The organism is Desulfofundulus thermocisternus DSM 10259 (genome assembly GCF_000686645.1).
Classification (GTDB): Bacteria; Bacillota; Desulfotomaculia; order Desulfotomaculales; family Desulfovirgulaceae; genus Desulfofundulus; species Desulfofundulus australicus.
In genome coordinates this window covers 114,310-162,119 of sequence record NZ_JMLG01000004.1, presented here as the reverse complement: position 1 = coordinate 162,119, position 47,810 = coordinate 114,310, and the positions used below count along the sequence as shown (strand labels likewise).

Here is a 47,810-nt window from a genome sequence, read left to right as displayed (position 1 = left end):
TTACCGGTTTAAAATGAGAATTTCCTTTGTTCCACCAGTTGGTTGCTCCAATTTAATTTGAAGATTTTTCCCGAATCAATTTGAAAATCTACACTTAATGTATTATGCTTTGGCAGGTCCGGAAATATAATTGGAGCGGGGCCTGTTCCGTTTATAAAAAATACCCTTCTAGGAAGGGCAGAGGGCTCATAACCATAGGTTATGGGAGGTGATCCCCTTTGAACAGGCTGCTTGCTTTCTGGCAGTTAATTTTAAAGGGACTGTTAAGATGGCTGGGCTCCTTTTACAAACGCCGGACGCCCACCCTGGTGGACATTATTGACCAGGCACGCCGTGAGTGGCAGGAAGCTTTAAAGGAATTTCACCTGGTGGATAACGAAATGGTTGATTATGCAATTTTTAAAATTAACACCGCAGAGCGGAGATTTATGGCGCTTTTAAACCAGGCCCGGCGCAGTGGCGTCACCGCCTGGCCCCCGGACCTGCCGGGACCCGTCAGAAGTACGGGTTAAACACCACCGGCGGAGCCCGGCGGGATTCCGCGATATTTCAACAGTGGGGGGAGTAGTGGTTGGGATCGATGAGTTCCCGGTACTTGGCCACCACCTGCTTGAAATCCTCCCACGTGTCCCTCTTCAATTTGGGATTGCGCAGCAGGGCCGCCGGGTGGTAGGTGGGCATGATCCAGACCCCGTTCTTTTCCACCCAGCGCCCCCGGTCCCGGGTGATGCGCCCCCGGGGGTCCAGGACGGCCTGGAGGGCGGTGGCCCCCAGCAAAACCATTATCCGGGGTTTTATAATACGCAGCTGGGCCTCCAGGTTGGGACGGCAGGCTGCCCGCTCCTCTTCGGTGGGTATCCGGTTACCCGGGGGACGGCATTTGACGGTATTTAATATGTACACGTGTTCAAATCGCCCGAATCCACAGGCTTCTAAAATTTTATCCAGCAGCTGGCCTGCTTTTCCCACAAAAGGCCGCCCCAGGCGATCTTCGTCGGCACCCGGGCCTTCACCGCAGAGCACAACCCTGGCCCGGGGATTACCTTCCCCAAAAACCACTCCCTGGCAGCCGGCCCGCAGGCCGCAGCGGTTGCATGTTTTGACCTTTTGCTCCAGGGTTTCCAAATCGTTTATCCCCGTAAGATCCCATCCGGAGTCGCTGAACAGGCTTTCCTGCAACCAGAACACTGTTTCACCTCGCCATTACAAACTGCCGGCAGAAATACCCGGAACGGCGGCCATCCTCCGGTAATTTATCGCGCTGCTGCCCCGCCCCCTTTGCGCCCAAGGAAAAGGGGCAGGTTTTAACTGCCCCTTTGCTAAAAGTCCTTACATTTGTCTATTCTTCTTTCTCTAAAATAATGCGGTGATCCACCAGGGCCAGCTCCACAATCCTGGCCTTGATCATTTTACGCCGCCCAAAAATATCCTCCAGCAAAAGACCATCCTCATGGGGGATCACCCGGTCCACGTTCTCAAAAAACAGTTCTTCCCTGCCTTCTTTGCGCAGGTAAGCATTTGCTTCACACATAATTCACGCACCACCTTTTTTCATAAACGATTATAGACCCCCCTGCTACAGGTGTCAACGGCAAATTATGCCCTTTTAAAACGCCGCCAGAAATCCTGCCACCATCGCCCCAGGGGACCGGCTGTGGAAAGGTCCATCACAGCTTCCTCACCACCATCGGGCACGGGTACGATACCCAGAGGATGGTCCGGAACCCGGAAGACAACCTCCCGGCGGCAGGATTGTTCCGACCCGTGGAGAAACTGCACCTCCACCCGGCTCCCGGCGCCGGCCAGGACCATTTCCAGCTCGGAACGGGAATTTACCTGGTACTGGTTCAGGGCCAGCAATACATCTCCCGAGCGGATTCCCGCCCGCCAGGCCGGGCTCTCCGGCAGCACATCCAGTACCCGGACCCCCCGGGAAGGGGAAACAAATAGAGGGGGACGCAAAAATTCCAGCTTCTTTCCGATATATATAACCATTTCATGTCCCAGGGGAGAGAAGAGGGCAGCCAGGAAGGCCAGAACGCGGAAATGCTGGGACATTAACGCCAGGAGCAGGAGGCAGAGGCTGTAGGCACCCAGGAAAAGAGCCGAAAGGCGGCTTTTCTCACCGGGGCTGCGGGAAACGGCCAGATCACCATAACCCAGGCCGGCCACCACCGGAATGAGGGTGTACACCAGATCCCTGGCCTCACCGTTGACTTCCGGCTTAATCAGGGGCCACCATTCGGGCATGGCCACCCCGTGCTGTACTGCTACCGGACCAACGGCAGCCAGGGCTACGATGGGAATGGGCCAGAAGCGCTGCAGGGTATACCCGCCAACCACCCGGCCGGAGGGTGACTTAAAATAAACCGGAACGGCACCCAGGTGACCGCTGGCCAGGATCAGGGCGCTCTCCACCAGGTGCAAAACGGCCACCAGAGCCAGAACCTGGGCAATATGTATTTCAGGAAAACCAAAAAGCAGGTTGCTGAGCGACAGCACCCCCCCGGCATAGGCAAAGCAGAGAAACCGGGCGTTGATCAGCATCAATAAAATAGCTACCGGCCAGAGATAGACCAGGCCGGAACCGGTGAGGGAAAGCCCAATCAGCACCATAATGAAACTACCAAGGAAACCGCCCAGCAGCCCGTATCCCGTGGCCGCCAGGGTATCGCGCCATACCCCGCCGTCAGCCGGCAGGCCGAAAAACTCATTCCTGGCAACGGCCATGCGCCGGTACTGCAGGGCCACCAAAAGTATTACCACCCAGAACAGGGGATCAAAGAAAACGGAAGCCAGGGTGGTTACTATGAGCGGCAGCAGCTGGCTGAAAGGAAACACTTACACCACCCTCCCCGTCAGGCAGCCCTGGCCATCCTGCTCTCCAGGATCTGGATGGCCCTTTCCAGCTGCAGGTCCACCTGTGCCTGGGGCTCCTGTTCCACCACCACATCCGGAACAATACCCTTTTTATTGATATCGTGACGCGCCGGGGTCAGGTAACGGGCCGTGGTCAGCTTCAAGGCGGCACCGTTATCCAGTTCATATACCGTTTGCACAATACCCTTGCCGAAAGTCTTTTCTCCCACCAGGATACCCGATCCGGTATCCTTCACCGCCCCGGCCAGAATTTCAGCCGCACTGGCACTGGCCCGGTTGATAAGCACTACCAGCGGGAGGTTGAGGTTTTTGCCTTCCGAGGAATATGTTTCCTCTCTTCCGGAACGATACTGGATATAAACCACGGGTCCCCGGGGTATAAAATAACCGGCCACCTTTACCGCCGAGCGCAGCTCACCACCCGGATTATTGCGCAGGTCAAGGAGAACGGCCCGCATTCCTTCTTTTTTCAGACGGGTAATGGTGGACTCCAGTTCATCCGGAGTTTTTTCGGTAAACTGGGTCAGGGAAATATAGCCAATTCCTTTGCCCGGTATCATTCTGCCCTCGACAGTGGGTACGCTAATCTCCTCCCGGACCAGATTTACATCCCAGGGTTGGGGCGCTCCTTTGCGCGTGATGGTCAGCTTGACCTCCGTGCCCACAGGCCCGCGCATCAGGCTTACAGCCGTATCCAGATCCATTCCCCGGGCATCCCGGCCGTCAATGCGGACGATAACATCCCCCTGCCTGATCCCCTTCCGGTAGGCCGGCGTCCCCTCATAGGCCCGCATAACCGTCAGCTGATCTTCTTTAATGCCCACCAGGATGCCCAGCCCGCCAAAGCTACCCCGGATTTGCTCCTGCAGGCGGGCGTACTCCCCCGGGTCCAGGTAAACCGAGTAGGGGTCGTTGAGGGACTTGACCAGCCCGCGGATAGCCCCGTCAACAAGAGTGGTAGCATTCACCGGCTCCAGGTATCTGGTGCGAACCAGGTGGATAACTTCTAGCAGGGTCCCCAGATGCTTGTAGTTGCTGGCCAGCATGCCGCCAAAGACCACAATAACAAGAAAAACCACCAGACCCAGCACTGCCAGCCAGCGGCCCCACCTGCCCGGCCGGTAATAATAATACATGCCCACCTTAACATCCACCTGCCTTATCTTTCCTGTACACACGTATTATACTACAATAAGGCCGGAGTAATTACAACATTATAAAATTAACGGCTTCCGGAAATAGGATATACGGAGAAAAATAAGCCGCGCTCCCGGACTGGTGTTCCGGAAACGCGGCGGTTAAGCACGTTACAGGTAACCCAGGGGGTTCACCGGTGAGCCGTTGACCATGACGGTAAAATGCAGGTGCGGGCCGGTGGACAGCCCTGTACTGCCCACCCGGGCGATAACCTGCCCCCTGCTTACTTCCTGGCCGGTTGAAACCAGCTGGGCCGAAAGATGGGCGTAAATGGTGGTTACGCCCCCGCCATGATCGAGCATAACCACATTGCCGTAACCGCTCATGGTACCCACGTATATAACCGTTCCATCCTGGGCGGCCACCACCGGCGTACCTGTGGGAGCCGGGATATCAATGCCGTTATGCAGGCGCACATAACCCAGTATCGGATGCGTGCGGGAACCAAAACCCGAAGAAATGGATGAGTAACCGGGTACCGGCCAGCTCATGGCCCCGCTGCCCCGGGGCGCCGAAGGGTGGCTGCGGGCCCTTTCCAGGGCGATCTGCCGCAGGATTTCCTGTTCCTGCGCCTTTAATCTTTCCGCTTCTTCCAGGTGGCGGCTCAATTCCTGCTGCGCCTGGGCCAGGAGCAGTTTCTGCTGCCTCTGCCGCTCCACCAGTTCCTGACGGGCAGCCTGCTGCTCCCGCATGAGCGCCATAATGCGGTCCCGCCGCTCCTCCAGCCGGGCCTTCTTTGCGGCCACCTCTTCGCGCCGGGCCGTAAAATCAGCGACAATGGCCGCATCCCGGGCCGCCACCCGTTTCAAGAATTCATAACGGGTGACAAAGTCATTGAAGTCCCGGGCAGCCAGCAGAACTTCCAGGTAATCGACTTCTCCCCACTGGTAAATGCTCCTCAGGCGCTGCTTCATCACCTGGCGGCTCTCTTCCAGCTTCTCCTCAGCCACGGCCAGCTCCTGCCGGGCCCGGTCGACCTCCTGCAGGGCCGCCTGCAGCTCCCGGTCCAGCTGGCGGATGCGCTGTTCCACAGCCATAATGGCCCGCTCCGAATCGGCCACCTGTTCAGCGTAACCGCGCACTTCCTGCCTGGAATCCTGCACCTTCTCCTGTTCCTGATAAAGTTTCTTCCTGGTCTCCTGCAGTTTATCCTGCAGGCTGGCCCCCTGGGCCAGGCCTGCGAGGGTACCGGACAGGGCCAGAACCACCACCAGGGATATGATCTTGCCGGTAAAACCGTTCAAGCCATTTCCCCCCATTAACTAGACATTCAAAAAACGATGGATGGATATGGTACTGCCCAGGGCCCCTATACACAGCCCCAACCCCACCAGACCTGCAAGCAACCTGAAGATCACCTGCCCGTCAGAAACCAGGGGGATAAAGGGCATCGCCCGGGCCATATGCTCCACCAGCGACAGGTAGCCGGTATACACCAGGGCTGCCGCCAGCAGAGAACCCAGCAGTCCCAGCACCATCCCTTCAATTAAAAAGGGAAAGCGCACAAACCAGTTGGTTGCTCCCAGATACTTCATAATCCCTATTTCCCGGCGCCGGGCAAACACCGAAAGGCGGATGGTGGTGGAAATTAAAAATATGGCCGCGGCACCCACCAGGATCATGGCCCCCACTCCCACCACACGTATCCAGCGCGTCACCACTACCAGCCTTTCCACCAGGCCCTGGCCGTAGCGCACATCTTCCACCCCGTCCAGGGAGGAAATTTTCCGGGCCACTTCCACCACCTGATCGGCCCGCCGGGTTTTAACCCGGAAGGTATCCGGCAGGGGATTATCATCCTCCAGGCCGTCCAGAATATCCTGACGCGAACCGAAGCTCCGGCGCATTTCCTGTAAAGCCTCTTCTTTAGGGACAAACTGCACTTCAACCACGCCGGGAAGGAAGCGGATCTTATCGTTTAACTCCCTGATTTCCTCCTGTTCGAGGCCGTCCTTTAAAAAGGCGCTGATCTCCACACTGGATTCCAGCTGGTCCGCAAGGCGGTCCGTATTCACCACCACCAGCAGGGAACAGCCCAGTATAACCAGGGATATGGCCACCGTAGCCGCCGCAGCCAGGGACAGCCAGCCGTTGCGGAAGATGGATAAAAACGCCTCCCGGAAGTAGTAGGCGATGGTTCTAATCCCCACGGCTGTAACCCCCGCCTTCCTCGTCCCGGACAATCCGTCCCGACTCCAGGGCCACCACCCGCTTTTTCATGGCGTCCACAATCTCCCGGGCATGGGTGATCATGATGATGGTGGTTCCTGCTTTATTGATCTGCTGAAACAACTCCATCAGTCCCCAGGAAGTTTCCGGGTCCAGGTTGCCGGTAGGCTCGTCAGCAATGAGAAGAACGGGGTTGTTCACAATAGCCCGGGCAATACCCACCCGCTGCTGCTCCCCTCCGGAAAGGTGGGCGGGCAGCATACCGGCCTTATCCTCCAGGCCAACCAGTTTAAGCACCTCCGGAACGCGCCTTTTGATATCCCGAGAAGAAGCCCCGGTCACCTCCAGGGCAAAGGCCACGTTTTCAAAAACCGTCTTCTGGGGCAGGAGCCGGAAGTCCTGAAAGACCATGCCTATCCTGCGGCGCAGGTAAGGTACTTCCCGGGAGCGCATGCGGGCCACATTCCTGCCGTTAAACAGGACCTGCCCCCGGGTGGGAAGCTCTTCCCGGAAAATGAGCTTGGTCAGGGTGGACTTGCCCGCCCCGCTGGGGCCAACCAGAAAAAGAAACTCTCCCTTTTTAATGTGCAGGTTTATATTATCCAGGGCCTTCACCCCGTTGGGGTAAACCTTGGTCACGCCGTAAAAACGGATCATTAATGCCACCTCAGCTGCGTCGAAAACCAGATTTCCCCCATAATAACGCCCGGCTCAAGACAGGTGCTGCCGGACCAAACAGGGACCACAAAAATTGGGGATACTTCAGCTTTTTTGTATACACTTCGACAACCTCTCCAGAAGTCCTCCTGAAAAACCAGAAAAAAACAGGCAACCCCTCCCCGTAAAAGAGGGGTTGCCCGGGAACAGGTGTGAATGTGGCCGGTACCCGCCGAAGACCGGAGACGAGGCCTTTTGGCCCGGACAGCGAAACGACCTGGAGAGCAACGAATAAAACCAGGGCACACAGACTGGGGTAACCCCTCCCCGCAAGAGAGGGGTTGCCCGGGAATGTGATATTTACCTGCCCTTTCTCTTCACGGCCTCCCGCACCCTGGCCGTCAGGTGTGCGGCGGTCAGTCCATACTTTTCCAGCAGCTCTTCCGGTCGGCCCGACTCGCCGAAAACATCGGGTATACCCAGCCGGTAGACAGGCACGGGATGGTGGGTACAGACGGTTTCCGCAACTGCCCCGCCCAGGCCGCCGATGATGGAATGCTCCTCGGCGGTAACAATGACACCCGTCTCGCGGGCGGCCGCAATCACCGTCTCCTCATCCAGCGGCTTGATGGTATGCATATTGATCACCCGCACCCCGATGCCCTCCTGCTCCAGCAGGCCGGCAGCCTCCAGGGCGGTGGCCACCATAATGCCGGTAGCAATGATGGTGGCGTCATTGCCCTCCCGCATGATCACCGCCCGGCCGGGCTCAAAATGAAAATCGTCCCCGTGCAGTACGGGTACCCCCGGCCGCCCCAGGCGGATGTAAACCGGTCCCCGGATCTGCGCCGCCGCCCGCACCGCCGCCCGGGTTTCCACCGCGTCGGCGGGAACAAACACGGTCATATTGGGCAGGGAGCGCATCAGGGCTATGTCCTCCACCGACTGGTGGGAACCGCCGTCCTCCCCGACGGTGATGCCGGCGTGGCTGGCGGCAATCTTCACGTTGAGCCGCGAGTAGGCCACGCTGTTACGGATTATCTCAAAGGCCCGGCCGGTGGCAAAGATGGCAAAGGTGCTGCAGAAGGGAATTTTCCCGGCTGCAGCCAGGCCGGCGGCCGTTCCCACCAAGTTCTGTTCGGCTATACCCATGTCGAAGAAGCGTTCCGGGAAGTGCCTGGCAAACTCAATAGTTTTGGTGGATTTGGCCAGGTCCGCATCCAGCACCACCACGTCTGGATTTTCCCGCCCCAGCTCCACCAGGGCCTTGCCATAGGCATCCCGGGTGGCAATCTTTGTCATGAAGATTCAAGCCCCCTTTTTTAAGCCAGCTCGGCCAGGGCCCTCTCCACCTCTTCGGGCTTCGGGGCCACGCCGTGCCATTCCACCATGTTTTCCATAAAAGATATTCCCTTGCCCTTCACCGTTCTGGCCACGATCATCTGGGGTTGGCCCCGCACGGCCCGGGCCCTTTCCACCGCCCGGAGAATTTCCTCCATGTTATGCCCGTCAATCACCTGCACATCCCAGCCAAAGGCACGCCATTTTTCCGCCACCGGCTCCACCGACATGACTTTGGAAACGGGCCCGTCGATTTGCAGGCCGTTGAAGTCCAGAAAGGCGGTCACGTTATCCAGCCGGTAGTGGGCCGCCGCCATGGCCGCCTCCCAGACCATGCCCTCCTGAATCTCCCCATCGCCTAACAGGACGTAAACCCGGTAGTCACGGCCATCCAGCCTGGCTGCCAGGGCCATCCCGTTGGCGGCGGACAGCCCCTGGCCCAGGGAACCTGTGGAAAATTCCACTCCCGGCAACTTTTTCATATCCGGGTGCCCCTGCAGGGGGCTGCCGAGGCGGCGCAATGTAAGGAGTTCCTCCACAGGGAAGAACCCCCTTTCCGCCAGGGCTGCATAAAGCAGGGGTGCGGCATGCCCCTTGGAAAGGACAAAGCGGTCCCTGTCCGGCCAGCGGGGATTCTGCGGGTCAAGGCGCATCACCGCAAAATACAGGGCGGTTACAATGTCGGCGCCGGATAAAGAGCCGCCTGGGTGCCCCGAACCGGCAGCGCCGGTCATACGGATGATGTGCCGGCGTATTTCCCGGGCCCTCTCTTCCAGCCTCTTGATTTTTTCCCCTTCCATTTCAAACACTCCCTGACAATGAAGAATTTATTGGAAATCACGATTCCTGCCACTGTTTGAATCCTTCTCCCAGCACCTCGTGCACATCGGCCAGGATGACAAAGGCCTTGCGGTCCACCTGGTAGATCAGATCCTTCAGCCGGGTCACCTCGGAGCGGTTGACCACCACCAGCAGGACGTCCCGCTCCCTGCCGGTGTACATACCCCGCCCCTTTAAAGCCGTAGCCCCGCGGTTGAGTTCCCGCAGAACCACGCCGGCAATTTCATCCGCCCTCTGGGAGATAATGAAGAAGGCCTTGGTATAACTGATCCCCTCCTGCACCAGGTCGATAAGCCAGGCGGTGACAAAAATGGTAATCAGGGCGTACATGGCCAGCTCCCAGGATTTAAAGGTAAACCCCGCAAAAAGAACCACCAGCCCATCGACCAGGAAAAGGAGCTGGCCCACGTTGGCACCGGTATAGGTACGCAGGATGGCGGCAGCCAGGTCCGTACCCCCGGTGGTGCCCCGGTAGCGAAAAACCAGACCCAGCCCCAGGCCGGTGAGCACCCCGCCAAAGATGCTGGCCAGCAGGGGGTCATGGGTGGGCACGGGAAGATAGGGAGCCAGGGCGTCCACCACCAGGGAAAGGCTGATGGTACCGTAAAGGGAGCGGAAGCCAAACTTCAGGCCCAGCCGGTAAATGCCCATGGCGAAAAGGGGGACGTTTAACGCCAGCATGGTCATTCCCACGGGAGCCCCGAGCAGGTGATGGATGACTGTGGCCAGGCCGCTTACCCCCCCGGCGGCAATTTTATTGGGTACCAGAAAGAGATCCAGGCCGAGGGCGGTCAGGACCACCCCCAGCGTCACTCCCAAAAATTCGCTAAGAATGGCCATGGAAAAACATCCATCTCCATTAAAAATGAAATAGGGCCGGTTAACGACAAAGCAGGCCAGGATTATGTTAACCAGAATCAGGCGGCCCTATCATAAACACAGGATATAATTATTCTCAACCCGGAAACGGAATCCTGCATGGCTCAACAAAAAGTTCAGGATTTTGCGGGATCTTTTTTCTTCCCCGTGATCGTGCCGCTGTTCTTTTCGGGAAAATTCCGGGTCGTGAGGCCGGACACTTTAAAAGGGGGAGGAAAGTACAGGCTGAGGATACCGCGAACTTTTCCCCTGTGGTAAAGATTGCGCGTTTTAATCATAAAAAACACCTCCCGACAGTAGGGTGGCCTGCCGGGGAGGTTATTATTTGAGGTAAACGGAAGAACATTATTTTGTGAAACTTTCGCCTTTCCCCCTGCAGCATTAAGTATATAGAAATGACGATTTAACGCCGGTTTGTTGAAATGCTGCCGGACCGGGTATACGATGTTTATTAACAATCAAAGTAAACACCGGGGGGAGGTCTGGCCAATGCTCCAGCGGACGGCTAAAGATATTATGGTTCCCATTTCCAATTATGCCACTGTCAATGCCGACGATAGTTTAATACAGGCCCTGGAAATATTTGAGAATGCCGTATCCAGAGGTTACCGCACCCTGCTAGTTTTAAACGGGCAGGGCAATATTACAGGCTTTTTAACCACCAGAACAATCCTTAAAGCCCTGGCCGCCTACGGCGTAGAAGAAGATATCTGGACTACAGATAGCTGGGGCACCTTCTTTTTACGCATCGAAAGGGAGCGGCTCAAAAACACGAAAGTAAAAAAAATCATGCGGCCTGTCGTCCAGGTTTACGTCGACGAAAATACCCCTGTTCAAGAGGTGGCACGGGTCATTCTGGCCAATCAGGTAAACCATATCCCCGTCCTTGACAGGGAGCGCAGGGTCACCGGTATAGTCCGCACCATAGATATACTAGATGTTCTGGCCAAATTTCTAAGGAATTAAAACAGCAGCCAGGGGATCAACCTTCTGGGGCGCATTGAACCGGGGCGGCCCGCCTTCCTGGTGGCCGTGGAAGGTAACCCCTGGGAGGATATCAACGCCCCTACAGGCAAAATATGTATTCCGGTCCGTTGATTTCCCCGGAAAAAGAGGATATACTTTCCATAAAGATATGACGAACACTGTACCGGTTATGGAGGAAGACACGCAATGAAACTATCTATAAATAAAAATAAACTGCGACAAAAGGCGGCGGACATCCGTCAGGCCTTGAGCAGGCTTACGCCGGTGACGAAGCTCACCATGGAGGAGTTTTTAGCTGACGAGCAAAGGGTGGCCGCAAGCAAGTATTACCTGATTGTGGCCACCGAAGCGGCCATTGATATCTGTAACCATCTGGTTGCCCGGCTCACCGGCAGGGCTCCCAACTCCTATGCCGATTGTTTCAACATTTTATCCGGGGAGCATTTTTTAAGTCCTCCGCTGGCCGAACGCTTGATCCAGATGGCAAAGTTCCGCAACCTGTTAATCCACCGTTACGGCGACATTGATGATAGCAAGGTCTACCATATCATTTGCAACAACCTGGATGATCTGGAACTATACCTGGCTGAAATTGCAGCCATGGTAAAATGCGAGCTCTGACCATCCCGAAAGGAATGGTTTTATGTACAGGCGACTTTCCCTGCCGGAAAAGGAACGCCCATCGATTTGCCGGCTGGCCGCCCGCCTGCTGGCCAAAAGAAAGGAAATTATCTTTGCCTACGCCTTCGGTTCTTTTGTGGAAGAAGCCACCTTCCGGGATATTGACATTGGAGTGTATTTGCAAAAGGAAACCATCCCAAGGGAAAGGGTTCTCGAATACGAACTTTCCCTGGGTGCGGAACTGGAGCGGGAAATACATTACCCGGTAGATATAAAGGTGTTAAATTATGCTCCCGTAACCCTGTGCCATTCGGTTACCGGCGGGAAGGTGCTTTTCAGCCGTAACGACGAGGTGCGGTTTGAATGGGTGGAAAAGACCTGGGATGTGTACCTCGACATGCAATATTTTTTACGCAATTCCCTGCGGGATTTGTTGCTGTCACCGGGACAGCCGGACCGGAAAAGGAAGTGAACAGCCCGGCTGTTCCAGACCGGGCTGTTGTTACGCTAACTAAAAAAAGAAGGATGTGCTTGATTATGGGTTTGGGAACTCTTTTTCTTCTTGGTTCAATAATAACGGCTTCTTATGGGATTATTAAAAAATCCCTGCCATGGTATATACTGAGCTGTGTTATATACTACCCCTGGATATATTATTTGGGGAATTTACCTGCATTTTATTATATACCATTTTTTGAATTTGTATTAGTAGTTTTGTACTTACTCCCTCTTATAGCAATTAAACTAAACAAAGGGGCACTTGCCTGGATAATTTGGGGTCTCGTGTTACCAATGCCGATATGGGCTTTGATTTATATCAACGTAAACAGAAGTTAATAAAGCTCGTAACGGGGAGGCCAGTCCCTCTTTTTCTTTAATCAGCCGGTAACATCTGTTCCTTATCTTCCTCTTCCAGCACAGCTCCGATTTCGCGGATAAAATCTTCAAAATCACCAAGTTCGTTTCGTGCCATTTCATACACTTTTTCGGCGGAAACTTCCTGATAGCCATGGACGACACGGTTGCGAAAACCAATCATCGCTGAATAGATCGGCAATCTATCCCTGGTAATCAACCCGCCCTCATAGAGTATGCGCATGGCATCCCTGGCATCTCCCGGGGCATGACCGAATTTTTTGGCTGCAATATGGTAGGCCAGATCGATCATTGCTTCCACCGCTGTTTGCAGGGAATATTTCAAACCTTTGACCAGCCAGGGATCCATTAATATGTCTTTTTTATTTTTGCTATTCAACAGCTCATTGATGCTGGCCACCTGTTCCCGTATATAGCTGATTTTGGCCATTATCCGTTCACGATCCAGACCCACCGGCCATCACCCCGGCAAAAATTTCCTCCAATGCCGCCCGGTACCGCGGGTACAAATCGGCATACCTTCTACTGACGTATTCCATTACATCGGTAATGCGCTCCATATTCCTGGCATAGATTAATTTCCCTTCTTTAATCACCCGAAAAGCAAAAAGCGGCTTCTCCGGGTTCACCAGAACAATATCATAGGGATGCCCTTCATAAGGCGGAAGCAAAAGGGATATGGCTGCTTCCAGCCGATCCGATTCGACACTGTCCAGTACTATCCCCGGCTCCAGTATCAGGCCCAGGTCAATATCACTATCCGGCCGGCATGACCCCAGGATAGATCCAAACAGGTAAGCGCCGGCCACCTGGGGAAAATTTTGCAGTGCTGCCTTAACCTGCTCAACCACCGGATCGAGATTGACCCGCATCAGTTCGTTCACTCTAACACCACCTCTACAGCGCCGGGACTATTGTGTTATGATAGATGCAACCGGAAATATTTTATCACAAATATGGAAATGACGCATGTTTTTCCAGCTTTATCCGCCGAAACTTTACGCCATACCCTGCGGGATTTGTTGCTGTCACCGGGCAGCCAGACCGGAAAAGGAAGTAAACAGCCCGGCTGATCCAGGCCAGCCGGGCTGTTGTTACGTCAAGGCAATTGACCTTCACTTTTCTCCAGTTGTTCCACCCCCTGCCGGTCAACGCCGGCCAGCAGCTCCCTCACCCCGCCCCGGCCCGGGATGACCAGATCCGGCGCCAGGTCGGCCAGGGGCACCAGGACAAAGGCGCGCTCGTGCATGAGCGGGTGGGGAACCACGAGATCGGGTTCATCAATGACCTGCCCGTTGTAAAGGAGCAGGTCCAGGTCAATCACCCGGGGGCCCCAGCGCACACCCCGCACTCTCCCCAGGCGGTTCTCCACTTCCAGGCAGGCGGCCAGCAATTCCCGGGGGGAGAGGGTGGTTTCCACTTCCGCTACGGTATTGACAAACCAGTCCTGATCCGTATAGCCCACCGGTTCGGTGCGGTAAAAGGGGGCCACCCGCAAAATTTTAACCCCCGGCACCCGGCCCAGCAGTTCCAGGGCCGCCTTTAAATTGGCTTTTTTTCCCCCCATGTTCGATCCCAGGCCGATATAGGCTACAACTTCCATCTTAAGCCCTCCATATGGAACATGCCAATCTCGTAAGTTTATTTACCTTTTCCTGTTCACTGGAGAATCGTCATACGATAAAAACCAACTCAGTTAGTCAAGGGAACAGCGGCACCGGCCGCCGGACGGATAGGAATGACCAGGCAGCGCTATTTCCAGTCATGAGGTTGTAAGGGTGGATGCTCCAAAAAATAACCCCGCAGCCGCGGCCGGCGGGTGAGTGACCGGAAAAACTAAACATGTGGATATTTCCCCTCAGCGCCGGCGGTGGATCTCCACGCCCATGTATGCAAAATGACCGGGTACCGGGGCGCCGGGTTTCTTTACCCGGACCAGCACCTCGCTTACCGGAAATTGTTCCAGGATGGCACCGGCCACCTTCTCCGCCACCGCCTCAATCAAACGGCAGGGGGCCCCGGTAACCACTTCCTCCACCAGCCGGAAAACCCGGGCATAATTCACCGTCTGTTCCGGATCGTCGGTCCTGCCGGCGGGAGCCAGGTCCAGGGACAATTCCACATCGATAATAAACCGCTGGCCCAGGTGCTGTTCCTGGGGTAAAACACCGTGAAAGGCGTAAAACTCCATGCCCTTTAAAATCAACCGATCCACTGGTTCTGCACCCCAAATCCGTATAATCCATGTCTTAAAAAGAATTAAAGGCGGCAATTACAAGCAGCCGCCAGCTTTATTCTTCCCCGCAGGCACAGCGCGCGGGCTTCCGGCGCACCATGGCGTCGGTCATACGGGCCACCCGCACCATTTCCTTTACATCGTGCACCCGCACGATGTCCACCCCGGCGGCAATGCCAATGGCCACCGTGGCCGCCGTACCCTCCATCCGCTGGTCCGCGGGCAGGTTCAAAGTTTTACCGATCATCGACTTCCGGGAAGTCCCCAGCAGCACCGGCAGCCCCAGGCAGGCCAGTTCGGAAAGCCGGCTCATAACCTCCAGGTTCTGCTCCACGGTTTTGCCGAAGCCAATTCCGGGGTCGATAATGATTTTTTCGAGATTAATCCCCGCCTCCAGGGCCAGGACGATGCTCTCCCGGAAGAAGCGGATGATGTCCCCCATCAAATCCCTGTACTCCGTACCTTCCTGGTTGTGCATGAAGATGACAGGGGCATCATAGCGGGCCACCACCGCCGCCATCTCCGGGTCAGCCCGCAGTGACCACTGGTCGTTGATGATGTGGGCGCCAATTTCCAGGGCCTCCCGGGCCACTGCAGCCTTGGTGGTATCAACGGATATGGGTACGGGAATCTCCTGCACCAGCCTTTCCAGAACCGGTATCACCCGGCGCATTTCTTCTTCCACCGTTACCGGCGTGTACCCCGGCCGGGTGGATTCCCCGCCCAGGTCGATAATATCGGCCCCATCTTCCACCATGCGGTGGGCATGCTCCAGCGCCCGCCCCGGGTCATAGAACCTGCCGCCATCGGAAAAGGAATCGGGAGTTACGTTGAGGATGCCCATAACCAGGGTCCTTTCCCCCAGCACCAGTTCCCTTCCCCGGCAGTCCAGCCGCCTTACAGGACGGCCCTCCAGGTTCTGCAGGACGCGGCGTATTTCTTCCGCCAGGGCGGGAAGTCCGAAGGGCTGCATCTTGAGCTTGGCCAGCAGGGCATCAAACTGCTTCAGGGTGCCCATAAGCAGCACATCGGTTTTCTCCACCGCATGTTCCACCACCCCCCGGGCCACGGCCACCTCCCCGCCCCTGGCCAGCATCTCCTGCTTGAGTACATTGGCCTGGACGGGGGTCAGGCCGCTGATCTTCAAAACCCGGTGAACCGCCTTGGGGGCCATCAGCCGGCAACCAATCCTGTCCGCCCCCACCGCAGCTATTTCCTGCAGGGCCTGGGCGCGGTTCTTTACCTCGATATTCCATACCTGCACAGGCACACTAAATCACTCCTGGATACGCTCTTACCTGTTTTAGTCAATAAATCAGTGTTTCCCGCAGGGTCTCCATCCGATCAGCCTTATAACACTTCTCGCGGGCAGCGCAAAGGGCACAGGGGCGGGCCAGGTCATCGGCCCGGCATAAAATGCGCCCCAGCATCCCTCCCCAGGGCTCCCCCCGCCGGTGGGCGGCGATGGCCCGGGTAATCACTTCTATTTCACGGGGCAAAAACCCCGCCCGTTCCAGAATTGGCCCGGCCAGGCGGGCACCCGCCGCGGCATGGTCTTCCCCGGTGTCGTACTGCTGCCAGCGGGCGATATCGTGCAACAGCCCGGCAGCATAAACCACCTCTTTGGCCGCCTGGTGGCTGTCCAGACGATTTTGGCAAATAAATTCAGGAAGCAGGTTGCCTTCCACCACTAAAATATAGCTGATCCGGGCCACATCCAGCATATGCTGAAAATCATGCCGGCAAAAGGGCCTGTCCTTTTCCCGGGCCGCATTCTGCTCCAGGTAGTACCGGTAATAGCTGTCCCTGATAATCCGTCCCACCCGCTGCAAAGGACCCACCCCGTTTATTTACGAGACAAGCTACTCATTTTCGGCCATTTTATCCAGCTTCCTGCACTTTTCCCAGCGCTGGCAGCGGAACGGTGTTCCATCCTGGTTGATACGGTAAAATTCGGTACTTCCGCAATTGGGACAGGTCATCTCCAAACCCCGGGGACCCTGACCGCACGGCAGCTCCCACTGGTGGCCGCACTTTTCACAGAGAAAACGACGCATCACCAGCTGGAAGTTACCACCTTCCACCCGGATGGCCTTGCCGTTGACCAGCGCCTCGGCCACCTTGGCCCGGGCAGCGCTTAAAATGCGGTGATAGGTGGGGCGGGAAACTCCCATCCTCTCGGCGCAGGCCTCCTGCTCCAATCCCAGCAAATCCTTCAAACGTATGGCTTCCAGTTCTTCCACGGTGAGGCCCACTTCTTCCAGGTCCCGGAGAGGTACCCCCGCCGGCTTGAAGAAAGTCAGGCGGGGAATAAATTCTACCCTGCGACATTTCGGTGGTCTGGACATTGGCAACACTCCTAACTGCTGCTATTTTTCTTGCAATTACCAGTTGCTTTTGGAATTTATTTGGAGATTTTCCAGGCCCCCGCATGACAGCTAAAAAACGGCCATTGACATAATTATAGCGGCAACCTGAACAAGTGTCAATTTAATAACCAGATAATTCGCATTTTCCCGCCCCTGTTTTGAACAAAAAAGCACCCCGGGTAAACCGGAGTGCCCCTACGGGAGTTTCTTCCCTTAGAAGAGACCGATAACTTTGCCTGTATTTACATCCACGTCTATCCGCCGGAAAGCAGGGTCGGAGCTGGTACCGGGCATCAGGCTGATGGTACCGGTCATCGGGCAGAGGAACTTGGCTCCGGCAAAGATTAACACGTCGCGCACCGGCAGAACCCAGCCCCTGGGCACACCCTTGAGGTTCGGGTCGTGGCTCAAGCTCAGGTGTGTCTTGACCATCATGGTGGCAAAGTCGCGGTAGGCGGGATTTTCTTCGATCATTCTGGCCTTGGCTTCCGCTTCCGGCGTCCAGACTACACCGTCGGCTCCGTAGACTTCCCTGGCGATAATCTCCACCCTCTGCCGCAGCGGCATTTCCAGCGGGTAGAGGAACTTGAAGTCCACGGGGTCATTGCAGGCATCGATGACCGCATCGGCCAGCTCCAGAGCACCTTCGCCGCCCTTGAGCCAGTGCTCGGATACCGCGCAGCGGGCGCCGGCTTCTTCCACCAGGCGGCGGACCAGCTTGATCTCGTCGGGGGTATCGGTGTAGAAGGAGTTGATACAGACCACAGGATTGATGCCGGCCTTCTTGACAATGCCGATGTGGTGGATCAGGTTCTCGATGCCTTTCTCCAGCAGGGCCAGGTTTTCCCTGGTGTACTCGTCGGGAAGCGGCCGGCCGGGCACAACCTTCGGTCCACCGCCGTGCATCTTCAGGGCACGGATGGTGGCCACAATCACGGAAACGTTGGGTACCAGGCCGCTCATGCGGCACTTGACGTTCCAGAATTTTTCAAAGCCGATGTCGGCACCAAAGCCGCTCTCGGTGATGTGATAGTCAAACATCTTCAGACCGATCCGGTCGGCAATGATGGAAGACTGGCCTATGGCGATATTGGCAAACGGACCGGCATGGACCAGCACGGGCTGGTATTCCACCGTGGAAATCAGCGTGGGGTTAATGGTGTTGCGCATGAAGGCGGTCATGGCACCGGCCACTTCCAGGTCACTGGTGGTAACCGGGTTGCCCTTCATATCGAAGGCCACGATGATCTTGCCAATGCGTTCCCGCAGATCCTTCAGGTCGTTGGCCACCGCCAGGATAGCCATAAGCTCGGAACTGACGGCAATCTGGAACTTGGACTGCATCATGTAGCCGTCCATCCGGCCGCCGATGCCGATGATGATGTTGCGCAGCGCCTGGGCGCAGAAGTCGATGGTCCAGCCCATTTCCACCCGGGTGGGGTCGATATTCAGCCGGCGGAGGTTCCGCTTGGCCAGCTCGGCGTCATCGTAGTTGCGCTCGTGCTGCATGCGGGAGGTCAGGGCTACCATGGCCAGGTTGTGGGCGTTCATGATGTCGTTGAGGTCCCCCGTCAGACCCAGGGAAAACTCGGTCATGGGGATGGCCAGGGCATTACCGCCACCGGCTGCCGTACCCTTAATATTGAAGGTGGGGCCGCCCGACGGCTGGCGGATGGCACAGCCCACGTTTTTGCCCCTCTTGCCCAGGCCTTCAACCAGGCCGATGGTGGTGGTAGTCTTACCTTCTCCCAGCGGGGTGGGAGTAATAGCCGTAACGTTGATGTACTTGCCGTTCGGCCTGTCCTTTAAGCGCTCAATGATCTTCATGAAGTCAAGCTTGCAGATCCTGCCGTAGGGAATGACCTCATCCTTCTCCAGGCCGAGTCTTTCGCGCCACTCTTCAGGAGTGGGCATATTCTTTTCCGCTTCTTCGGCAATCTGCCAGTCAGCCATCTTGGTGGCATCGTAAGGCATAAATTTTCTCTCCTTTCCGCTTGGTTGAAAATAATTAATTTAAATTTTATTTATAACCCTCTAACGCTACCGCTGCCCCGAAATACTCTCCTTCCCCCCCTCTTCCTTATCTTAAAGTAAGCTACATAAAACGACATCCCGGCAGAAACCGGAATATCTGTTGCTGAACTTAGGAGGTAGATTTCAACTTCGCTGCAGCCCGGGAAAGGAAACGCTCCCCGTCAACAATAAAGCGCTCATGGGTACCGCGGCCGATCAACTCCTGCTCATCGCGGGCTTCCACCTTAAACACAAGGCGCCTGCCGTCAATTTCCACCAGTTCTGAGGTGGCAACAACTTCCATTCCCACAGGAGTGGCGGCCAGGTGCTCCACATCCACCCGGATACCAACAGTGACCTGCCCCGGTTCCAGAAGCGGGTCCACCGAAGAAAGGGCCGCTTTTTCCATCAGGCCGATCATCGCGGGAGTGGCAAAAACCCTTGCTCCCCCACTGCCGTAAGCCAGGGCAGTATTATCTTCCGTGACCCGCGTAGAGGCTTCACCCCGCAGGCCAATTTTAAGTTCTCCCGCCAATCCATCTCACCCCTTGCTATTCTTTACAAGTTCGTCATTTTATCAGAGAATTCCTTCTTCAAATAATTTTTTTATTATGTTCATTAAAAATTCAGGTTTAAAAAAGAGTGGCCTGCTACGCCACTCTCCTATTCATAAATCCAGCGGTCCACGTCTCTCTGGTAATCCACCAGTTCTTCCGGTGCAAAAAACAGGCCGATCTCCCGGGCAGCACTGGCCGGCGAATCGGAACCGTGAACCACGTTGCGGCCGATATCCATCCCGTAAGTGGCACGGATAGTTCCCGGAGCAGCCTTCAAGGGGTTGGTGGCCCCCATCATTTCCCGGACCGTCGTCACCGCATCCTTTCCCTCCAGAACCATGGCTACCACCGGTCCCGACGTTATGTAATCCACCAGTGAGCCGAAAAATGGCTTGTCCCTGTGTTCTCCATAATGCTTTTCAGCCAGCTCCCGCGGGATGCGCATCATTTTCAAGCCGACTATTTTCAACCCCTTCTTCTCAAAACAGGCAATAATGTTCCCCACCAGGTTTCGCTGAACCCCGTCGGGTTTAATCATCACAAAGGTCCGTTCCATACCACGACTCCTCCTGTATATAATTACCGGAGCACTGAAACGCAAATATTCAACGTAAATATTCAATGAAACCCGGTTGGATGCAGCGCTGTCCTCGCTTACCCCAATGCTTCGCGCCGACAGCGCCGCATCCCTGTCATGACGGCTTCCCTGAATATTTACGTGAAACAGACCCCGGCATCTAATTTTTGGCGCTGTGCTCTTCTTCCCCGGCCTGTTTCATCAGGGCGGCAAATTCCTCCGCTTCCAGGGTTTCCTTTTCAAAAAGTGTCTTGGCCACCAGGTGCAGCGTATCTATATGCTTTTCCAGAAGCTCTTTGGCCCGGTTGTAACAGCTCTCAATCATGCGCCGCACTTCCTTATCAATGGCCGCGGCCACCTCTTCGCCATAGTTCCGGTCCCGGGCCAGATCCCGCCCTAAAAAGATCGTTTCCTGCTTGCGCCCCAGGGTCATGGGGCCGATCTCTTCGCTCATCCCGTACTCCATGACCATGCGCCGTACTATCTCGGTGGCCCGCTCCAGGTCGTTCTGCGCACCCGTGCTGACTTCCTTCAGAACCAGGGCCTCAGCCACCCGGCCGGCCAGCAGCATGGTCACCTGGTCCAGGAGCATGGAGCGGGTCATGTAATAGCGATCTTCCTTGGGCAGGAGCAGGGTGTAGCCGCCGGCCCTGCCCCGGGGAATAATGGAGACCTTGTGCACCGGATCGGTATTGGGAAGGAGATACCCCACCACGGCATGGCCGGCTTCGTGGTAGGAGACCAGTTTCTTTTCCTGCTCGCTGATAACTTTGGATTTTTTCTCCGGGCCGGCAATAACCCTTTCAATGGAATCCTCCAGCTCCTGCATGGAGATCTGGGTTTTATTGTTGCGGGCGGCCAGGAGAGCGGCTTCATTTACCAGGTTGGCCAGATCGGCACCGGTAAAGCCCGGTGTGCGCCGGGCCAGCACATCCAGGTCCACATCGGGAGCCAGGGGCTTGCCCCGCACATGCACCTTGAGAATTTCCTTGCGTCCCACCACATCGGGGATATCCACCACCACCTGCCGGTCAAACCGGCCGGGCCTCAACAGGGCGGGGTCCAGGATATCCGGGCGGTTGGTGGCGGCAATGATAATGATCCCCTCGTTGGGGCTGAAGCCATCCATTTCAACCAGCAGCTGGTTCAGGGTTTGCTCCCGCTCGTCATGACCGCCACCCAGGCCCGCACCCCGCTGCCGGCCCACGGCATCAATCTCGTCAATGAAGACAATGCAGGGAGCATTTTTCTTGGCCTGGTCGAAAAGGTCCCGCACCCGGGAGGCGCCGACGCCCACAAACATTTCCACAAAATCAGAGCCGCTAATGCTAAAAAAGGGTACCCCCGCTTCTCCGGCCACTGCCCGGGCCAGAAGGGTCTTACCGGTCCCGGGGGGGCCGTAGAGAAGCACCCCTTTGGGAATGCGGGCTCCCAGTTCGGCAAACTTTTTCGGGTTTTTCAGGAACTCCACTATTTCCTGCAATTCTTCCTTAACTTCATCGGCACCCGCCACATCGGCAAAGGTAACCCGCTTCTTATCATCGGTATGCAGGCGGGCCCGGCTCTTACCAAAGGACATCACCCGGTTGCCCCCACCCTGGGTTTGCTGCATCATGAAGAAGAACAGCAGGACGAAAATCAGGATGGGCAAAAGGCTGCTCAGAATGTTGGCCCACCAGCCCGGGGAAGGAGGCTCCTGAATTTTTACTTCCACGCCCTTTTCGAGCAAAATGGTAGCTATCTGAGCATCATTTTTTAACCCCGTAACCTGGAACCTGGTACCGTTTTTTGTTGTTCCGGTAATCAGGTTTGTATGCTCCCTGGACTGGATGGTTACTTCTTGAACCTGGCCCTGATTTACTGCCTGGATGAACCTGTTATAGTTCCACTCTTCCACTCCCGTAGTGGGCGGCTGGGTATATTTAATCAGGACTATAATAACCAGCACAATTAAAATATATATGCTTAAATTTTTCAGGACCTTGTTCAACAAATCCACTCCTCTCAGCAAAACCGCTCCATTTAACCATAAGCTTAATTTAACATATTTTCGACCCTGTTTCAATTTATCAGCCTTGCATATCCCCCTCCCGAATCCGCAGGTAAAGACATCTTCTGGTCTTCCCGGTAACCTTCCATGGTTCGCCAGGACGTACTCCCCCCACCCAGACAATTTCCCCTCCCGCCTCCACCAGGGGCAGGCGGTCCCGCTCTTCCCGGGGAATTCCCTGTTCAATGAGAAACTTTTTTAACTTCATCCGGGCAGGCATACCCAGAGGCTGAAAACGATCTCCTTCCCGGCGCCTGCGGACAACCAGCATGGCAGGTAAGGTATCATAATCCAGCAGGGCCTCCCGGGGGGAAAGAAGCCCGGGATCCGGAGCTTCTTCGAGGGTAACGAGCCTGGCTTCAATGGAGGTATTGATCTCCGGAATATAGGTTATGCCCGGAACTTCCAGGGGATAACTGTAATCGGGCACAGTAGAGATAACACCCCCTATCCACAGGCGCAAGAACCGGTCAAAACGGGACGCCTTAACCCCCCGGGGAAGTTCCACTATTTTACCCCCGGCGGGTTTATACAACAGGTCCAGCAAAGATTCCACCTGCAGATAGGTTAGATCCGTCCCTGTGCCGGTGAGCTGTCGCCAGGCCCGGCGCAAAACCCGGCGTACCAGGGCCGGAGGAGAAGACAACAAACCCTCTACCTCTAAAAGCAGATAGTTCTCCCTTCCCGCTTCAGATACCTGCTCATACAGAAGGGCGGCCTGGTCCTCCAGATAACCATCTTCTTCCCGGCAGATATGCCCCAGGTGCATAAGAGCCTCGACCAGCCGTGGGTTATATTCCGCCTCCAATTGGGGAATCAGTTGCAACCTGATCCGGTTACGGGTATATATGGTTTTTTTATTGGAAGCATCCTCCCGCACAGGCAGGGAATGTTCCCGGCAATATTTCTCAATTTCGTGACGGCGAACATCCAGCAGGGGGCGAATGTACTTTCCCCTGACAGGAGGAATGCCCTTTAAGCCGGCCAGACCAGTACCGCGTAAAAAATTAAAGAGAATGGTTTCCGCCTGATCATCGGCGTGATGGCCCAGGGCCACCCGGGAGGCACCGGTACGTCCCGCCACCTCCTCGAAAAAACGGTAACGCACCTGACGGGCCGCCTCTTGAGCTGAAAGGCCGGTGCGTTCCCGGTAAGCGGGCACATCAAATTCTTCCACATATGCCGGTAACCCCAGGCTTTCTGCCAGTTCTTCAACCAGCCGGGCATCGGCCCGGGCCTCTTCGCCACGAAACATGTGGTTTAGATGGGCTACGGCCAGGGAGATTTGCAGTTCGTCTTTCATTCTCCAGAGAAGGTGCAAAAGAGCCACCGAATCGGGGCCACCGGAAACCCCGACCAGTACCCTGTCTCCGGGGGAAATCATACCGAATTTATTAATGAACAAGCGAACAACCTGTTCCAGAGCCATCCCCGGCACTCCCATTTGTGCATCCGAAATACTACAATTCCACAAATAATATTTTTTTCCTTCCCGGTGGTAAAAAATGTACCGCGGTAGAAGCAAATTAAAAAAGGCCCTCTTCAAGAGAGCACAGCTTGTAGACAAAATATTTCTGGGATGTGCCCTGGTTTTAGTCGTCGCTCCCGGTCGTATCGCTGGCCGGGCCTTTAGGCCCCGGCTCCGGTCTTCGGCGGGTACCGGCCACATTCACACATCCTGTGTTCAGGTGGCCTCCGCGGACATCCTGTCCGCGGCCCCGCCTCATCCCGTCGCCGTGGCCTGGCCCGGCGGCGCTCACTCCAGGTCGCTCCTCCTTTAAAACCAGGGCACATAAGGAGTTTATCAACAGCCTGAGCCCTCTTCAGGAGGGCACTGCCTTTGCTACCCGGGCCACCAGCACGGTCATGTCGTCGTCGTTTTGCTTTTCGCCGCCCGCCCCGGTCTGGGCCAGTTTAAGCAGCAGCTCCGCCAGCTCCTGGGGACGGAAGTCGCTTATTTCCTGGAGCACGCCAAGGATCCAGTCTTCCCTGTCTCCCGAACCGCGGTAGGAATCGATAATACCATCGCTGACCATAACCAGCACATCTCCCTCCAGAAGGGTCCTGGCCACGGAAGCCACATCAATATCCCTGATAATGCCCACCGGCAGGGAGCTGGCCCGGATCATGCTCACCCGTTTGTTTCTAATCAGAAAAGTAGGGGGGGCACCAATTTTAACAAATTCGGCCTGTCCCTCAAAAAGATCGAGCATGGCCATATCCAGGGTGGCAAAAGTTTCCCCGGGAGAACGGAGAATCATTATGGAATTAACGGTTTTTATGGCCAGATTGCGGTCCAGCCCCACTTCCAGGAGCCTGCTCAAAAGAGATACGGCTGTACTGCTTTCCAGCGCTGCTTCCGCACCACTGCCCATGCCGTCGCTTAAAACCAGGGCGAACTTCCCCTCCCTTAAGGGAAGGAAAGCATAACTATCCCCCGACACAGAGCTTCCGTTTTTACCAACCCCGGCCACTCCCAGCTCCAGGGCAAACTTCAGCCCGCTGTACAGGCGAAAAGTACACCATTGTTCGGGCTTAAAAACAGGACACCGGGTAAAGGGTAAAGCCAGGGACTTTCCCGTCAACCGGGACAGCAGCTCCACCATTTCCCTGCATTCGTTCTGCCGGTCGCAGGTGCTCCGGGTAACCATGACCTCAACCTGATCCTCATCCTGCCGGTGAACCCTTACTTCGGTCACCGGGAACCCCGCCTGCTTGAGCTTTTGTTTCAGAAGATGTTCATTACCGGTCAGGGCCTGGACCTCAAATTCCAGCTCCGAGGAAAGGTTCTCTATAATCTGGGCCACGCCTTTCAACTGTTCGGAAACGATCTCCCTGCTTTCAGCCATCCTCTTCAACCAGTAACGGTTTAACTTATAGGTTTCATACAGGCAGGTAACGGTAATGGCCAGCTCCTTTGGCCGGGAACACCGGCGGCGGAGCTTTTCCGGCAGATCAGACCCGCTGACCTGGCCGTACATCTCCACCAGGGTGAACAGATCCAGCAGGCTCTGGTAGGTATGAAAAAATTCCCATTCCCAGCAGGTACGGTACAGGCCGCACCCCTGGCACACTTTATTAGCAATCTGATTAAACAGGGATTGCAGGGAAGGTTCCTCTTTTTCCCGGGGTGAAGGCGCAGGGTTCTGGTCAAAACTGCGAGAAAGTTCATCAAAGACCAGAGACCAGTTCCGCATGCGACCGGCAACCACGGCCTGCACCCGGTCCACAGCGGGTGCCGCGCCCTGTACTTTCATTACCAGGGGGAACAGTGATTTGCTCAAAGAACCGATGTACCGTCCCGGAATAAACAGGAACAGCAATACGGCCAGGGCAGCTTCCCCCATAACCGCCGTCAGATCTCCAAAATCTGTTACATAAACGGATAAAATAATATTGCTCAACAGAAAACCCAGAGCAACCCCGGGCTTGCCCAGGCCCCGGCACAGCCCGGCCAGCAAACCCGCAAAGGAATAACCGCCAATCATGGTGGGAACGGCAGTATAAACCAGCCCCGGTATAATGCCCACCACCGCGCCCACGGCAGCGCCCAGCCCCACCCCGCCCAGCAGAGCGGCCAGCAGGATGATCAGCTTGCTCAGCAGCCCTTTCAGGGTAAACATGGCCACCTGCAGGTCACCGGTGCCGGCCACCACGGCCACCAGCAGTACCATCAGGGAAAATAATTCCTCCCCCGTCAGGGAAGACAGGCCGGTAAGCTTGTCCAGGGAAGGGAGGCCGGCAAGAAAGACCAGGGTTAAAAGGGCGGCAAACCCGCCTTCAAAAAAGATGCTGATATACTGGTAGGGGGAGGGCCCGGTAAAGGCCAGCAGCCCTCCTTTTACAACCACGGTCAGGGAAAAAACGGCAGCCGCCACCACCAGCTGCGGTCTTTTAATGCTTCCGGGCACAGCCCGCACCAGCACCAGTGCCAGGATCACCGTGACCAGCGAACCGGCCAGGGCCAGACCGGAATTAACAGTGATCAGGCCCGCCCCGGCCCCCAGAAGGGCGGCCCAGCCGGCTTGAGGAAAGGTCCGGGCTGCTGCGGCCACGAAAGCAGCAGCACAGGGAACAATTTCCCCCAGGAAGACGGCCCGTGCCAGAAAAAAGCCGGCCACAAGTAAAATTAATGCTTCCCGGGTCAGGAACGCCACCGGTGCCGGCCTGAATTTAATTTTCCAGCGTTTTCTCTTTTCCACAACGCGTTTTTTCTTTTTTTCCTGGCCCGCCCGCTGGTAGGGATAGACGTTAATTTCTTCCGACACAAGTGCCACCCCTTACCTTTCCTTAACTGAAAATTATAGTACAGGGGGTGGGCATTTTTTGTCATCATTGGTAAATTACAACATTTTTTCTTTCGACACCAGTTGCGGCCTTAATGGCCAGACCGTGCATTATGTCCGTTTCGCTCACCTGCAGGCAGGAAATGTTTAATTCCCGCATTACCAGGCGAACAATGCGCAGACCCGCAGTAATAATATCAGCCCTTTCCGGCTGCAGGCCGGGCAGGCGGCGTCTTTCTTCCAGGGTACAGCGGGAGAGAACGTCCAGCAAATCTTCCACATCCTTGAAGGAAATCACGAAACCGTGTACCCTGTCCGGATCATAAACGGCCAGTTTCTGCACCATAGCTGCACAGGTGGTAACCGTTCCCCCCACCCCTACCAGGTGGCGGGGAGAATTTAGCCGGACCTGCTCCAGTACGGGGGAAAGCAGGCGGCAGATAGCGGCATCGTCATGCCCCCCTTCTGTCATACGCACCGCTCCCACGTTAACGCTGCGGCAGTAAAGCAGATCCCCCTGCGGCCAGATAAATTCGGTACTTCCACCGCCAACATCCATGACCACCAGGCCGCTTCTTTCCACGGCAAGACCGGCCACAACCCCCAGGTAACTGAGGTAGGCTTCCTCCTCCCCGGAAAGGACCGCTACCTCCAGGCCGGCCCGGCGGGCCTCCTCCAGGAACTCCTCACGGTTGCGGGCATCCCGCACGGCACTGGTAGCTGCCGCTATCACCCGTTCCACCCGCAGGGAATGGATGCGTTCCAGAAAATGCTTCAAAGTCCCGCATGTTCTCCTGATGGCCTCTTTTTTTAAATACCCGGATCCAATTCCCTCTCCCAGCCTGGTGGTTACCAGATCGAAATGAACCACCCGTTCCACTTTTTCCCTTTGCACATCGGCAACCAGCAAGCGGGTTGAATTGGTACCGATATCAATTACCGCTATACGCACTTACCCCCAACACCTTCCCCGGATAAACTAAAAAAGCATTCCTTTTTCTGGAATGCCATTAACATACCGCACTGCTCCTGAATATATCCCGCTCACTAGAAAAAACGCCGGCCCGAGCCCCGGCCCCCCCGCTTGGCGTCAAGACTCCTGCGCAGGGACTGCTGCAACTCCTCGCTTTCTTTAAGGAAACGGCTCAATTTTTCCTCAAAGGAGGGCTCAAACCGCCTGCGCCGGAATGGCCTCTCCCCCGGATCCCTGGCCTGTCTGATGGACAGTCCTATTTTTCCCCGGGCATCCACGGAAATAACCTTCACCGTTATCCGGTCGTTAACTTTTAAAAATTGGTTGATATCCTTCACATATTCATCGGCCACTTCAGAAATGTGAACCAGACCCGTTTCACCACCGGGAAGCTGAACAAAGGCTCCGAAATTAGCAATCCCGGTTACCACACCTTCCAAAACATTACCCACTTCTACCGGCATGTTCCCGCGGCTTGGCCTCCCTCTGTTTAAACCCTGGTTAATTATATGCCCGGAAGACAAAATGTGTCAAGAAAGATTTAATTTTTCAATCCGGGCCGGTGCCCCTGGAGGTGGTGCAGGTTTATTCCTCCGGTTTTACCGGCACAATACGCGCCTCACCCGGCTTAACCAGGCCCAGCCGTTCCCTGGCCACCTGTTCGATGTACTCGTCTGACTGGACCATCTTCAGCTGCTGTTTTAGCTCCGCGTTTTTCCTCTGCAAATCAGCCAGCTGATCCTGAAGCTGTTTCACATCCCGCTGCATGGCATCCAGACGGTGAAACTGGGAAAAAAATGAAAGCACGAGATAACAGAGCAAAACCGCTATCAGCAGGACGGGCAGACGTTTTTTATTAAAACGCAGGCGCCGCCGCCCGGTGGCCGGATGCGAACCCGTCGCCAGGGACTCACCTTTCTGAAAGTACAGCACCATTTTCCGGTACATCCCCTCCACCGAAATCGGCCGGTTGTGACCCGGATTAAATGGTAAATATAAACGTCGAGTTTGAACAGTTTATTTCTATATAAAAGTCAAAAATCCTTTCGGCCGGATAAAGTAATTACTTTGTAAATAAACCTGTTTTTAACCGGTCTGGTGAAGCCCGATGATCGCAACGCATCATAATCTGGCGGTAACGGCTGGGGGGCATCCCCATGGAGCGGCTGAAAACACGACTGAAATAGTTGGGATCGGGATAACCCACCTGCCGGCCGATTTCACCCACAGGCAAATCCGTTTCGGCCAGTAACTTTTTGGCCTTCTCAATGCGCAGGCGCAGCAGATATTCCGAAAAAGTACACCCCATCTGTTCTTTAAATGCCCTGCTGAAATAATCGGGGCTAAGGTAAATTATCCGGGAAATATCGGCAAGAGACACTTCCCTTTGATAATTTTCGTGAATATATTCCAGGGCTTTTTTAACTGCACTGTGCACCATGGCACCGGTCCGACCGGCAGAGGGATCGTTACCCGACAGCACCAGTTCTGCCACCCATTCTTCCAGTTCTTCTATTGAGAGACAGAGGGAAAGCTGGCGGGCAAATTTGTTATAGAAATGCATAGCTTCCTGTCCCCCGTAACTGCCCATACTGCGCGAGAATCCCACCAGTATGGCCATCAGGCGGGCTTTAATCAGGTGAAGGTCGGTATCCCGGCTGCCGAATACGGAAACCAGAAACTGCCGGAATGTCTTCCTGGCTTTTTCCACATCGCCGCTGTGCAGTACTTCCACCAATTCCCTTTCTCCAGCTGCGCAAACGACCTCATCCCTGCCACTTTTATGTTCCAGCTCGTCCACATGAACTACCCGCTCGGGCCCAAGGTAAAACATGCCAAGATGGGCCGCGGTTTGAGCCTCCCAGGCCGCACGGGACAACTGGCTTATATCCTCATAAAAACGGGAGAGGCCAACAGTTACCCCCAGGGAAAGCTTTTCAGCAGCAGCTTCAATAATTTCCCCCACAAGCTGGCGAAGGCGCTTTTCCTGTTCCGGCCCCCGATTACCCCACAGGCCTATCAGCATACGTTCACTTACCGGGAGACATAACCCCCAGGGATGCCGGCTCAAAGTTTCTTCCACCAGATGTTGCAGTTGATAGCGCAGCAATTCAAATCTGGCCAGGGAAGAACTATTGCCCTCCAGCCGCCTTTCCATGCAGACACCAAAAGCAACCCGGGGCAATGTCTCCAACCGTACCAGCCGGGCCTGTTGTTCCACGGCAGCCCGTTCTTCCCACAAGCCCCAGATAAGGCCCAAACCAAGGTTGAGCCGCAGCCAGGGGAGAGCCTCCGCCAGTTGTTCCTGCAACTTTTTGTGTTCACTCTGCTCTTCGCGCTCCCGCAGAAGCTGGACCCGCGTATTTTTCAACACGTCGACCAGTTCCTGGGAGCGAATGGGTTTGAGCAGGAAATCCACCACACCGATGCGCAGGGCCTCCTGGACATAATCAAACTCGTTATAAGCAGTAAGGAAAATAATGGCACTCGCAGGTATAATTTTTCTTATTTCCCTTGCAGCGGTCAACCCGTCCATACCGGGCATCTTAATGTCCAGCAAGATGATGTCCGGCCGCAGCTCCTCAGCCAGCTGCACGGCCTGGCGGCCGTTCCGCGCTTCACCCACCACTTTGATTGGTTCTTCCGCCCTTTCAAGAATCAGGCGGATGGCCTGCCTTTCCAGATGCTCATCGTCTACAACCAGAAGTCTCATTTCATTCACATTGTTCATGAGAATCCCCTTCCGGAACCATTAACTCTTTTGACTCTTTAATGGGATCCAAACTTTCACTGTCGTTCCTTCTCCCGGCGAACTGAAGATTTCCAGGCCGTATTTCTCGCCGAAGCAGTGCCGCAACCTCTGGTGCACGTTGGTCAAACCGAGGCCGGTGGTATGTCCTCGCCCGGACCGGTTACCTTCCAGGACCTGGCTTGCGACCCCCGGTTCCATCCCCAGCCCCGTATCGCGAACTTCTATGCATACCCTTTCTCCAAAACACCGGGCGTCAATATAAATGGTCCCCCCGTCCTCTTTGAGCTCCAGACCGTGCACGATGGCGTTCTCGACCAGCGGCTGCAGCGTCATCAGGGGAATCATGGCGTTCAACGCTTCGGGTTCGGCGTGAATTTCAACTTTAATATGATTCCCGTACCTTGTTTTCTGGATGAACAAATAGTTAGTAATATGTTCCAGCTCCTCACGGAGGGAAACCATCTGGTCTATCTTGCGCAGGGTGTAGCGGAGCAGCCCGGACAGCGCATGGATCAATTCTTCGGTCTGGGAGGCCCCTTCAATCATGGCCAGGCGGCAGGCAGCATTCAACGTGTTAAAGAGGAAATGCGGGTTGACCTGTGATTGCAGGGCACGCAGTTCCAGCTGGTGCATCACCCGTTCCATATCGGCCTTTTCTTTAAGCTGCCGGGTGAGACGCTGGCTGGTAATGCGTGATACGCTCATCTCGACGATATAATTGGCCACGATCTGCAATAGTTCTCCGGCAGCCCGGATTTTTTCCTCCGTAACCACCTCTATTTTGTACAGCGCGGCACACATTTTTTCTTCATCCAGCCCGTACTGGCGGGCCACCTGCCGGACCTGCTTAATCTGCTCCTCCTGGGGCCTCTCCAGCAATACCTGCCCGCAAAGGACCGCTCCCCAGTAAACGCCGTCCACTATTAGCGGCGCCGCCATATCGATCAAAGTACAGTGGCACTGGTGCAGGCTGAGGCTTTTCCACTTGGCCGCCGCCTCGCCGACGCGCCGGTCCGATTCATAACACCCTTTCTCACCAACCGGCGAGGAACGCACCAGCCGGCAGAACTCGGTGAAATTACTGGGCCTGGTGATGGGTGTCCCATCCACGTCCACCACGATGGCCGCCACACCCGTGGCCCTGGCAAATTTATCCACAACCTCCTGCAGCAGAGGCACTGCGACCAATTCCCTCAGGTAACCGTGCACCGGCAGGCCATAAACGTATTCAGCCATCCGGAATCCCTTCTTTTTATTGCGATTTAGAATGTTTACTTAATAATGTTTACTTATATTGATAACAATTAAATTATTAAACATTGTTACGTCATAGTCAACGGAAAGACTGTCAGTAAAATATGTAAAAAGCCTTCAGCGGATCATTTCCAGCTGAAGGCAAAGATTTTTTGAGGTCACAAAAATTTGATAATTAAAATTATCCTAATAAGCTGCGGAATCCTTTTTACCCTGTTTAGTAAATAAATGCTTTTCTTTTAGTGATTTTACAGGTTAATTATCGTTTTGCGAGATAAGCTTTTCCAATGGCATCTGCACCATAGATTGCGTTGTAGACCATTTGTGGTGTTACAGGGAAAGGCATGTTATGCACCATCATACCAGGTTCACATACCTTTTCAGCCACGCGCATAATCTTTTCAGGGGTAGGATCTGTAACCCCTATCTGCGCCAGAGTTACAGGAAGCCCGACCCTCGTGCAAAAATCCAGGACCTCATTAATTTCTGCCCATGGACGGTCTTCCAGGACCAGGTGGGCCAGGGTACCGAAGGCAACTTTTTCCCCATGATAGCTATGGTGGGTTTCTTCCAGCACTGTTAATCCATCATGAATAGCATGAGCTGCTGCAAGACCAGAGCTTTCAAAACCAATACCGCTGAGCAGCGTGTTGGCTTCTATTATCTTTTCAACTGCTGGTGTGGCCACTCCTCTTTCCACGGCAAGCTTAGCAGCCTCTCCATATTCTAGCAGGATATCATAACAGAGCCGTGCCAGGTTTAAGGCAGTAACGGTAGTATAGCCACCCGGAATATTCTTTGCTGCAGATTTAGCACAAGAATCAGCTTCAAACCAGGTTGCAAGAGCATCTCCCATACCAGAAACCAGGAAGCGTACCGGAGCTTTAGCAATAATGGCAGTATCGACAACCAGCAGATTGGGGTTTTGGGGTAGGATAAAGTAACGTTCAAAGACGCCTTCTTCTGTGTAAATAACCGCGAGGGCACTACATGGGGCATCCGTAGCAGCAATAGTAGGAACGATAACAACAGGCTTATTCATTAAGCATGCAACCGCTTTGCCTGCATCGATAACTTTACCGCCACCTACAGCAACTATGAAATCTGCCCCCGCTGCTGTAGCTGCAGCTTTAAGTCTCTCTATTTCACTATCGCAACACTCTCCCCGAAATACTTCAAATACAGAATTTACATTGTGTTCTTTTAAACTTTTTTCAATATCTGCACGGGTCTCTTTTAGGGCAGTTTTTCCTCCAGTTATGAAAGCTTTTTGCCCGAAATTTTTCGCCTGCTCACCCAGGGAGTGAATCGCCCCAGGGCCCTGCACATAGCGACTTGGAGAAATTAGTATCTTAATGCTCATTTTTCTTCCTCCTTAAAATAAAATTACTCGTTAAACAGCTGGTAAGGCACAATGAGCGATTCTGTAAATACTCTAAAGAGTTTAATCTCAGTTTTTAAATCCCTCCTTGAAATTTTATTGTGTCATGTACGCATACTTAGTCGCCTGACGATTTATCTTTTTCGCCTCTTCCCACCCCCTCTTCTTGATAAGACCGGGGTGCTTCTTCACCCCTCAGGACTCTCAGCACACCCTCGGCCAGGGCAGCCATCTCGTCCTCGCCGGGGTAAACAAGCACCGGGGCGATAAACTCCACTCGCTTTCTTATTTCTTCCACCGCGCGCCGGCTGTACGCCAGTCCGCCGGTCAGTACAACCGCATCGACCTGGCCGGAAAGAACTGCCGCACAGGCACCAATCTCCCGCGCCACCTGGTAGCATAGTGCTGCAAACAGGAGATCTGCTTCTGTGTCTCCTGCAGCGGCCCGTTCCTCCACCTCCCGGGCGTTGTTGGTTCCCAGGTAAGCGACAAACCCTCCCCGCCCGTTGATCAGGCGGAGCAGTTCCTCCCGGGTGTAGCGATCACTAAAAGCCAGCTGCACCACCTCCGCCGCCGGGAGGGAACCGCTGCGCTCAGGGGTGAGCGGGCCTTCCCCATCCACCCCGTTGCTTACATCCACTACCCGGCCCCGTCGGTGTGCACCGACGGTTATACCACCGCCCAGGTGTGCTACAATTAGATTCACTTCCTCGTATTTCTTGCCCAGTTCTGCTGCCGCACGCCTGGCCTGGCGCTTCTGGTTCAAGGCGTGAAACACGCTCCGCCGCTGGATCTGGGGCAAACCGGAAATCCGGGCCACCGGTTCCAGTTCATCCACACAGATGGGGTCAACGATATATGAAGGAACGTTGTGTGGAGAACCCAGCTCATAGGCCAGAAGGGCACCCAGGTTGGAGGCATGCCTGCCGTAACGTTCTTCACGCAGCTCCTCAAGCATGGCCCGGTCGACTGCATAAACACCACCGGGGATGGGCTTCAACAAGCCGCCCCTTGCTGCAATGGCGGTTAACTCTTCCACGCGCAGCCCTTTTTTCTGCAATTCCCGGCGTAATGCCTCGAGCCGGTAGTCAAGCTGGTCAACCACGCGTGGGAAAACCGCCAGCTCATCCGCAGGATGAGCGATATTCTCAATCCACCGCTTGTCCTCACCTATGAAAAAAGCTATTTTGGTCGAGGTGGAACCGGGATTGATAACGAGAATCTTTTCTTCGGTGTTCTGCTCCGTCATAAAACTTCTTCCTTTCTCCTGCCTGTTAAAACAGCTTTTCCCATAGTGACCTGTGGAGGCTGGAAATTACCTCCACGCCCACGATCAGGCCGTTCTCCACAGCAGCGACAGCGCGTCCCACCGCCGCCTGCACTGCTGCGACCTCACCCTGGAGGAGAACCAGGGATTTACCGCCCAGGCCCCGCGCCAGGCGGATCTCCAGCAATTGTACCTGCCCGCCTTTAACGGCAGCATCCCCTGCTTTGATGGCAGCCGCACAGGCAAAGGTCTCTATAACACCAAGCGACCCCCTTGCGGCAGGAACTGCTGACGTACCGGTCAGGGCCGGAAACACCGATGGATGCACGGTACCCAGCACAAGCGAATCTACAACATTTTCGGAGTCAAAATCCACTGCCGCACGTACGGCATTGCGCACGGCCCCAACTTCCCCGCTGATCATGGCTACAAACTTACCCGGACAAACGGGAGTGGCCAGCACCAGTTCGACCGGTGAAGATTTAAGCAACGCATCTGTGGCTGCTATACCGCGAGCAATGCCCCGCCACTCCACCATACCCAGGGCATTCATCAACCGCCGTCACCCACCCTTTCCGCTTCGATTAGCACCGCATCTGCAGAAACCTGTACAACGCGACCATTGATGCTGGCATGAACCGGCACTCCCAGGACATTATCAGGCACTCCGGCCACCACCTGGCCGGCTACCACCCGTTCCCCGGGTTTGACAACGGGAACTGCCGGCGCTCCTGCATGTTGTTTGAGCAGCAACCTGACCACCTGTGGGCCAACGGCCTCTTCCTGAAGAGGTGCCGGGAGATCGTAGCGGGACAACCCCAGACGGTTAACCAGGCGTGCCGTTGGTACGCGGCGGTACGACCGCAGGGGATGTAAACCACGCAATTTATCACCTGGAGGTTTGAACCCGTTGCGGGAGAGCTGGCGCTTCAACCATGCATTCACCCGCCTGGGACTGAGCCCCATAGGACAGGCAAAAACTTCACACAGGCCGCACTCGGAACAAAGCCAGGGAGCTCCTGTCGCCACCAGTTCACCGGTTGCATAGGCCAGGCCGGCCATGTTGCGGTCCGGCCGCAGGCCGTGGCCCAGCAGGTAACGGGGGCACAGTTCCGTACAGTAACCGCAGTGGCAGCACATTCCCCGCGTCCGCCGCAGGTCCACTTCAATCGCCATCTTTTTATTTAAAACCAGGGGGTGATCGGCCGGCAGGATGATAAATCCCCCGGTGGTTTTCGAAACAACGGCGTTCATGTCCACCAGGCGGCCCATCATCGGGCCCCCTTCAATAATAGCAAAATCGTTAATTACCGGCCCGCCGGCAAGGTTCAGCAGGTCCTCAACGGAAGTCCCAAGCGGAACACGAAGGGTTACCGGCTTTTGCACCGCACCGGTAACGGTTACTATTTTTTCAGTTACAGGACGACCTTCCATAGCCCGGCATATATTGAACAGCGTCTCAACGTTGTTAACCACCACACCAACCTGGATGGGAATCCCTCCCGGAGGAATTACGCGGCCGGTAACTTCATATACCAGGACGTGCTCGTCACCGGCGGGGTAAAAGTCCTCCAGGAAGTGCAGTTCTATGGCCGCCCCGGGCTCATCAATCAGCGCCTCCTGCAGGGCACCGACGGCAGCCCTGTACTTGGCTTTAATCCCTACAGCGGCCCTGGAAGCACCGGTTGCCCGCATCATGATCTTCAGCCCGCCAATTACTTCACGGGCAACCCGCCGGAGCAATTCCTGGTTGCCCCGCAGGAGAGGCTCGCATTCAGCCGCGTTGGCAATTACCCACTCCGCACGGCTGGATGCCTTCACGTAGGCGGGAAATCCCGCACCTCCAGCCCCCACCACACCGCATTGCCGTAACCGGTCTATGATTTCCTCTCTGCTCCAACCACTCACTGGTCAACCCACCCGTTATTTATTTAGATAATCCGGAAGCCATCCACCAGTACGCAGCGGCGTTGACGGGTGAAGCTCCTGGCCGAAGTGAGGCCCTCCCCCGTGGGGCCGGCGATGGTAAAAGTACAGTAACCCTCACCACCGGCACCAATCCCGGCATAACACGGTGCATTTTTCACAAAAATGGTGGTCTTAACTGCCCGGGCAAATTCAGTCATGTAGTCAACGTGTTTGGAATGCATTATGGCTGTATGCCGGTTGTTGCCCTCCACCTGCACAGCGAGCTGAATCCCCTCTTCAACGTCACGCACCCGGACAACAGGGAGTACGGGCATCATCTGCTCATGGGTTACAAACGGATGGTCAGCATCCGTTTCCATTATCACCAGACGTGCATCACGACTCATGTGCACACCGATCTGTTCCAGGATATAAGAAGCATCTTTACCTACCAGGTCCCGGTTGAGCATCATGTGGCCGTTTGTTTCATGAAAAGCCAGCCCGGTCAGGGCATCCGCTTCCCTTCCCTTTAACAGAATGGCACCTTCCCTCTGCATCCGGCGGATCAGATCATCGGCGACTTCTTCAACCACGATCAGGGCTTTCTCGCAGATACAGGGCATATTGTTGTCGAAACTGGCCCCCATGACAATGTCCCGCGCAGCCCTGTCTATATCGGCCGTATGGTCCACCAGTACCGGCGGGTTGCCTGCACCGGCGCCGATAGCCTTCTTACCGGAACTCAAGGCTGCTTTAACAACGCCGGAACCGCCGGTTACGACCAGCATATTGATACCCGGATGGCGCATTAACTCGGCGGCTTTTTCCACAGACGGGTGGCCCAGGCCTACAACCAGCCCGGAAGGTCCGCCGGCACGTATGATGGCTTCATGAAGGATCTCTATGGTTTTGAGCGAAGTCTTCTCGGCAGAGGGATGGGGTGAGAAAACCACCGCATTACCGGCAGCTACCATCCCGATACTGTTATTGATGATGGTTGCTGCCGGGTTGGTCACCGGGGTAATGGCACCAATTACCCCCACGGGCGCCATCTCGACGAGTGTCAGCCCGTAATCACCGGTATAAGCCGTGGGCTTTAAATCTTCCGTTCCGGGTGTTTTTTGTGCTGCCAGGGTATTCTTCACGATTTTGTCTTCCACGCGGCCCCTTCCGGTCTCCTGGACAGCCATTTCGGCCAGCAGGCGGGCATTGGCCAGCGCCGCCTCCCGCATGGCCCGTACCAGTTCCTCCCGGCGGGTGAGGTCCATCAGGGCCAGTTTTTCCTGCGCCCGCCTGGCAACCTCCACAGCATCGTCCAGATTGGAGAAGGCGCCCTGCATCCCTTCATCCTGCTGGTTCAACTTTTCCAGAATTTTTTCTACGATAGCGTATATCTCAGCCTGTGCTACCTGCATGCGAAAAACCTCCCTGTTATGTCTTCCCCGGCAGGCCGGAAATCTATCAGGCCCTACCGACCCTGGAGCTGATTCCACTTCTCGACTCCGGCCCGGGCCACTTCGATGTCCTCCTCCACGCTCCCGCCACTGATACCGATAGCCCCCACAATGTCGCTTCCCCGGTATAGCGGAATACCACCACCAAAGGGAACAATCTTACCTCCGTTGGTGGTATTGATACCGTACAGCGGCCCGCCGGGGGCGGCCAGTTCGGAAAGCTTTTCCGTTTCCATCTTCAAGGCCACCGCCGTAAAGGCTTTACCTGCGGCAATATCAAGACTGGCCAGCAGAGCGCCGGGCATACGCTCCAGCAGTACGGGGTTCCCTGCACCATCGGCCACCACGATCACCATGGGGACTCCAATCTGGTGAGCCTTTTCTTCGGCCGCAGCGGCAATCTGGCGGGCCAGATCAAGGGTAATTGTTTCATGCACTTTATGCCCCCCCCTTGTTTTTTCCAGAACCTTGTTCATAACCACCCTGACCAGGTGTTCGTGTGCCTCCACCCTGGCCAGGACAAATAACAGATCTGAAAGGCGATTTAAATACCGGATTACCTCTTCCCTCACCAGCTCCCGCCTGGAAAGCCTCACCACCATTCGCTCCGCCCGGCGGGTAATAGTGCGTGCCAGGTCGAACGCCGCTTCGGCAGGGATATGTCCGGAAACCGCAAATCCACGCAAAGCGGGAATACGCTTCAGCCCTTCGTTTATGTCCTCTTCCAGCCGGCTGATCATCCCGTCTTCCACCCGGGCCCCTGCCGCAGGCACTTCCGGGCGGGCCAGCTCCGAACAAACCACAAAGAGATCCTGCTGTACCCTGGCGGCAACCTCCTGAACCCATGTACAGGAGGCCAGTGAACGTCCCAGAGCCAGCGCCGCCCCTGCTTCATCCACCGTACCGTAAGCGCTGACCCTCAGGCTGTCCTTGCCCACCCGTATCCCTCCCAGAAGGGATGTTTCTCCCCTGTCGCCGGTCCGGGTATACAACCCGGGTGTACCCTTTTTTTTCATAGTCCGACCACCCACTTATACCGCTTCTTCACCGGCCCATCATTTCCACGCTATCAACAATACCAATAATGGCAGCATCCACCGGGACCTGCGAGCCGGCTCCGTTTACTGTGCGCGAGGCAGGTGAGCCCATCACCACCAGGACCGTTTCTCCAACTCCAGCACCAACGGTATCCACAGCGACAAATTCCTCTGACTTCGTTTCTTTACCGGGCTGCAGGGTTTCAACCACCATGAGCTTGAAGCCGGTTAACCGCTCGTCTTTCCGCGTGGCAACCACCGTACCAATTACCCGCCCCAATATCATCCTTTACTCACCTGCCTCTCCCTAACTCCGACCCCGGATTCAGGAAAGAGAATCATACTCTTCCACCTGCCAGCCCGCCTCCCGAATCACATCCCACGCCAGCGGGGTAACCAGTGCTCCCCTGGGGATTCTTACCACTCCGTTGTTGCTTACCAGACCAGCCAGTTCCGTGCGCGTTATCACCATGCGCCGGCCGGAACACTTCTCAACCGCCGGGATAGCGGAGAAAACAGCAGGTAACTGGTAGGGGCTTTCCGGCAGGTTCTTAGCCCGTGACGACCGGGAAGCCGTTTCAATTTGAACCCGCCTCCCGGTCATTTCCGCCACAGCACCACCCAGTTCCCGGGCCGGTACCAGAATCACCCCGAAGGCCGCAATTTTCTCCAGATTTTCCTTCATGGCCTGAACCAGTGGCAAGCGCCCCCGGTTCATCCCCAGGCGGGCAAAACCCTCGCTGGTGGGGTCCGCCGCATCACTGGCCGCTATCACCGGCAGACCTTGCATCAGGGCATCCACCACCACTTCCGCTGCCGCCGAGTCCAGCAACATCGAAGCCAGGCGGGCTGCAGTGGTCCTTGTGAGCACGGGTACCACCACCAGGTCACAAAGCTTGAGAAGCTCTTTATGCCGGCCGCGATTGCTTTCGCCCTCAATTAAAACGTCAACAGCCTGCAGTTCCTGCCTCCATTTCCCGGGGTCATGTATAGCCGCCGCCGACCGGGAGAAAAGGATGAAGTACTCCACCCCCAGCCCTCGCTGGCTCTTCAGATGCGCAAGTTCCGCCAGTGCGACCCGCGCGCCAATGGTCCCGCCGGTAACCACAACCAGTATCCTGCAGTGCCCCGGCAGGGATGGTGCAGGGACCTGTCCCCTGTTCAGACGGCGTAATACCTCTTCCACTATACGATTCACCAGTTCTTCACCGGTCATCTGTTCTCGCCTCCTCAGCCAGCCGGACATTCAAGGGCGATCCCCAGCGGGGTCACCAGCAAAGGTTCCGCCGGGCACAGTACGGGGACATCCAGCTGGCGCTGCATCACGTCAACAAAGCCGTGAAACGAAAAGGCACCGCCGACCAGGTAGACAGCAGGTACATTCCACCCCTCAAGGTGGCGCCGTACAATGGCTGCCACCTTCTCCATTACCGGGCGGACCAGCGGGAGGAGCTCCGGCTGTCTTCCGGAATCCAGTTTCATAGTTTCAGCCTCATTGAAAGACACCCCGTAATGCCCGCTGATTACCAGGGTAAAATGGGTACCGCCGGTCGGCTCATCGGCGGTATATACCACTTCACCTTCTTTAACTATGGAAATCCCCGTCGTACCGCCGCCCACATCCACCACCGCTCCGTCCCGTACCCCCAGCACTGCGGATGCTGCAGTGGGTTCATCAACTACCTTCACAACCTCAAGTTCCGCACTTTCAACCACGTACCGGGTAGCTCTGGCGTCCCTGTCTCCGGTTCCCGGCGGCACTGCCGTGGCTGCTATCAATAATTCCGCTCCCAGCGTTGCGCGCAGTTTCTCAACGAGACTCCGCACAATATTGATGGCACCTATATAATCCACCACCAGGCCGTCCCGCACCACCTGTGCGGGTTTTAATGCCCCGGCCACCGGCTGGCCGGTCTCATCCACCACTGAGACCACAACATTGGCCGTGCCGAGATCGACACCTGCACGCAGACGCCCCTGCCAGTTTTTGAGCGGTTCATCCATACAGGATTTGAAGGCAGCGATTAATTCATTGGCCTGCTCAAGCTGCCCATTAATCATCGACGATCACCTGTACGTAATCCCCATTTTTAAGGCCGGCCGCGTTGGCTTCATCGGTATCGATATGAATTTCCAGGCGGTAGGCGGGTGATACACGTACCAGTACCCGGTCGAAAACCACCCTGCGCATCCCTTCCGTACGCACCCGTACCAGTTCCCTGTCTTTGAATCCCCGGCGTTCAGCTATATCGGCAGGCATGTGTATATGACGCCAGGCCAGTATCACACCCTCCTCCAGGTTGATGGCCCCCCTGGGACCAACCAGAACCGCGCCCGGTGTTCCGGAAAGATCGCCGGAATCCCGAACCGGGGGGTCAATGCCTAAAAGGTAAGAATCGGTACGGGAGATCTCCACCTGTGTCTGTCCCCTTGGTGGACCCAGGACACGGACATTCTGAAGCACGCCCCGTGGCCCCACAACCGTTACACATTCTTTCGCAGCGTACTGACCGGGTTGCAGTTCCCTGATGGGTGTCAGGCTATATCCCGGGCCGAAAAGCGCCTCGACATGCTCCGGTGCCAGGTGGACGTGACGCGCAGATACTCCCACCGGCACCCGCAGGGTTTCACGTTCCGCCGCCTGCTGGAGCCGGACCTGCGCCACTATCGCCTGCACCAGGGCGTTAACCACATCCCCGGGAATTTCCTGCGGCAGAACTGCCGTTGATTGTTTCAGTTCCAAGCTGCTTCACCTACCTGTGATTTTTCCCTTTCCGGAAGCGCCGGCGATCCTTGACCAGCTTTATCTCGGTTTTTTCCGGTACCGTAATGCAGGCGGAATAGGTATGCTTTAAACCCGAAGAGAAACCAGGATACAAAACCCTAATGGATTCATTTTTCAGTGCTTGCGGCGCCGTTCGCGCCCGGCCCGGCTTTCCCTGTTTCCAGGACCGGGGCGGCCGGTTTTTTTTTCCTCGGGCTCCGGATTTTCAACGATGGGCTCCAATTCCTCTCCCGAAGGGTCCGGAGCAGCAGTATCTCCCTCTTTTCCGGAAGCCGGTGCGGGGCCAGCACAGCCAGCAGTTCTGGTTGCAGGACTTTTGATCAGTGGCTCCACTTCTTCATGGGGACGCGGCATGACATGGGAAGATACAACCCTTCCCACCCGCGAAGCAGCAGCTACACCGGCACTGACGGCAGCCTTTACCGCCCCCACGTCCCCACGAATCTTAACTACCACCATTCCACCGCCCTGTGTTAGTTCGTAACCGACCATCTCCACATTGGCGGCCTTAGTCATGGCGTCGGCAGCCTCCACGGCCGCTACCAGTCCTACCGTTTCAATAAGGCCTAAAGCCCGGGTGGCCAATTCCGGTCACCTCCTCCTGATTAAAACAGCTTATATGGTTTTAAAGGGCACCACTTTTACCAGCCGCGCTGCATTTGTGCCCACTGTTCTTGCTGCCTCCGGCCTTAAATTGAGATGGACGGTGAACAAGGGCTGGTGCCGGCGCAGCTTGCGGTGGTGTATTACAGCCTTACCCTGGCTGTCCAGGCCAATACCCACTTCAAGGGGAGAAAGACGGGCTGCCCGGTGACCCAGTTCTTCAGCATCCCCGTTACCCTCGCGGACCACTACCGGCACCCCTTCTTCCTCCAGCCCCAGCAGTATCTCCCGCTTCAGGACCCCGGAAACGTTCTGGACGGGGCACATCAAGACCACCGCCGGGCGTTCACCTGTCCAACTGGCGTAAACAGAACTCATCTGCCCGTACCCCCAAAACGACCGTCAACTGCTGATATAACCAGGCCCGTGGCCACCGCGTTGCGGGGCCCCTCGGTACCCCGGATATTGGCCCGCCCCGTAACGACACCGTACTGGGCCAGTGCATCAGATATGAGATGCGGCACTTCAAAGTCCAGGGCCGATCCACCCACGAGAACCACAAAATCAATAAGCCTGATGTTTTGCCCCGGAGCCACCTGGCTCAAGGCCCTTAAAGCATTGGTTACAAAAACCTTTTCCTTGGCTGACCGGCGCACCGCACGAATTTTCTCCACCGATTCACCCACAGGGACAGGAACCAGCTCGCCACCATTTTTAACCACCACCACCCGGCCAAAAACACCGGGGTCAAGAGCCTGGTCATAGAAGACAACGGTGCCATCTTCCATGCGGATGTGAAACAGGCTTTCCACCTTTGCCAGCGGGTAGCGCTTGATTTCCTCTGCCAAATGGCGGTCTTCCAAACCCAGCTCGGAAGCAATGAGCATGGTTACCAGTTCACCGGCTCCGGCCAGGTGAACAAAGTTCAGTTTACCTTCCCGGTTAATAAAGGCCGCGTCAGTGGAACCGCCACCCAGGTCCAGAATGGCTACCGGGCGGTCGACCCCCGGCGTGGTCAGAGCACCCAGGATGGCCATCTGGGCTTCTACTCCACCAACCTCAACCCGGAAACCAAGCTCCGCCTCCAGCCGGCGGGCGATCTCTTCCATGGGAAACCGGCTGGTCCTGACCATAGCCGCCAGGGCCACCGCATTTTCATTGGAAAACTCCCCGGCCAGTCCGCCAACCACCCTCTGGGGAACAAGCGTATCGACAGCGAGAATATCCCTGATCCGCACTTCATCCCTGGACTGGCCGCTTAAATCAGCCATTACCTGCCGGACTTTCTCCAGCATGCCGCCCACGTTGGTGCCCGGGGTACCGCTGGCATCCACAAGTGGAGCCACCCGGTCCAGAGCGGCCATGATCTGTCCGGCCCCTTCTTCCAGGTCCACTTCCACCCGGCCTTTTTCTCCTTCCAGGATCACGCGGCCGGCCGGGATACGGCGCTCCCTGACGTCCCCGGCAGGCGTTTTAATTACCACCGCAGAACGATTACCAATAAGCGCCCGGGCAACGGGTACCACATTCCGGGTTTCTTCGGGCGTAAGCTCGAATACCGTGGCGATACCATAAGGGTTGGATAATGTTTGAATCACGCCGCCGGGTGGGGCCACTTCCACCGCCGCACGCATGGAAAGCGGCACCCGCTCAAGAAACTGCACCTCGTCGACCACCGGAATGGGCTTTTTAACCCTGTTATAAATGAGCACCCCGTCATCCCGCTGGGCAATAGCCCCCTGAACATCAACACCTTTCTCCAGTGCCTGGTTGATCAGGCGGGCAGCAGTATCGTAGGGAACACTGGCCGGAACCACTGCTACCACACGGTCACCCGGGGTACAGGAAGGCAACTGATCCACAGGGACAGTCGTACCCACTCCCAAACCGGTACCACCCGGTGTGGCCGGGTTGTGCCCGATCATGGTTGATTCCGTAATAACCGTCTCGGTAATTGCTTCCATAGCCACGTCCGCAATTACGGGTGTTGCCTCATTCAAGCGCAAGAGGGAAATATCGCTCAGCCGGCAGCCGGCCCGGGCAACAGCCTCTTCCAGGGCCCGCTTCACACCGGGAACGTTATCCACTGTCCCTTTAATGCCGGTAGTGGGAACGAGCGAACTGGCCAGGAAACTGACCCGTCCGCCCGCCTCTATCTCGGCCAGTGCTACTTCGGTTGAATTGTTACCGATATCAACCCCTGCAATGATCGTCATTGCGCAAGGCTCCTTTATTCTTTTATGCAGTCCGCAACCGCCCGCGGCGCTCGTAGACATCGGCCACTTCCCGCACAAAAGCTGCATTGATCTTTGCACCATATTTGTGCTCCAGTTCATCGGCGATGGCCAGGAGCTCAGCCTTGGTTGACCTGTAAGGCCTCAAAGCGTTATAAATCTCCAGGATGCGTTCGTCGGGCACTCCCGTCAACTCTGCAGCCCGCCGGAAATTTTGAGCAAGCTGCCTGCGGCCGCAGGCTTCAGCAATTCTGGCCTGCATGAGCAGGGCGTCAGCCGTAATCCGTACATCCTGGGGAGTAATTTTGCCATTTAAAACGTTCTCAATGGTTATATCTTCCAGCTTCTTACCCGTGGCTGTACGTATTAATTCAGGGCGTTTTTCTGCCAGCGGATAATCTTTCCCGGGGTGCAGGTCACATTCGGGTTTCCCACCCTGGGTGCCGGCCTCCACCACCGGTGCTTTTACCTCACCGGCAGCGCTGCCCATCTGCTTGAGAACCTCACGTACCAGTTGCTCTATATAACGCGCATCCATCCGGGCACCTCCTCCTCAGTTAAACCGGGGTTCCAGTTCTATAGAACCGGCTCCGGGTACCACAAACTGTGTTTCTTTGATGTGCATAACCGCCGCCCGGGCCTGGTACTTGGGCCGGGCCATTTGATCGTTGCGGACGGGCACCGGGTCCGGGTTTTCACCTTTGGCATAACGGGCCGCGTTCCGTCCGATGGCCCTGTATGTTTCCAGATCCAGGAGAGGTGACTGCGGAAACAGCTCCAGGTTACTTAAAGGAGGAAGGTCCTTCTGGTGAATCACCGTTGTACCGCGGGATTGAATTCCGATACCGATACCGGAACCCGAAAGTTTGGCTGCCTCATGTGCTACGAAAGCCACATCCGATGTTTTCCTGACCCTGATTACCCTGGCGCGGCAACCTTCTTCTTCAATACCGGCCATGATTTCACGCAAAACATCTGCATGGGGTAAACCGATAATCGTCCTGGTGAATTTATCACCAAAGGCGGGAGCAAGGCCGATTACCACTTCACTGCTATCAGTACCGGGCCGCGCTTCTCCCTTCTCGGCCAGGACCAGCCCCTGTCCCTGCTCTGCTGCTGGAATAGTCGCTGCCTCCGCCTTTTCCGCGCAGCTATTGCTCTGCAAACGTGACATTTCCTGCAATACCTGCTCCACGATTTTTTCAATCAGGGCGTTATCCACCATTCCCTCTCACCTCCCCCTAGATTTCCATATCTTCGGGCCGCAGAGCCTGGGCAATATTCTTAATTTCCTCCCAGCGCTCCCCGCTCAAACGGTAACCGGTTCCCGGACCACGGTAATCGTTAAGGTTGTTTACAGCAGAGATGACATGGAAGTTATGGTCCAGTATGGCCGAAGTATGCAGATAATCACCGGAGACCCTTTGCTTGAGCATGTTGAGTATATTTTGGGCGATATCTTCAAATCCGTGCCTGGCCAGGGCTTTAACCACATCCAGACCGGTAATACCACGTGCCAGCATATCCTGAGCCGCCTTGAGGTCCTCCGGTACCCTGCGGGGCGGCATATCCTCGGAACCGTGGGCGTAAGTTGCGGCTTCAACTTCTTCATCGGTAATTTCAGGCAGGCCCAGTTCTTTGAAAACCGCCTGCAGCGCCCTGGCCGCCCGGTTACGTACGGCAACAACTTCCTCCTCGCTGACCGGCCGCACCCCGCCGTCCACCATCAGGTCCCGCTGCAGGAGCAGGTAGTCGTCCATATCTTCAATATCAAAGTTGGACCCCGCGAACATGTTGTCGTAGTTGGGTACGGCGCTGTAACCGGAAAAGATGAAGTCCGTACCCGCTGCAAACTGTGGCAGCATGCGGGCAGTCCGCCGTATATCGGAGTGGGAAAATGTCTGGTCGTTACCGGAGGCTACTTCCAGGTCCAGCATCATGGTGATCAGGTTCTCGGCCGCCACCGCCCGGATACCCGTCGGGACAGCACCCGGCACGCCTATACAGCTTATGGATCCGTTTTGCAGTCCCTGTACACCGGCACCCCTGGTGAGCATTATGCAACGGGCTTCCAGGTAGAGCATGGACTTGCCCTCGGCGTACCCCATCTGTACCTCCGAACCGGTACCGGACGTAAAACGCATCTTCAGGCCGCGGGAAGCATAAGCCGAAGCCAGGAACGCTTTGGACCACGGGGTATCGTCGCCATCGACAAATACCTGTTCCGTACCGTAAACCGAAATAGTTTCGGCATAGGAAGTGAGACCGCGCATTCCAAGCTGCAACTCGGTGGCCTCTTCCAGGGCGCACTGGGTGAGCACGCCACCACGCCCCGTCTGGGAACCTACCAGGAGGGCCAGGGCGTTGAAAGGAGCATACCGGACCACGCCCACGGTGGTTTCCTGCTCGGCAAAACCCCGCAGGGCCGCTTCAGCTGCATCTGCCGCAATTTGTACCGGGTTATCCCGCAAATTGGTGACGTGGCATTGATTGGCCGGCATCTTCCGGGCGCGCATTTTCATCATGCCCATCATGATTTCCACGATGTTCATTTGTCCCAGAACCTCGACCATTTTGGCCGGGGTCATGCCCTGGGCCAGCCGGGTGATTTCCTCGCGAGGCACATTAATATCCACAATCATCCTGGCAATTTGTGTAGAATCCATGGCCATTACTTCCGGCGCCACATTTACATCAATAAAATAATCAGCAATAAATTGCTCGATCATATCAAAATCTTCCCGGCGCTTGCCGTCCATCTCCACAACCCGGCCGTTTTCAATTTTCAGGCTGGGCTTCGGATCGAAAGGACTGTTCATGGCTATCAGTCCTACTTCCGGCCACTCCGCAACAAATCCGTCCTGGTTTACCGGCCTTCTGGCCAGAACTTCGAAACGTTTGGAACGTTTTGCCATTAAGCCTCACCTCCCGTACGGTTAAATATAAGGTCTGGTCAGCGACCGGGGCTTATCCCCCATCGTACCAAGCAGAGCGATCCCCACATCCCGGGCGGCAATTAGGGCCTGGCGAACGGCACCGGAATCACCCGAAATGAAAAGGATGGCCTCGTTGGTAAAACTTGTCCCCTTGCCCGGGCTGGCATAGCCAACCACCTGTACTTCCGCTGCCTTGACCGCCGTATCGCAGCAGACCACGCCGATGGCTGCAGGTGCACCAACGATCAGGCCAAACGCTTTGCCCAGCGGCGCACCAAAGGCCTTTTCCAGGGCATGGCTGGCCCGGGCGGTATACTGAAACTCCAGGTGGCCGGCATCATTGACATAAACGTCCCCGAAAGTTCTCTCCAGTTCCTGCAGGGCGACTTCCACTGCCCGGCGGGCATCGGAAACCTCTTCGGCACCGAAGATGATCAGGCTACCATGACCGGCACCACCCTTGGTATCCCGGGGCAGCTCAACGGCCACCACCTCGGTATTGGTCGCCTTTACTGCTTCATCCGCCGCCATGATCTGCGGGCCGGCACCGGTACGGCCGCCCAGGATACCGATGGACCGGTAGCGGCTGTCCAGTCCCATCTTCTCGTGGAGCAGCGGATCGACGTTGGCAATAACCAGGCCGATGGTATCCCCCATAGCGGTACCGACAAATTCGGTGGGCAGGGAAGTT

General features: G+C 55.9%; 49 protein-coding genes and 1 pseudogene (1 of these 50 running past the window's edge). 5 read left to right on the top strand and 45 right to left on the bottom strand.

The features are described from left to right. Positions 1 to 218 precede the first annotated feature (218 nt). A complete protein-coding gene (locus BR83_RS15185; RefSeq protein WP_034634582.1) occupies positions 219 to 512 on the top strand; it encodes a DUF2508 family protein in 294 nt (97 codons plus the stop codon). A 37-nt stretch (positions 513 to 549) separates the two neighbouring features. Here BR83_RS15185 and BR83_RS0105860 read toward each other — a convergent pair whose 3' ends face one another. The 10 genes from BR83_RS0105860 to BR83_RS0105815 all read right to left on the bottom strand — a co-directional run bounded on the left by BR83_RS0105860 (position 550) and on the right by BR83_RS0105815 (position 9,924). Next, complete coding sequence (locus BR83_RS0105860; protein WP_242839631.1) at positions 550 to 1,188, bottom strand: uracil-DNA glycosylase; 639 nt, start codon at positions 1,186 to 1,188, stop codon at positions 550 to 552. Positions 1,189 to 1,339: 151 nt separating this feature from the next. After that, positions 1,340 to 1,531: a CooT family nickel-binding protein gene (locus BR83_RS0105855; RefSeq protein WP_027356290.1), complete on the bottom strand. Its 192-nt coding sequence runs from the start codon at positions 1,529 to 1,531 to the stop codon at positions 1,340 to 1,342. Between the two features lie 65 nt (positions 1,532 to 1,596). Beyond that, the gene (locus BR83_RS0105850) at positions 1,597 to 2,841 is read right to left on the bottom strand and encodes a PDZ domain-containing protein (RefSeq protein WP_027356289.1); all 1,245 of its coding nucleotides are present in this window, start codon (positions 2,839 to 2,841) and stop codon (positions 1,597 to 1,599) included. 17 nt (positions 2,842 to 2,858) lie between these two features. Further along, on the bottom strand, positions 2,859 to 4,016 hold the full coding sequence (locus tag BR83_RS0105845) for a S41 family peptidase (protein WP_027356288.1): 1,158 nt from the start codon (positions 4,014 to 4,016) through the stop codon (positions 2,859 to 2,861). A gap of 171 nt (positions 4,017 to 4,187) precedes the next feature. Beyond that, on the bottom strand, positions 4,188 to 5,321 hold the full coding sequence (locus BR83_RS0105840) for a murein hydrolase activator EnvC family protein (RefSeq protein WP_027356287.1): 1,134 nt from the start codon (positions 5,319 to 5,321) through the stop codon (positions 4,188 to 4,190). A gap of 18 nt (positions 5,322 to 5,339) precedes the next feature. After that, positions 5,340 to 6,227: a permease-like cell division protein FtsX gene (ftsX, locus tag BR83_RS0105835; protein WP_027356286.1), complete on the bottom strand. Its 888-nt coding sequence runs from the start codon at positions 6,225 to 6,227 to the stop codon at positions 5,340 to 5,342. After that, positions 6,217 to 6,903, bottom strand: coding sequence for a cell division ATP-binding protein FtsE (gene ftsE, locus BR83_RS0105830; protein WP_027356285.1), 687 nt, complete (start codon positions 6,901 to 6,903; stop codon positions 6,217 to 6,219). The genes ftsX and ftsE overlap by 11 nt, the downstream gene beginning before the upstream one ends. A gap of 360 nt (positions 6,904 to 7,263) precedes the next feature. Next, a complete protein-coding gene (locus BR83_RS0105825) occupies positions 7,264 to 8,205 on the bottom strand; it encodes a transketolase family protein (RefSeq protein WP_027356284.1) in 942 nt (313 codons plus the stop codon). A 20-nt stretch (positions 8,206 to 8,225) separates the two neighbouring features. Further along, positions 8,226 to 9,044 (bottom strand): transketolase, encoded by an 819-nt coding sequence (locus BR83_RS0105820; RefSeq protein WP_027356283.1) that lies wholly within the window; start codon positions 9,042 to 9,044, stop codon positions 8,226 to 8,228. A gap of 37 nt (positions 9,045 to 9,081) precedes the next feature. Continuing rightward, on the bottom strand, positions 9,082 to 9,924 hold the full coding sequence (locus BR83_RS0105815; protein WP_027356282.1) for a YitT family protein: 843 nt from the start codon (positions 9,922 to 9,924) through the stop codon (positions 9,082 to 9,084). A 528-nt stretch (positions 9,925 to 10,452) separates the two neighbouring features. On the opposite strand from BR83_RS0105815, the gene BR83_RS0105805 reads away from it, so the two are divergent. The 4 genes from BR83_RS0105805 (at position 10,453) to BR83_RS17290 (ending at position 12,408) form a co-directional block, all read left to right on the top strand. Beyond that, positions 10,453 to 10,929 carry a CBS domain-containing protein gene (locus BR83_RS0105805; RefSeq protein WP_027356281.1) on the top strand — a complete coding sequence of 159 codons (477 nt, stop codon included), beginning with the start codon at positions 10,453 to 10,455 and terminating at the stop codon, positions 10,927 to 10,929. A gap of 207 nt (positions 10,930 to 11,136) precedes the next feature. Continuing rightward, the gene (gene hepT / locus BR83_RS0105800; protein WP_027356280.1) at positions 11,137 to 11,571 is read left to right on the top strand and encodes a type VII toxin-antitoxin system HepT family RNase toxin; all 435 of its coding nucleotides are present in this window, start codon (positions 11,137 to 11,139) and stop codon (positions 11,569 to 11,571) included. Between the two features lie 22 nt (positions 11,572 to 11,593). Continuing rightward, positions 11,594 to 12,043, top strand: a complete 450-nt coding sequence (locus BR83_RS15180; RefSeq protein WP_051617939.1) for a nucleotidyltransferase domain-containing protein — start codon at positions 11,594 to 11,596, stop codon at positions 12,041 to 12,043. Then, positions 11,935 to 12,408 (top strand): hypothetical protein, encoded by a 474-nt coding sequence (locus tag BR83_RS17290; RefSeq protein ID WP_162164752.1) that lies wholly within the window; start codon positions 11,935 to 11,937, stop codon positions 12,406 to 12,408. The genes BR83_RS15180 and BR83_RS17290 overlap by 109 nt, the downstream gene beginning before the upstream one ends. A 37-nt stretch (positions 12,409 to 12,445) precedes the next feature. On the opposite strand, the gene hepT (BR83_RS15175) is transcribed toward BR83_RS17290, so the two are convergent. From hepT (BR83_RS15175) to pduB, 35 genes and pseudogenes are all read right to left on the bottom strand, one after another. After that, positions 12,446 to 12,901 carry a type VII toxin-antitoxin system HepT family RNase toxin gene (gene hepT / locus BR83_RS15175; protein WP_242839630.1) on the bottom strand — a complete coding sequence of 152 codons (456 nt, stop codon included), beginning with the start codon at positions 12,899 to 12,901 and terminating at the stop codon, positions 12,446 to 12,448. After that, positions 12,885 to 13,331 carry a nucleotidyltransferase domain-containing protein gene (locus BR83_RS15170; RefSeq protein ID WP_034634578.1) on the bottom strand — a complete coding sequence of 149 codons (447 nt, stop codon included), beginning with the start codon at positions 13,329 to 13,331 and terminating at the stop codon, positions 12,885 to 12,887. The genes hepT (BR83_RS15175) and BR83_RS15170 overlap by 17 nt, the downstream gene beginning before the upstream one ends. Positions 13,332 to 13,546: 215 nt before the next feature. After that, positions 13,547 to 14,050, bottom strand: coding sequence for a 2-amino-4-hydroxy-6-hydroxymethyldihydropteridine diphosphokinase (folK, locus tag BR83_RS0105780; RefSeq protein ID WP_027356279.1), 504 nt, complete (start codon positions 14,048 to 14,050; stop codon positions 13,547 to 13,549). Between the two features lie 255 nt (positions 14,051 to 14,305). Next, on the bottom strand, positions 14,306 to 14,662 hold the full coding sequence (gene folB, locus BR83_RS0105775; protein ID WP_027356278.1) for a dihydroneopterin aldolase: 357 nt from the start codon (positions 14,660 to 14,662) through the stop codon (positions 14,306 to 14,308). A gap of 76 nt (positions 14,663 to 14,738) precedes the next feature. Continuing rightward, complete coding sequence (gene folP, locus BR83_RS0105770; protein ID WP_027356277.1) at positions 14,739 to 15,953, bottom strand: dihydropteroate synthase; 1,215 nt, start codon at positions 15,951 to 15,953, stop codon at positions 14,739 to 14,741. 37 nt (positions 15,954 to 15,990) lie between these two features. Continuing rightward, complete coding sequence (locus BR83_RS0105765; protein WP_242839636.1) at positions 15,991 to 16,506, bottom strand: HD domain-containing protein; 516 nt, start codon at positions 16,504 to 16,506, stop codon at positions 15,991 to 15,993. A gap of 39 nt (positions 16,507 to 16,545) precedes the next feature. Continuing rightward, a complete protein-coding gene (locus BR83_RS0105760; RefSeq protein WP_027356275.1) occupies positions 16,546 to 17,031 on the bottom strand; it encodes a DUF134 domain-containing protein in 486 nt (161 codons plus the stop codon). Between the two features lie 234 nt (positions 17,032 to 17,265). Next, positions 17,266 to 19,026 carry a formate--tetrahydrofolate ligase gene (locus tag BR83_RS0105755; RefSeq protein WP_027356274.1) on the bottom strand — a complete coding sequence of 587 codons (1,761 nt, stop codon included), beginning with the start codon at positions 19,024 to 19,026 and terminating at the stop codon, positions 17,266 to 17,268. Between the two features lie 169 nt (positions 19,027 to 19,195). After that, positions 19,196 to 19,600, bottom strand: a complete 405-nt coding sequence (locus BR83_RS0105750) for a thioesterase family protein (protein ID WP_027356273.1) — start codon at positions 19,598 to 19,600, stop codon at positions 19,196 to 19,198. Positions 19,601 to 19,728: 128 nt separating this feature from the next. Further along, a complete protein-coding gene (ndk, locus tag BR83_RS0105745) occupies positions 19,729 to 20,178 on the bottom strand; it encodes a nucleoside-diphosphate kinase (RefSeq protein WP_027356272.1) in 450 nt (149 codons plus the stop codon). Positions 20,179 to 20,359: 181 nt separating this feature from the next. Further along, complete coding sequence (gene ftsH / locus BR83_RS0105740; protein WP_027356271.1) at positions 20,360 to 22,189, bottom strand: ATP-dependent zinc metalloprotease FtsH; 1,830 nt, start codon at positions 22,187 to 22,189, stop codon at positions 20,360 to 20,362. A gap of 79 nt (positions 22,190 to 22,268) precedes the next feature. Next, complete coding sequence (gene tilS, locus BR83_RS0105735; protein ID WP_027356270.1) at positions 22,269 to 23,678, bottom strand: tRNA lysidine(34) synthetase TilS; 1,410 nt, start codon at positions 23,676 to 23,678, stop codon at positions 22,269 to 22,271. Between the two features lie 394 nt (positions 23,679 to 24,072). Continuing rightward, a complete protein-coding gene (gene spoIIE / locus BR83_RS0105725; protein ID WP_034634576.1) occupies positions 24,073 to 26,517 on the bottom strand; it encodes a stage II sporulation protein E in 2,445 nt (814 codons plus the stop codon). Between the two features lie 64 nt (positions 26,518 to 26,581). Continuing rightward, positions 26,582 to 27,487: a Ppx/GppA phosphatase family protein gene (locus BR83_RS0105720; protein WP_027356267.1), complete on the bottom strand. Its 906-nt coding sequence runs from the start codon at positions 27,485 to 27,487 to the stop codon at positions 26,582 to 26,584. A gap of 95 nt (positions 27,488 to 27,582) precedes the next feature. Next, positions 27,583 to 27,972, bottom strand: coding sequence for a S1 RNA-binding domain-containing protein (locus tag BR83_RS0105715; protein ID WP_027356266.1), 390 nt, complete (start codon positions 27,970 to 27,972; stop codon positions 27,583 to 27,585). 121 nt (positions 27,973 to 28,093) lie between these two features. Next, entirely contained in the window at positions 28,094 to 28,444 is a 351-nt protein-coding gene (locus BR83_RS15165; protein WP_051617956.1) for an FtsB family cell division protein, read from the bottom strand. Between the two features lie 127 nt (positions 28,445 to 28,571). Further along, entirely contained in the window at positions 28,572 to 30,239 is a 1,668-nt protein-coding gene (locus BR83_RS0105705; protein ID WP_027356265.1) for a response regulator, read from the bottom strand. Between the two features lie 21 nt (positions 30,240 to 30,260). Continuing rightward, positions 30,261 to 31,496: a sensor histidine kinase gene (locus BR83_RS0105700; RefSeq protein WP_051617937.1), complete on the bottom strand. Its 1,236-nt coding sequence runs from the start codon at positions 31,494 to 31,496 to the stop codon at positions 30,261 to 30,263. 277 nt (positions 31,497 to 31,773) lie between these two features. Next, a complete protein-coding gene (locus tag BR83_RS0105695) occupies positions 31,774 to 32,877 on the bottom strand; it encodes a glycerol dehydrogenase (protein ID WP_027356263.1) in 1,104 nt (367 codons plus the stop codon). Positions 32,878 to 33,013: 136 nt separating this feature from the next. Further along, a complete protein-coding gene (gene buk, locus BR83_RS15160) occupies positions 33,014 to 34,144 on the bottom strand; it encodes a butyrate kinase (protein WP_034634573.1) in 1,131 nt (376 codons plus the stop codon). Positions 34,145 to 34,169: 25 nt separating this feature from the next. Then, positions 34,170 to 34,715, bottom strand: coding sequence for a BMC domain-containing protein (locus tag BR83_RS0105685; RefSeq protein ID WP_034634571.1), 546 nt, complete (start codon positions 34,713 to 34,715; stop codon positions 34,170 to 34,172). Further along, entirely contained in the window at positions 34,715 to 36,070 is a 1,356-nt protein-coding gene (locus BR83_RS0105680) for a 4Fe-4S dicluster domain-containing protein (protein ID WP_027356261.1), read from the bottom strand. Before BR83_RS0105680 ends, BR83_RS0105685 begins: the two co-directional genes overlap by 1 nt. A gap of 23 nt (positions 36,071 to 36,093) precedes the next feature. Beyond that, positions 36,094 to 37,485 (bottom strand): aldehyde dehydrogenase family protein, encoded by a 1,392-nt coding sequence (locus tag BR83_RS0105675; RefSeq protein WP_027356260.1) that lies wholly within the window; start codon positions 37,483 to 37,485, stop codon positions 36,094 to 36,096. A 53-nt stretch (positions 37,486 to 37,538) separates the two neighbouring features. Next, positions 37,539 to 38,540, bottom strand: a complete 1,002-nt coding sequence (locus BR83_RS0105670) for a cob(I)yrinic acid a,c-diamide adenosyltransferase (RefSeq protein WP_027356259.1) — start codon at positions 38,538 to 38,540, stop codon at positions 37,539 to 37,541. A gap of 28 nt (positions 38,541 to 38,568) precedes the next feature. Continuing rightward, the gene (locus BR83_RS0105665; RefSeq protein ID WP_027356258.1) at positions 38,569 to 38,847 is read right to left on the bottom strand and encodes a EutN/CcmL family microcompartment protein; all 279 of its coding nucleotides are present in this window, start codon (positions 38,845 to 38,847) and stop codon (positions 38,569 to 38,571) included. A 39-nt stretch (positions 38,848 to 38,886) separates the two neighbouring features. Then, entirely contained in the window at positions 38,887 to 39,777 is an 891-nt protein-coding gene (locus BR83_RS0105660) for a hypothetical protein (protein ID WP_027356257.1), read from the bottom strand. 14 nt (positions 39,778 to 39,791) lie between these two features. Then, the gene (gene eutJ / locus BR83_RS0105655) at positions 39,792 to 40,622 is read right to left on the bottom strand and encodes an ethanolamine utilization protein EutJ (RefSeq protein ID WP_027356256.1); all 831 of its coding nucleotides are present in this window, start codon (positions 40,620 to 40,622) and stop codon (positions 39,792 to 39,794) included. Then, positions 40,615 to 41,238, bottom strand: coding sequence for a phosphate propanoyltransferase (locus tag BR83_RS0105650; protein ID WP_242839635.1), 624 nt, complete (start codon positions 41,236 to 41,238; stop codon positions 40,615 to 40,617). The genes eutJ and BR83_RS0105650 overlap by 8 nt, the downstream gene beginning before the upstream one ends. Before the next feature lie 426 nt (positions 41,239 to 41,664). Further along, positions 41,665 to 41,931, bottom strand: a pseudogene (locus BR83_RS17575) (BMC domain-containing protein); the annotation flags it as partial. Between the two features lie 30 nt (positions 41,932 to 41,961). Beyond that, positions 41,962 to 42,327, bottom strand: coding sequence for a glycerol dehydratase reactivase beta/small subunit family protein (locus tag BR83_RS0105635; RefSeq protein ID WP_034634570.1), 366 nt, complete (start codon positions 42,325 to 42,327; stop codon positions 41,962 to 41,964). Continuing rightward, entirely contained in the window at positions 42,324 to 44,165 is a 1,842-nt protein-coding gene (locus BR83_RS0105630) for a diol dehydratase reactivase subunit alpha (protein WP_027356253.1), read from the bottom strand. Before BR83_RS0105630 ends, BR83_RS0105635 begins: the two co-directional genes overlap by 4 nt. 22 nt (positions 44,166 to 44,187) lie before the next feature. Then, complete coding sequence (locus BR83_RS0105625; RefSeq protein WP_027356252.1) at positions 44,188 to 44,721, bottom strand: diol dehydratase small subunit; 534 nt, start codon at positions 44,719 to 44,721, stop codon at positions 44,188 to 44,190. A 15-nt stretch (positions 44,722 to 44,736) separates the two neighbouring features. After that, on the bottom strand, positions 44,737 to 45,408 hold the full coding sequence (locus BR83_RS0105620; RefSeq protein ID WP_027356251.1) for a propanediol/glycerol family dehydratase medium subunit: 672 nt from the start codon (positions 45,406 to 45,408) through the stop codon (positions 44,737 to 44,739). A 16-nt stretch (positions 45,409 to 45,424) separates the two neighbouring features. Then, positions 45,425 to 47,098 carry a propanediol/glycerol family dehydratase large subunit gene (locus BR83_RS0105615; protein ID WP_027356250.1) on the bottom strand — a complete coding sequence of 558 codons (1,674 nt, stop codon included), beginning with the start codon at positions 47,096 to 47,098 and terminating at the stop codon, positions 45,425 to 45,427. Between the two features lie 21 nt (positions 47,099 to 47,119). Continuing rightward, a protein-coding gene (gene pduB / locus BR83_RS0105610) for a propanediol utilization microcompartment protein PduB (protein ID WP_027356249.1) crosses the window boundary here: on the bottom strand, positions 47,120 to 47,810 show its 3' portion. Its footprint extends 131 nt past the window's final position; 691 of the gene's 822 nt are visible here — the last part of the coding sequence; its start codon lies off the right edge, out of view; the stop codon is at positions 47,120 to 47,122.

Coding starts and splice junctions, on each gene's coding strand:
- BR83_RS0105855 (WP_027356290.1), bottom strand. CDS start 1,531: ATGTGTGAAGCAAATGCTTACCTGCGCAAAGAAGGCAGGGAAGAACTG.
- BR83_RS0105845 (WP_027356288.1), bottom strand. CDS start 4,016: ATGTATTATTATTACCGGCCGGGCAGGTGGGGCCGCTGGCTGGCAGTG.
- ftsE (WP_027356285.1), bottom strand. CDS start 6,903: ATGATCCGTTTTTACGGCGTGACCAAGGTTTACCCCAACGGGGTGAAG.
- BR83_RS0105825 (WP_027356284.1), bottom strand. CDS start 8,205: ATGACAAAGATTGCCACCCGGGATGCCTATGGCAAGGCCCTGGTGGAG.
- BR83_RS0105820 (WP_027356283.1), bottom strand. CDS start 9,044: ATGGAAGGGGAAAAAATCAAGAGGCTGGAAGAGAGGGCCCGGGAAATA.
- BR83_RS0105815 (WP_027356282.1), bottom strand. CDS start 9,924: ATGGCCATTCTTAGCGAATTTTTGGGAGTGACGCTGGGGGTGGTCCTG.
- BR83_RS0105805 (WP_027356281.1), top strand. CDS start 10,453: ATGCTCCAGCGGACGGCTAAAGATATTATGGTTCCCATTTCCAATTAT.
- hepT (WP_027356280.1), top strand. CDS start 11,137: ATGAAACTATCTATAAATAAAAATAAACTGCGACAAAAGGCGGCGGAC.
- BR83_RS15180 (WP_051617939.1), top strand. CDS start 11,594: ATGTACAGGCGACTTTCCCTGCCGGAAAAGGAACGCCCATCGATTTGC.
- BR83_RS17290 (WP_162164752.1), top strand. CDS start 11,935: ATGGGTGGAAAAGACCTGGGATGTGTACCTCGACATGCAATATTTTTT.
- folK (WP_027356279.1), bottom strand. CDS start 14,050: ATGGAAGTTGTAGCCTATATCGGCCTGGGATCGAACATGGGGGGAAAA.
- BR83_RS0105760 (WP_027356275.1), bottom strand. CDS start 17,031: ATGTCCAGACCACCGAAATGTCGCAGGGTAGAATTTATTCCCCGCCTG.
- BR83_RS0105755 (WP_027356274.1), bottom strand. CDS start 19,026: ATGCCTTACGATGCCACCAAGATGGCTGACTGGCAGATTGCCGAAGAA.
- ndk (WP_027356272.1), bottom strand. CDS start 20,178: ATGGAACGGACCTTTGTGATGATTAAACCCGACGGGGTTCAGCGAAAC.
- tilS (WP_027356270.1), bottom strand. CDS start 23,678: ATGGCTCTGGAACAGGTTGTTCGCTTGTTCATTAATAAATTCGGTATG.
- BR83_RS0105715 (WP_027356266.1), bottom strand. CDS start 27,972: ATGCCGGTAGAAGTGGGTAATGTTTTGGAAGGTGTGGTAACCGGGATT.
- BR83_RS15165 (WP_051617956.1), bottom strand. CDS start 28,444: ATGGTGCTGTACTTTCAGAAAGGTGAGTCCCTGGCGACGGGTTCGCAT.
- BR83_RS0105705 (WP_027356265.1), bottom strand. CDS start 30,239: ATGAACAATGTGAATGAAATGAGACTTCTGGTTGTAGACGATGAGCAT.
- BR83_RS0105700 (WP_051617937.1), bottom strand. CDS start 31,496: ATGGCTGAATACGTTTATGGCCTGCCGGTGCACGGTTACCTGAGGGAA.
- BR83_RS0105695 (WP_027356263.1), bottom strand. CDS start 32,877: ATGAGCATTAAGATACTAATTTCTCCAAGTCGCTATGTGCAGGGCCCT.
- buk (WP_034634573.1), bottom strand. CDS start 34,144: ATGACGGAGCAGAACACCGAAGAAAAGATTCTCGTTATCAATCCCGGT.
- BR83_RS0105685 (WP_034634571.1), bottom strand. CDS start 34,715: ATGAATGCCCTGGGTATGGTGGAGTGGCGGGGCATTGCTCGCGGTATA.
- BR83_RS0105675 (WP_027356260.1), bottom strand. CDS start 37,485: ATGCAGGTAGCACAGGCTGAGATATACGCTATCGTAGAAAAAATTCTG.
- BR83_RS0105670 (WP_027356259.1), bottom strand. CDS start 38,540: ATGAAAAAAAAGGGTACACCCGGGTTGTATACCCGGACCGGCGACAGG.
- BR83_RS0105665 (WP_027356258.1), bottom strand. CDS start 38,847: ATGATATTGGGGCGGGTAATTGGTACGGTGGTTGCCACGCGGAAAGAC.
- BR83_RS0105660 (WP_027356257.1), bottom strand. CDS start 39,777: ATGACCGGTGAAGAACTGGTGAATCGTATAGTGGAAGAGGTATTACGC.
- eutJ (WP_027356256.1), bottom strand. CDS start 40,622: ATGATTAATGGGCAGCTTGAGCAGGCCAATGAATTAATCGCTGCCTTC.
- BR83_RS0105635 (WP_034634570.1), bottom strand. CDS start 42,327: ATGAGTTCTGTTTACGCCAGTTGGACAGGTGAACGCCCGGCGGTGGTC.
- BR83_RS0105630 (WP_027356253.1), bottom strand. CDS start 44,165: ATGACGATCATTGCAGGGGTTGATATCGGTAACAATTCAACCGAAGTA.
- BR83_RS0105625 (WP_027356252.1), bottom strand. CDS start 44,721: ATGGATGCGCGTTATATAGAGCAACTGGTACGTGAGGTTCTCAAGCAG.
- BR83_RS0105620 (WP_027356251.1), bottom strand. CDS start 45,408: ATGGTGGATAACGCCCTGATTGAAAAAATCGTGGAGCAGGTATTGCAG.
- BR83_RS0105615 (WP_027356250.1), bottom strand. CDS start 47,098: ATGGCAAAACGTTCCAAACGTTTCGAAGTTCTGGCCAGAAGGCCGGTA.